This window comes from Tardiphaga sp. P4_G1 (assembly GCF_056401215.1).
This window is the reverse complement of record NZ_JBFUJU010000012.1, coordinates 1-57,256: the sequence shown is the minus strand read 5'-3', so window position 1 is coordinate 57,256 and position 57,256 is coordinate 1. Positions and strand designations below refer to the sequence as shown.

The following is a 57,256-nucleotide window of genomic DNA, read 5'->3' as shown; positions in this document are numbered from 1 at the left end:
TCGTCGCCTATCGCAAGCTGCTGCGTGCGGAGATCGAGAAGGTTGCCGGTGGCCAGAGGCCGATGATGTCTCTCGATGCGGACACCGCACGCAGCATTCAGGGCCCGGGCACCATGGATGGCATCGGGCCGACCAAAGGCTGGGAAACCTATTGGATGGAAGTCGACGTCGCCCGTCGTCGTGGTGCGCCATGGATGGCAGCCGCTCCGGCCGATCAGACCGAGCCGGGGTCCAATGTCATCCACCTGCCGGCGGCAGAGTGAAGATCGATCAGAACAGCCGCGGGAGAGTGCGTTGAGTTTCGTTGAACGTCACGGTTTGTGGTCCGCGGAGCAGAAGGAAGCAGCCGTCCGACTGCGCAGTATGGTCGAAGAGCATAAGCTCGAAGTGATCCGGCTGTCGTTTCCGGATCAGCACGGCATCCTGCGCGGCAAGACGCTAATCGCCAGCGAGGCATTGCGCTGTCTCGAAAGCGGTTGCTCGATCACCACGACCATGTTCGCCAAGGACACGTCGCACAAGACGGTGTTTCCGGTGTTCACCGCCGGCGGCGGCTTCGGCATTCCCGAAATGCAGGGCGCGGCCGACGTGTTGATGATCCCGGATCCGACCACGTTCCGGATCCTGCCATGGGCGCCGGAAACCGGCTGGGTGCTGTGCGACGTGCATTTCGCCGATGGCCGCCCGGTGCCGTTCGCGACGCGCAATCTCTACAAGAAGGTGCTCGGCGATCTCGGCAGCCGTGGTTACGATTTCGTCGCCGGTCTTGAAGTCGAATTTCATATCTTCAACGTCGAGAACAACCGCATGAAGCCGGAGGATGCCGGCCAGCCCGGCAATCCGCCGGAGGTCAGTCTGCTCTCGCACGGTTACAACTATCTCACCGAGCAGCGCTACGACCAGATGGAGCCGGTGCTCGAAATCATCCGGCGCGACGTGATCGCGCTTGGTCTCCCATTACGTTCGGTGGAGGTCGAATACGGCCCGAGCCAATGCGAATTCACTTTCGCGCCGACGGTGGGTCTGACACCGGCCGACAGCATGGTGCTGTTCCGCTCGGCCGTGAAACAGATCGCCCATCGCCACGGCTATCACGCCACCTTCATGTGCCGGCCGAAGATTCCGAATGTCGTGTCGTCTGGCTGGCATTTGCATCAGTCGATCGTGTCGCGTGCAACCGGCGCAAACGCGTTCATGCCGACCGAGGGCACGCAGCCGCTGTCATCGTTCGGGCAGGGCTATCTCGCGGGGCTTCTTACGCATGCGCGCGCGGCAACCGTATTCACGACACCGACCATCAACGGCTACAAGCGTTATCGCTCCTATTCGCTGGCGCCGGATCGGGCGATCTGGGGCCGCGACAATCGTGGCGCGATGCTGCGTGTGCTCGGCGGTGCGGGCGATTCCGCGACGCGCATCGAAAATCGCGTCGGCGAACCCGCCGCCAATCCCTATCTTTATATGTCGTCGCAGATCCTGTCGGGTCTCGACGGCGTCGATCGCAAGCTCGATCCGGGGCCGTCAGCCGACACGCCTTACGAGACCAATGCCGATCTGCTGCCGAAATCGCTCCGCGAGGCGACCTTCGCGCTCAAGGAAGATCCTTTCTTCCGCGAGAAGATGGGCGCGACGATGGTTGACTATTATACGCATATCAAGAATGCCGAGATCGATCGCTTCCAGGCGGAAGTCTCCGACTGGGAGCAGCGCGAATATTTCGAGATGTTCTGACGCGTCATTTCGGCGCGCTGATGCCGGATCAAACGAGCCATCTCGGCACGTTTATTGAATACAGGTTTGCCGAATAGCTTTCTTAACTTTCCAACGGGGACAACCGCAATGAACAGACGCAGCCAATCCATTCTTGCACTGGCCATTCTCGGCCTGATGACCGGCACGGCCTCCGCCGACACCATCAAGGTCGGCGTGATCGGCACCATGTCGGGCCCTTACGCGCTGTTTGGCAAGAACTTCAAGATGGGCATCGACGCCTGGGTCGCCGAGCATGGCACCAAAGCAGGCAAACATGATGTCGAATTCATCTATCGCGATGAAGAGAGCCCGAATCCCGCCAAGTCAAAGGCGCTGGCGCAGGAGCTGCTGGTCAAGGACAAGGTGCAATACCTCGCTGGCGTCTATTTCACGCCGAACGCGATGGCCATCGCGCCGCTGCTGGAAGAATCCAAGACGCCGCTGATTGTGATGAATGCGGCGACCTCGTCGATCGTCGAGAAGAGCCCCTATATCGTCCGTACCTCGTTCACGATGTGGCAGAACACCGTGCCTGCCGCGAAAATTGCGTTAAAGAACGGCGCCAAGAAGGTGGCCATCGCGGTCAGCGATTACGGTCCGGGTGTGGATGCTGAAGCGGCATTCAAGAAGACGTTCGAAGGTGAGGGCGGCGCGGTGGTCGAAGCAGTTCGCATTCCGCTCGCCACCACCGACTTCAGCCCGATCATGCAGCGCATCAAGGATTCCGGCGCGGACACCATCTTCACCTTCCTGCCATCCGGCCCGCCGACGCTGGGTTTCGTCAAGGCCTATATCGACAACGGGTTGAAGGCCGGCGGAGTCAAGCTGATGTCGACCGGTGACGTCGTCACCGAGCCGGATCTGCCGAACATCGGCGATGCCGGCATCGGTATCCTCTCGACCTATCACTATTCGGTGTCGCACGACTCCAAGGAAAACGCGGCCTTCCTTGCCACCATCAAGAAGGGCGGCGGCAACCTCGACGAAGTCACCATGACGTCGGTCGCGGCCTATGACGGCGCGCGCCTGATCTACAAGATGATCGAGGCCACCGATGGCAAGCGCGATGCCGCCAAGGCGGTCGATGCCGTCAAGGACATGAAGTGGGTCTCGCCGCGCGGTCCGGTGTCGATCGATCCCACCACGCGTCACATTCGTCAGAACGTCTATCTGCGCAGCGTGGAGAAGGTGGACGGCAAGCTGATCAACAAGGAGAGCCAGACCTTCGCCGATCAGCCGGACTGGGCGCTGAGCACAAAGTAGGCGATGCCGGGGATTCCGCCTCGTTGCGGAATCCCCCTCTTTCTGCGACATCGTCGCGCGAGATGAGATTTCCTTCGACATGATTAGCCGCGCGCGCTCGCTTCGATTGATCAACGCCCGCATCTATCGTTCTGCCTGGGATGAAGCCCCCGCGGACAGCATCGTCGTCAGCGATGGCAAGGTGGTCTGGATTGGTGCAGCGGATGTTGCGCCGTCCGCTGACGAGACGATCGATCTCGCGGGCGCCACCGTCATTCCCGGCCTCACCGACGCGCATATTCATCTGTTCGCCATCGCCCATGCCCGACTGCAGGTGCCGGTGACGCCGCGCGATGCGCCCACCATATCCGATGTGCTTGATTTGCTGGTTGCGCGTGCGCGCGCCATTTCCTGTGATAAGTGGGTCTACGGCGCGGGCCTCGATGAGAACGGGCTGGCGGAACATCGGCTGCCGACACGGGCGGAGATCGATGCCGTCATTTCCGATCACCCGGTGCTGATCCGCCGCTTCTGCGGTCATGTCGCCGTCGTCAACAGTGCCGCGCTGCGATTGCTGGGCATCGATGACGCCACTGCCGATCCGGAAGGTGGCACATTCGGGCGTTCCGAGGATGGTGGATTGGATGGGAGCGCCAAAGAAGGCGCAGCCGAATTGATATTCCGTGCTGCGCCGCCGATGGATCGAAATGAGCTCACCGCGGCTCTGCGCGCGACAATTGCCGATAGCGCCAGGTTAGGTCTTGTTGCTGTCGTAGAAGCCGCGGTCGGCTTCACCGTCGGCTTCGATGATGAAGTCGCGATCTGGAACGAGATCCGCGCAAATGGCGATGTGCTGCCAATGCGGCTCGGCTTCATGAACCAGCTCGACCCGGCTGAAGCGGCGGCGCGTGGGCTGGTGCCGACGCAAGACGCCGACTGGCAGTCGATGACGCTGAAATATTTCGCCGATGGCATTGTCGGCGCGCGAACTTCGGCGGTGAGCGAGGATTTCTTCGATACGCCGTCCCGCGGCATGTTCATGCGCGATACAACCGAACTGCAGCGCGTGATCGCCGAGGCACATGAGGACGGCTGGCAAGTCGCCGTTCATTGTACCGGCGATCGCGGTATCGACTGTATCATCGAAGCCTATGAGACGGCGCAGGCGGCACATCCCCGCGCCGATGTCCGGCACCGCATTGAACATTACTTCGTGCCGCCCGCCGGTGGGCTGGCGCGGATGAAGGCATTGGGCGCGCTCGTCGTCACCCAGCCAAGTTTTCTCACCCGGATGCGGCGCTCGATTGCCGGCGCCTTCGGTCCGCGTGCCGATCGTTGCTATCCGGGCCGTTCGGTGATCGACGCGGGTGTCACTTACATCGCAAGCTCAGATGCGCCGACCGGGTCGTGGTCGCCGTGGGATGGCATCGCCGATGCGGTGAGCCGCGCCTCGGACAGCGGTGCGCCGATCGGGCAGGGGGAAGCCATCAGCGTCCGCGAAGCCATTCACAGCTATACGGTCGGTGGCGCTATCGCGATGAGGCAGGAAGACTGGCGCGGCACGCTGATGCCGGGCATGGCGGCCGATCTGATCGCCCTTGATCGCGATCCCTTCGCCGCCGACTGCCTCCCTCTGAAAGAGACGAAGGTGCTGCTCACCATGATGCGCGGCGCTGTCGTCCATGACGCCATGCCGCAGTTTCCGAAATGGCGCTCGGGCGCTGCTTCGGCATAGGATCAATCATGCGTACCGTCTTCAGCATCATGACCGACGCCGTCGCCTATGGGATGGTGCTGTTCATCATTTCCATCGGCCTGTCCATCATGATGGGGCTGATGCGCGTCGTGAACCTCGCCCATGGCGCTTTCGCCATGATTGGCGGCTATCTGGCCTCTTATGCGATCCGCGACCTGCATGTGCATTACAGCGTCGCGATCCTGATGGCGGTAGTCGGCACCATCATCGTGTCGATCCCGTTCGAGATTCTGCTGTATCGCCGGATCTACCGGAAGTCCGATCCGCTGATTCAGGTGCTGATGACCATCGGCATCACGTTCTTCATCATCGGCATCGTCAATTTCATCTTCGGCCCGTCGCTGAAATCGATTCCGCTGCCACAGACCCTCAGTGGTCCGCTCGATATCGGTTTCCGCATGCTGCCGACCCATCGCATCTTTGTCATCGCCTGCGGCGCGGTTACGGCGCTGGCGCTGTGGCTGCTGATCGAGAAGACGGAGTTCGGAATCAAGCTACGCGCCTCGGTCGATCATAGTGGTATGGCGGACGCCTTGGGCATCCGCACCGAAATCATCTATGCAGTGACCTTCGCGCTGGCGATCGGGCTCGGCGCATTCGGTGGCGTGGTCGGCGCGGAGATCCTGCCGATCGAACCGTTCTATGCACTGCGCTATATGGTGACGTTCCTCGTCGTCGTCTCTGTCGGCGGCGCAGGCTCGATCCTTGGTGCTCTGTCGGCGTCGCTCCTGCTCGGCCTCGCCGACACCACCGGCAAATATCTCGCGCCGGAGTTCGGCGACTTCTTCTTCTATCTGTCGGTGATCGTCGTCGTGTTCCTGTTTCCGCATGGCCTATTTGGCAGGTCGCACGCATGAGCGAGATCGTCGCGACCCAGGTTCCGCACAAGCGCAGCATTCCCTTCGGTCAGGAGGCGGCAGGTGCGCTGAGTATCATCGTGCTCGGTGCCATCGGCTACTTTCTGTATCCGGACGATCTGGCGTTCCTGACGCGGCTGATCGGCATCGCATTCCTGGTGCTGTCGCTCGATCTGGTCACCGGTTATTGCGGCGTCGCCACCCTCGGCCATGCCGCGCAATTCGGCGTCGGCGCCTATGCCGCCGGCATTGCTTGCGTGCGTGGCATCACCGATCCCGTCGCGTTGCTGGCGATCGGTGTATTCGCGGGAACGGTCATGGGGCTGATCTCCGGCGCGCTGATCACGCGGTTTCGCGGACTGCCGCAACTGGTGCTGTCGATTGCTGTGGGGCAATTGGTCGCCGCACTTGCCAACAAGCTGTCGTGGCTGACGGGCGGCAGCGACGGCCTGTCAGGCATTACACCGGGCAAGGTGTTCGGCATCTTCAATTTCGACATGTACAGCCGCACGGCATTTTTGTTCTCGCTGGGCGTGCTGGTCATTGTGTTCGTGCTGCTGCAGCGTTTCGTGCGCTCACCGTTTGGTCTGATGTGCCGCGGCATCAAGGACGACGATCTGCGCGCCAGGATGATCGGCGTCTCGATCTATCCGCGCCTTGTCGTGATGTATGGCGTCGCTGGTGCCGTTGCCGGGATCGGTGGAGCGCTGACGGCGATCAGCACCGGCGTCGTCGGTCTCGATAGCGTCAGCTTCGAGCGCTCGGCGGAAGTACTGGTCATGCTGGTGCTTGGCGGTGCAGGGCATCTGTGGGGCGCGCTGGCGGGGACGATCATCTTCATGATCTTCGAGCATATCGTGGCCGCCGCCAATCCGTTCCACTGGATGACGCTGGTCGGCCTGCTGCTGATCCTGATTGTGGTGTTCGCGCCGCGCGGGCTTATCGAACCGGTGTTGTCGCTGGCCTCCCGCTTCAAGCGCAAGGGAGAGGCGGCATGACCAATCTCCTCGAAGCCCGTGGCGTGTCGTGCTCGTTCGGCGGTCTGCATGTGACGCGCGACGTCAATTTCAAATTGACTGCCGGCGACCGCGTCGCGCTGATCGGCCCGAACGGTGCTGGCAAGACCACGCTGGTCAATCTGATCACCGGCGACATTGCGCCGAGCGAAGGCCAGTTCTTCATGGGCGGTGACGAGATCACCGGTCTCAGCATTCCCGATCGCGTGCGTCGCGGTCTGGTGCGCACGTTCCAGACCACGCGGCTGTTTGCCAATCTCACCGTCGCCGACAATGTCGCGCTGGCGATCATGCAGCGCAAGCGAATCTCGCGCCGGTTTTTCTCGAGCTCGACGGAGCTGCCGGAAGTCCGCGCAGAATGGAGCGAGATTCTGAGCCATCTTGGCCTCGCCAAGCTCGCTTATCGCAAGGTCGTGGAGCTCGCTTACGGACAGCAGCGCCTGATCGAGCTGGCCATCGGCCTTGCGCTGCATCCGAAGGTGCTTCTGCTCGACGAGCCCGCCGCCGGCGTGCCGCATGACGAGGCGCCCAAGATCCTTGAGGCGATCAATCGGCTGCCACCTGATATCGCCGTGTTAATGATCGAGCACGACATGGATCTGGTGTTCAAGTTTGCCAGGCGCGTACTGGTGCTGGCGGCCGGGCGGTTGATCTTCGAGGGATCGCCCGATGAGGTCACCGCCGATCACGAAGTGCGCCGCGCGTATTTGGGGAGCTATGCCGATGCCCGCCGCGCCACTTGATATCCAGAACCTGAGCGCCGGCTACGGCCCGACGCGGATCATCGAGGGCATTTCGTTCTCGGTGAAAGCAGGGGATCGTCTCGCCGTGCTCGGCCGCAACGGCATGGGCAAGACCACGCTGCTGGCGACGCTGATGGGCCTGACGACTCGTCACGGCGGCGAGATCAGGATCGGCGACCAAGACGTCACGGCCAAGCGGACCTCGGCGCGCGCCGATCTCGGGATCGGCTATGTGCCGCAGACCCGCGACATTTTCGCCTCGCTGACGGTGGAGGAGAATCTGCGCACGGGGCTGAAGGGGCGGCCGGCGTCGGCGCTCGATGAAGCCTATGCGATGTTCCCGCGGCTGCGCGAACGCCGCGGCAATTACGGCAAGCAGCTGTCAGGCGGCGAGCAGCAGATGCTGTCGATGGCCCGGACACTGCTGGGCAAGCCGTCGATCCTGTTGCTGGACGAGCCGCTGGAAGGCCTCGCGCCCGTGATCTGCGACGAGCTGATGGCATTGCTGGCGAAGCTGGCCGCCACCAGTGAAGTCACCATCATTCTGGTCGAGCAGCAAATCGAGCGCGCGCTGGATTTCGCGAGCAGCGTCATGGTGATGGAGCGTGGCCGCACCAGCTGGAGCGGTACACCGGATGTGCTGACTGCCGACCGCGCGCTGGTCGATCGGCTGGTCGGCGTCGGCATTCACTAAATTTCGGATTGGCGCGCCGCCCGGCGCGTCAGGCCCGAAAGATCGTGATCCCCAATACCAGCAGCACGATGCAGATCACGAGGAAGATATAAAAAAGTACGCGTGCGACATCCGCCGTGGCGGCGGAAATGCCGGTAAAGCCGAACAGGCCGGCGGCGACGGAAATCAGAAAGAAGATCAGCGCCCATTTCAGAAGGCTCATCGGGGAACTCCGGTTGCAGCAATTCCGGAACGCCGCGCTGCGAGATTTGGTTCCGGCTCGCAACCAAAGCTGCCGCACCTACCTAGCTCGCTAATGCGGCACCGGTCCGGGGGAGGCGTAGCAGCCTACTAATTAGGCAGCGCAAAGGTATTGGTTAGCATTTTAAACCCGCCCTTAACCAAAACATCCCTAATGAATGGATAGTAGACCTGCTCCCCGCAGTGGATTTGTGGTTCGGGGGACAAAGGGTTCAGTATGCGTGTCGCGGTCGGTCATGGGTGGTTGCGCTGGGTGAGCACCGTTACGGCGCAGGGATGTGCGGTGCCAGCGCCCCGTAGTAAAGTCTGACGCGCATGTTCACCAAACGCGCCATCGTTACGAATACGGAAGCCGCCGATGGCGCGGCGGGCGAGAGCCCGCTGCTCAGGGTTTGGCGCAATCGTAGCCTGTTCGGTGCTGTGTTTCTCGGCGTGATGATCCTGACGGTCATTGCGCTGGTTGTGCTGCCGGTGCGCTATCTCGCCACAGGTTCGGTGATCGTTGCCGAGCAGGAGCCCAGCAATAGCAATGCATCCGCCGCCTGGGCGCAGAAGATCGGCGACCCCGCCGACGTCGAAAGCCAACTGCTGATTGCGCGCTCGCCGCGGGTGATGCGGCTCGCCATGCAGCAGCCGGGCGTCACGGAAGCCGCGATTGAAGAGTGTCAGAGCAGGAGCAGCAGCTCCACCTGCGAAAAGATGAAGACTGATACGGCGGCGCTGATCGACTATGTGTCGGGAAATTTCGCGATCGGTGCTGTCGGACGTTCGCGCGTCATCAATATCTCCTACACTTCGTCGATCCCCGAAGTCGCGCAGAAGATGGCGAATGCGCTGACCAATGCGTTTCTCGACGAGCAGCGGACATCGGGTGCGAGCAGCCGCGAGGTTGCCGCGTCCTATCTCTGGAAGGAAGCCAAGCAGCTGGATGCAGAGTTGCGGGATGCCGATGCCAAGATCCAGGCATTTCGCCGCAACAAGGGCTTGATGCGCGGATCGCTGGCGCCGATCAGCTCGGAGCGGCTGAGCAGCATCAGCCAGCAGCTGTCGACCGCCGAAACCGCGCGTGCCGATGCGCTCGCCCGCCTGCAGGAGATCAAGGCCAATCAGGCCCGTGCTGTGGACTCGCCTTCCGTGCTGTCGAACCGCTCCATCGCCGATCTCAAGCAGCAGCTCACGGTTGTCACTGCGCAGCTCGCCAGCCAGGCCAATGTGCTGGGGCCGCGGCATCCGTCGCTGCGTGCGCTGGAGCAGGAGCAGTCCGCGATCAAGGAGCGCATGGCCACGGAAGTGGCCAGCATTGCCGCCAGCGCGCAGAAGGCGTTCGACGCCAATGATGCCCTCGTGAACGCGCTTAAAAAGCAGATGGATGCCGTGAAGGCTGAAGTCGGTTCGGCGACATCGGACGAAGCCTCGATTGAGAGCATGGTCCGCAGCACCGAGATCAAGCGCCAGCAATATGCCGATCTCTACAAGCGCGCCAGCGAACTCGAAACCGAGCGGCGCGTGCTGATTGGCAATACACGACTGGTCAGCCTTGCCGAACTGCCGACCAAGCCGTTTTTCCCGAAGAAAATTCCGTTCCTGGCCGCTGGCGGCACGCTCGGCCTGCTGCTCGCATTCGTCGCAGCTTTCTTCGGCGATCGCGTCAATCTTGCGGGTCTGTCCCGGCTGCGGACGGCAACTATTCGCCCGGTGCGTGCAGCCGCGCCTGCCGCCGCTGCGTCTGCCGCCGTAGCTGCACCTGTCGCAGTCGCTGCACCGGTCGCTCCGGCCCCTGTTCAGGCGACTGCCCCCGTGACGCCGCGTCCCGGACCGCCACTGCCGACGTCGTCATCGGAATTGGCCGTCGTCACCGGCGCGCCCGTTCTGGCACGATTGCCGACCGTCAAGCGCGATCCATCGGAATCGCCGATCGGTGCGATCCTCACGGCGCAGTCCGGCGCCTCGCTGTCGCGTGCGCTGCCGCTCGCGCTGCAGGATCGGCACTATCAGGATGCACTCCGCGATCTGGCGACGGGCCTGCTGACGTCGAACGACACCAGGACACGCCGCAAGATTCTGGTCGCGTCGCCGACGACGGCCGAGGGCAAAACGTTTCTGACCCTGACTCTGGCGCAATATCTCGCAACGGCAGGCCGCAGCGTGCTGGTGATCGAATGCGATTTCGGCGCGCCGAAGTTCGAAACAGCCTTGGGCTTGCGCAGCAGCATGGGGCTGCAGGGAATTCTGCGCGGCGACATCACGCCGCGCGAAGCGGTGGTCCGCACCGCGACTCCCAATCTCGACGTCATTCCTGCCGGGCCGTTCTCGGCATCCGCCGAATTGCTGATGCGTAAACCGCTCGGCGATCTCCTGCTCTGGAGCCAGATCTACGACGTTGTCCTGATCGACGCGCCGTCGCCGGGCATCCAGACCGATCTGGGCGTGCTGGCCAGGCAGGTCGATGGCGTGCTGCTCTGCATGCGTTCCGGCCGCTCCTCGATCGGGCAGGCAGTGGCGACATCCAGTGCGATCCGTGTCGCGGGCGGCAGCGTCTTCGGCATTGCCGTCACGATGATGCCGGACGCCAATACGCCGAGCGGCACAGACCGGGTTTCGAATAATGCCTATGCCGGAGCGACGTGATGCCCGCTCCCAGCGTTCTGTTCGTCTGCCATACGGGCTCGATCTCCGGCGCTGAGCTCGTTCTGATCGATCTCGTTCAGCCATGGGTAGGCGAGGCGGCCTTCCTGTTCGAGGATGGCCCGCTGCATCAGGCGCTTGCAGCCAAGGGCCTGAAGGTGCGTGTGTCGCGCTGGGGCGAGGGGCTCTCGGATGTCAGGCGCGACAGCTCAATCCTGAAAGCCTTTCCGCTGATTGGTCGGCTCGGGGCCATCATTGCCGAATTGACGCGCGAGGCGCGCCGTCATGACGTTGTCTATGCGAATTCGCAGAAGGCCTTTGTGTTATCGGCCGTCGCCGCCACGCTGGCGCGGCGTCCGCTGATCTGGCACCTGCACGATATCATCAGCAGTGAGCATTTCGGCGCCACGCAGCGCCGCGTGCAGGTGGCGCTGGCGAATTATTGTACGGCAAAAGTGGTCGTTCCTTCGCAAGCTGCTGCAGATGCCTTCATTGCGCAAGGTGGCCGCAAGGAGCTGGTCGCGATCGTGCCCAACGGTCTTGATGTGCCGCCGGACGCCAGCACGCCGCTTGAGATCAGGCGCGAGTTGAAATTGCCTGAAGGACCGCTCGTCGGCGTCTTCAGCCGCCTCGCGGCCTGGAAGGGCCAGCATATCGTGTTGCAGGCTCTGGTAAAGACGCCGGGCGTCAGCTGTATTATTGCAGGGGCTGCGCTGTTTGGCGAAGAGCCTTATGCCGAGAAGCTCAACCGGATGGTGGCGGATCTCGGTCTCGGCGATCGCGTGCATTTCCTTGGCCAGCGCAACGACGTGCCGCGGCTGATGCGCGCCGTCGATGCGATGATCCATCCCTCGATCGATCCCGAACCGTTTGGCCGAACGCTGGTCGAAGCCATGCTCGCCGATGTGCCTGTGATTGCGACGGATGCCGGTGCGGCGTCTGATATTCTCGAAGCCGGCAAGGCCGGGACGCTGGTGCCGCCAGGGGACGCCGATGCGCTGGCCGCCGCTATTACCAAGGTCATGTCGCGCCCGCCTGAACTGGCGGGCCAGTTGCACTATGCCGAAGCGCGAGCGCGCTCGCATTACAGCGTCGATCAGATGCTGCAGACAGTCTCGGGCCTGATCGGGCGAGCGGCTGCCGGAGCGCCCGTGTGACCGCGTATCGCCGTTCAGTTTGCAATTTGAGTTCTCGGACGGTCCCTGATCGGACCACAGCGGCGCGCTTATGAGCGGCGCTCGGCACTCGACGCGGAAGTTTACAGCCATTCTCATCAGCGGTGCGCTGACCAGCAAGCTACTGGGCTTCGGCCGCGAGATCCTGATGGCGCAAGTGCTTGGCGCTTCGCTGGTCGCCGACGGCTTTCGTGGTGCGATCACGGCGGTAATGCTGCCGTTGGCCTTCCTGCAGAACGAGACCGTTCCCGCCGTGATGATCCCGATGCACCGGGATGCGCTGAAGGAGGGCAACGGACCTCAGCGCCTCGGCGCCATGACGGTGGCGATCACCGGCATCGCCATGATCCTGATGGTTGGGTTACAGGCGCTCGGCGAGCGGGCCGTGGACGCGCTGGTCGGTGGCTTTTCGGCGGAGGGGCGTAGCCTCACTCTCGACTTCATTCGCATCATGGCGCTGGGCATGCCGGCCTCGGCGATGATCAACGTGCTGGCTGCAGGCGAAATCGCGCTCGGTCGGACCCGCTTGACGAATATCCGCGCCAGCATCCTGAACGTCGCCGTGCTGATGGGCATTGCCCTCGTTGCTGTGTCCGGCAACTTTCATACACTGGCCTGGTCGTTCTCGGCTGCCTTCAACGCGCTCGGCGCCTGGGGGCTCTACACGATGTGGCGCGAGGGCGTGCTCAGCTTCAAGGGCCTGTCGCTGTCATCAGTGCTGGCGTCAGGCCGCGAATTCTTTCGTCGGCTGCGACCGCTGCTCGCGCTACCGGTCGCCGAACAGGCCAATGTCTGGATCGAACGCCTGCTTGCATCGCGGGTCGGGACCGGTGCAGTGGCCTCGCTGGACTATGCACGCACGCTGACCGAAAGCGCGTTGCTGCTGATCAGCCAGCCGGTCGGGCTGGCGGTGTTGTCCAGCCATCCACCAAAGGACGTCGGCGCGCAGATCGAAGGGATCGCTCGGCCTATTCTCGCACTCGCGGTGCCGGCATCGGTCTTTCTCGCCATGTTCGCGCCGGAGATCGTGCGGCTGGTTTTTCTGCGCGGCGCCTTCAACGAGCAGGCGCTGTTCCTGACCAGTCAGGCCTTGCGCGGCATCGCGCTTGGCCTATGGGCTGCGACGCTTGGCTGGATCCTGATCCGCATCCTCAATGGCGCAGGCCGGAATTTTGCGGCCGCTGCCATCATCGTCACTGCCTATCTGGTTAATATCGTAGTTAACCTTCTCACCTCATACCTGCCCACGGCGCATGAATGGGGCACCTTGTTGCTTGGACTGGGTGAAGCCGCCCGTGGTATCGTTCTTCTGGCTGGCGTCATGATCGTCCTGGGGTCCCGGCGCAAGCTGCTCTACCTGATGTTTCTCGCGTGTTTCCCGGCAGCGCTGATGGCACTCTTCAGCTGGCAAATTCATGAGGTTCTGACGGGCCCGTGGCAGCGGCTTTTCGCCGGTGGCTTTGCCTATCTGGTCTGCCTCGCGCTGTCTGTCGCGATGCTGATGCCGGGCGTCTACATTGCGGCATTTGCGCGCGTCCGGGGGCGCTTGTGATTTTGATATGCGTTTTTGTATTAGAGAGTGCCTTGATCGTCTGAGGACTTTTCGATGAAGCACCTGTTATCCAGCGCCGCCCGACGCATGGCGTCTTCCGAAGCGCTGGTTCGCCCGATCAGCATGGCTGCCGATATGTTCATGGGCACGCGTGGCTGCCTGATGACCTTTCATCGCGGCGCCTCCGCTCGGGCCTGGGAAAAGCTGCCGAACCGCGACTTCTATCTCGATACGAATTTTCTCGATCAGTTCCTGTCGCATCTGAAGCAACGCGGCTGGGATGTCGTGACGATGGAAGAAGCGATCCAGCGTTCGAAGGCCGGTAAGTCGAACGATCGCTTCGTCAACTTCTCCGTCGACGATTGCTATCGCGATACCTATGAGGAGATCGTGCCGCTGTTTCGCCGTCACAACGTGCCGGTGACGTTATTTGTCACGACGGGTATTCCTGACGGCACGCTTCCGCTGTGGGCCGCAGGTCTGGAAGATACATTGCTCAACAACGACCGGGTCATTCTCGAAGATGGTGCGATCGATGTGCCGACGTCTGACGCCAAGCGTGCGGCATTCCATCGGATTGCGGATCGTTGGGATGGTCCGCAGGCATCAGCCTCTTACAAGAAGTTTTGCGAACTCAATGGTGTCGACATCGACGCGATGCACTGGAAGCATGCGATCACCTGGGAGATGCTCGAAGAGTTGCGCGACGATCCGTTGGTGGAGATCGGCGGCCACACCGTGACGCATGCCCGTATTTCGTCGTTGTCGCCGGATGGTGCACGCTTCGAACTCAAGGGCGGTCGCGACCGGTTGATTGAGCGCCTTGGCATCCCCGCCAGGCATTTCGCATTTCCCTATGGACGTTCGGGCGATTGCGGTCCGCGCGATTTCGCGATCGCGCGCGATGCCGGTTATGCGAGTGCAGCGACGACCCGCAAGGGCCTCGTGCGCAATGGCCAGGATGCCTACAACCTGCCACGCTGCACGATCAACGGCGCGGATCGCAGTCTCGCGACCATGGAGCTCCATCTGTCTGGCCTGACGGGTGTGGCCGCGAGGATGACGGGGCGTGTCTAGCAGTCGTCGTCTCAAGGTCCTCTCGATTGCACATTCCGCCGTCAGCCGCGATGCGGGGCGTCTGCGATACTATCCACTCATCGGACGCGATGACGTCGATATGCATCTCGTCGTCCCGGCTAGGTGGTATCAGTTCGGCCGTACGATTATTGCAGATCCGTCCGACGATCCCGGCATGACCGTGCATGTGATGCCGATCCGCCTGCCGCGCGCCGGCCCGATGAGTTGGTATCTGCATTTTTATCCGGGCTTGCGGCGTCTTATCCGCGAGGTCGATCCCGATGTGATCCATCTCTGGGAAGAGCCGTGGAGCATCGTCGCGATGCAGGCACGCATCCTCAAGGGGCGCGCCGCGATGGTCCTGGAAGTCGATCAGAACATCCTGAAGCGTTTGCCGCCGCCATTCGAATTCGTCCGCAAGGACGTGTTGCGAAACACCGATCATATCCTCTCGCGCAGTCCGGAAGCGACAGCAGTCGTCCGCGCGCGCGGCTATATGGGGCCGACGTCGCCGATTGGCTATGGCGTCGATCTTGCGACCTTCAATCAGACCGGCGAGCGCCAGGCGCCGATTGCGCCCGGGCGGCGACTACGCATTGGCTATGTCGGGCGTCTTGTCGAGGAGAAGGGTCTCGACGACGCGCTCGACGCCATGAAACGCGCCACGGCAGATGTGACATTGGCGATCATGGGCGAAGGTCCGCATGAGCCTGCGTTGAAACTGCGCGTCAACGAGCTGGGACTGACCGACCGCGTCACATTCCGGGGCTGGGGCAAACCGGCCGATGTCGCGTCATTCCTGAGCGGTCTCGATGCAATGATCCTGCTGACGCGCACCACCAGCGCCGTGCGTGAGCAGTTCGGCCGGGTGATCGTCGAGGCGCAGGCTTGCGGTGTACCGGTGATCGGTTCGACGGGCGGCGCTATTCCCGATGTTGTCGGCAAGGGCGGCTGGATCATTCCCGAACGGGATCCCGATGCGCTGGCGACACTGCTGGATCGGCTTGCTGCCGACCCGCAGCAGTTGCTGGACCGCGGCGCGGCCGCGCGCGACAACGTGCTGACGCGTTTTACTTACGAGGTGGTGGCAAATGCGCTGGTGTCGGCCTGCCAGCAGGCCGCCGATGCAAAGCGGGGGGGCTGATCGGCCGCGCCCTTGAAGCGGGCGCTTGCGATCAGGCGCCGACCGCCATGGCCCCCGGTGCAAATTCGTTCTTCGACGCCTGCACCTGCTCCAGCAGTTCGATATAGCGCGAACCGACATAATCCCAGCCGTAATTCAGCGCCGTGGCATGCGCGCCTTCGCACAGCCGGGCCAGCGCTGCCGGATCGGAGAAGGCCATCGCGATCCTCTCGGCGATATCTGCGCCGTCCATCTTGATCTGATAGCCGTTTACGCCATCGACGAGATAATCTTCGATGCCGCCAACCGGCGTTGCAAAAACCGGCGTCGAGCAGGCCATGGCTTCCATGCAGACCAGCGAGAAAGTTTCATAGGCAGTCGGCAGTACAAAGGCGTCGGCCGCAGCGTAGAGGGCCGGCATATCGGTACGCGATCCCGTAAAGACCAGCCGATCGGCGGAGGTCGTCGCCAGTTTGCGATAGGGCGCGGGATTATCCGAGCCCACCACAAGCATCCAGACATCGGGGCCGAGGCGTTCGAGCGCGCCGATGGCATGTGCCAGACCCTTGCGGCGGAATTCATGGCCGGCGAACAGAAGCAGCTTTGCGTCCACCGGGATGCCGAATTCCTGACGGATCCTGAGACCGGCCGCGGTGTCGCGGGCGAAGCGATTGAGGTCGATGCCGTTGGGGATCACGCGGATGCGCGACGCTGGCACCTTGTAGATCTGTTGCAGTTCAGTTGCGACGCGCGGCGAGACCGCGACATACATGCGATAGCGCAGGCCGCCGATCATCCAGCGATCACGCAGGGCCACCCACAGATGCATGGGATTCAGCATCCATGACCAGGAGCCGGCGTTGCGCTTTTCGGCGAGGCTCTGCGCGTTGACCGCGTGCACGACCAACACGTCGCCCGTCAGGCTGTCGCCGTGGCTGATGATGACGGCCTTGGGATGATGATAGGCGGCGCGCGTCGCCAGTAATGTGAAGGTGGGAACGACAAAAGCGCGACCAAGATAGCGCAGGATGCCGCGCGTCTTGATGTGCGAAAGCCAGGCGCCGACGCGCTCGATGCGCGTACCTGGCGTTGCCTTGTCGCCGACGGCGCTGGCGAGAACTGTGTTGGCGATTTTGGCGCGGCTGAAGGCGCATGCGAGTTCGCTGGCCACGCTTTCAACGCCGCCGACCGAACTCAACTCCTGGACGATCTGGACGATCTCGATGGTCATGGGCCGACACTATGAAAACGGGTGAACGCCAATACCGTAGGTGCGCTGATAAGTCGCAATTTCATCAATATCCTGCTTTCGCAGGCTTTTGTCACCAGCACAACGTCTAAGATTTTGCCTTCGCGATAAGGCATATCAGCGGAAACACTCGGACACAGTCGAGCAAATGCAGCCCTGCCGCGCCAAGTAGTATTCCGCTCCACCTGGAGTCGGTAATTGGCGCCGTCGCATGCGTCTTATGGGTGCAATCCTACGTCGACGACGATCTCGTAGGCACTTTTCACCAGCGCTTCGGGCCTAATGGTGAACGGCGTCTTGAAGTGACATCTGAAACAGAGCGCGGAAATGGATATTGTGACCCCGATTCAATATCGAGTCATGCTTAACGCGCGCTGTTTCAAATTGATCACGCAGGTTTCAAAGAGATACAGCACTGATCGAGCGTGGGACAGTTACGGCCAGGCCGCATAGGACGGGCCGTGCTGACTTGGATCAAGCCGCGCGCGACGCCGATAGGCGCCTGGCGACGCATTCTGATACTTGCGGAAGAAGCGATTGAAATAGCCGGGATCGCGGAAGCCGAGGCCATAGCCGATCTGCTCGACCGGCAGATCGAGCTGCCGCAACCGCATGCAGGCTTCGTGAATCAGGCGCTGATGCACGATGGCGCGCGGGCTATAGCCCTTCTCGCGCTTGCAATGTGCGTGCAGCTTGTCGTCAGTGACGCCAAGTGCAGCCGCATAGCGTGCGATGGGCCAGCCGTCGCGATAATGCAGTTCGACCATCTGCAGGAAATTGCCGACGAGGCGCGGGCCGTCGCCGCGCTGTGCAGCATCGTCGGGGGCTTCCTCCGAAATCACCGAGCGCCAGATGTGGAGGCACAGCAACAACACATGCGTCGATGTCATCGTCGCGCTGCCGCGGCCTGGCGTATTCAATTCACGCACCAGTGTGCTGCAGGATTCCGTGATGGCCGCAAAAGTCGTCGTGAGTTGCGCGCCTTCGCGCAGCACCAGCCGGTCGATGGTTCGCCGCAGATGCAGCGCCTCGGCACTGCCGGCGACGGTGCGGGTGAGGACATCGTCCGACACTGAAATCAGGTAGCCTTGCGCGCCGGCTTCGACCTCCAACGTGCCTTCGTGATCGCCGGGTAGCCACAACAGGCCGGGGGACTGAATGGCAACCGTGGCGCCGCGCATCGTGGCGGTGCCGCGTCGGGTTTCGATCACCAGCAGATGCGAGCGCCTAGCAACCGACTGCCGGATGATCCAGCTGCGCGGCGCCAGTCCGGGTGCGAATCTTTCGGCATGCAGCGCCCGAAGCGGCTTCTCCGCGAAGCCGGTGGGACCCGAAACGATGTGCGCGGTCTCAAGCACTGGGACAATCCGTCGCGTGAAATAGCTCGCCTACACGGATCAATACAATCTTTCCCCGGATGCGTCCAATTCCCAGCCCTAAACGCTGGACTAGTCTCCGGCCATCGAACGCCACAAGGCATCGGTGAAAAGAATTCGGGAAGGATATCATGGTGTCAGCAGTCAAGCGCCTTGCGGCGGGACTACTCGCAGTTACCGGTGCGGCGGCCGTCGGATGGGGCGGCGGAGCCGAGGCCCAGACGTCGGTCAAGATCGGTTATGCCATCTCGCGCACCGGCCCCGCCGCCGGCGGCGCCGCGGTAACGACGATTCCCAACTACGAGCTGTGGGTGAAGGAAGTGAACGCCGCCGGCGGGCTCAAGCTCGGCGACAAGCGCGTCCCAATTGAGGTCGTCCAGTATGACGACCGGTCGAGCGCCGAGGAAGCCGCCAAGGCGCTGGAGCGCCTGATCACACAGGACAAGGTCGATTTTATCCTGCCGCCCTGGGGCACCGGTCTGAATCTCGCGGTCGGACCGATCCTGAACAAGGCCGGCTATCCGCACATCGCCTCGACGGCGGTCACCGACCGCGCGCCTGAACTGGCGAAGCGCTGGCCCAACAGTTTCTGGCTGCTCGGCACCAGCGCCGATGCCGCCAAGACGCTGGTTGAGCTGCTGACGAAACTGCGCACCGAAGGCAAGATCGGCGACACCGTGGCGATGGCCAGCATCGCCGACGGCTTCGGCATCGATCTCTCGGGTGCAGCCAGGCCCGCACTCACGGCCGCCAAGTTCAAGCTCGCCTATGACAAGACCTATCCGGTCGGCACGCAGGATCTCAGCCCGATCATCAACGAGGTGAAGGCGCTGAATCCCGACGTGTTCATCGCCTTCAGCTATCCGCCGGACACGATCGCGATCACTGAACAGTCGCGCATCTCCGGTTTCAATCCGAAGATCTTCTACACCGGTGTCGGCACTGCATTCCCGCTGTTCAAGCAGAAATTCGGCGCCAACGCGGAAGGTGTGATGGGCATCGGCGGCTGGAGCGGCGACAGCCCGGCCATCAAGGACTATCTGGCGCGGCACAAGGCGTCGGCGGCGAATGGCGCGGAGCCGGATCGCTGGGCCAGTGCGGTCACCTATGCCGGCCTGCAGATGCTGCAGCAGGCGATCGAACGGGTTGGCAAGGTCGATCGCGCTGCGGTCATCAAGGACCTGCAGAGCGGCACCTTCGACACCGTGATCGGCAAGGTGAAGCTCGAGAACAACATGCCGACCAAATACTGGTGGGTCGGGCAGTGGCAGGACGGCGAGTTCTACGGCGTCGGCCCGTCGGGTAACGAGGGCGCGCGTGCGCCGGTCGTGCCGAAGCCGGCATGGAAGGCGCAGTGATCGCGTCCCTGCTGTATCTGGTCTGACAGAATGACAAACGCGGTTCTCACCGGCCTCGTGCTGGGTGGCATGTACGCGCTGATCGCCATGGGGCTCACCCTGCAATATGGCGTGGCGCGGATCATGAACCTGTCCTATGGCGAGTTCCTGATCGGCGCGGCCTTTGCGTCCTACTGGCTGTTCACCGGCTGGGCGCTCAATCCGCTCGCAGGACTGGCGTTTGTCATTCCGATCAGTTTCGGCATCAGCTATCTCTTGTACCGGGTGTTGCTCACGCCGCTGGTGCGCCGCGCGCGCACCCGCGATGCGCTCGAAGTCGACAGCATTCTCGCCACCTTCGGCATGATGTTCATCGTGCAAGGCATCATGCTGACCATGTTTGGCGGCGCCTATTTCAGCTACTCGTTCCTCGCTGTGCCGGTGACGATCGTCGGCGAGGTGCTGGCACTCAATCGCCTGATTGCCTTCAGCCTTGCGGTCGTGGTCGGCCTTGCGCTCTATCTGACGCTGACCCGCACACGGATCGGGACGTCGATCCGCGCCGTGGCTGTCGATCCCATCGCGGCGCAGCTTGTTGCCATCGATGTCACCAGGACATCAGCGCTGGCCTTTGCGCTCGGCGGCGCGCTGGTGGCGTCTGCCGGCGTGCTGATCAGCATGTTTCTGACCTTCAGCGCCACCTCCGGCGTGGTGTTCACCATGAAGGCGCTGATCGTGGTCGTGATGGGCGGCGTCGGAAATTTGCTGGGCTGTCTCGTCGCTGGGCTGGCGCTGGGATTGAGCGAAGCGCTGGTGGCGACCTTCATCGATCCCGGCCTGACGCTTGCGGTGAATTTCGCGCTGTTCCTCGCTGTGCTGCTGGTGAAGCCGGCCGGCATTTTCGGGAGGGCGCAGCGATGAGCCGTACCCAAATGACGACTGGCGCGATCTGCCTCGCAGCCGTGGTTGCGCTCGCATTCGTCCCGATGATTGTCGATGCCTATCACCTCGCGCTCGCGATCAGTCTCCTGCAATTCACGGTGCTGGCGACGGCATGGGGCATGTTTTCAGGCCCGACGCGCTATGTGTCGCTGGCGACCACAGCCTTCTTCGGTGTCGGCGCATACACCGTCGCCGTTCTGGGCGAGCAATTGCCGTGGTCGCTGGTGCTGCTGATCGCGGCTGTGATCGGCGCGGTCATGGCCGTCATCGTCGGCCTGTCGACGCTGCGGCTGAGCGGCGTGCATTTCGTCATCTTCACCTTCGGCCTCGCCGAGCTCGTGCGCCAGATCGTGGTCTGGTACGAGGTCAACAAGACCCGCGTGCTCGGCCGTTACGTCTTTGTCGATATCACCCAGAACGACATTTACTGGCAGCTGCTGGCGCTTGCCGTCATCGTGTTCGGTACCGGCTGGCTGATTGCCCGCTCGCGCTTCGGCTTCGCACTGCGCATCATCGGCGAAGACGAGACTGTGGCGCGGCATTGCGGCATCAACGTCACCATCGCCAAGGTGGCGCTGTTCACCATCACGGCCACCTTCATGACGCTGGTCGGTGCGATCATGGCGCCGCGCTTCACCTATATCGAGCCATCGATCGCCTTCAATGCGACCATTTCCTTCGAAGTGGTGATCATGGCACTGCTTGGCGGCGCCCACCGCCTGTGGGGGCCGGCGCTCGGCGCCATTCCGCTGACGTTGCTGTTCGACTTTCTGTCGGCGCGCTTCCCCAGCACATCGACCCTGATCATGGGCGTGGTCTTCCTCCTCATCGTCTATGCGCTGCCATCGGGTGTGGTTGGCCTCTGGGAGAAGTTGAAAGCCTGGCGACCCACGGCCTCGAAGATGCGGGGAGCGCAGGCATGATCCCCAGCACAACGCCGGTCCTGCGCATCGAAGGCCTGACCCGCGCGTTCGGCGGTCTCATCGCTGTCAACGGCATCGACCTGACGGTGCATGCCGGCGAGATCGTCGGGCTGCTCGGTCCCAACGGGTCTGGCAAAACGACGGCGCTCAACCTGATCTCCGGCGTGCTGTCGCCGAATGCGGGCGTGATTGCCTTCGCCGGCCACGACATCGCGGGCTGGCCGACCCATCGCATCGCGCGTCTCGGTCTGGCACGCACCTTTCAATTGGTCCGCGTGCTCGACGGCATGACCTGCGGGGAGAATGTGGAGGCCGGGCTGGCCTTTCATCATGCGCCGCTTGCACGCGACGCGATGGCGGCGGCTGCGGCCGGCCTGCTCGCGCGGGTCGGTCTCGCCGGATTTGGTGGACGGCCCGCATCGGAGCTCACTTATATCGACCGCAAGCGGCTCGAACTGGCACGCGCGCTGGCGCTGCAGCCGCGCCTGCTGCTGCTCGACGAATGGCTCGCCGGTCTGAATCCGTCCGAATTGCTGATCGGGATCGAGCTGATCCGATCGCTCAAGGAGGAGGGGCTGTCGATCCTACTGGTCGAGCATGTGATGGATGCGATCCGTTCGCTATGCGATCGCTGCGTGGTCATGAGCAGTGGCCGCAAGATTGCAGAAGGGCCTGTAGCCGCCGTGCTGAGCGACCCCGCGGTGATCGAAGCCTATCTGGGAGCGCCGTTGGATGCTTGAGGTTTCGAATATCAGCGTCACCTATGGCCAGCATCATGCGCTCAGCGACGCCGCTTTGCATGTCGAGCGCGGCGAGATCATCGTCATTCTCGGTGCCAATGGCGCCGGCAAGTCATCGTTGCTCAAGGCCATTGCCGGTTTGCTGCCGTCACCAGCCAAGATCGTCAAACTTGCTGGTCGTGATCTGTCCCGTCTACCGCCTCATGAGATCGTGGAAGCCGGGCTCGCGCTGGTACCGGAAGGGCGCGGTGTATTCGGCGAGTTGACCGTGGCCGAAAACCTGTTGCTCGGCGCCAATCCGAAGCGTGCGCGGGCGGTCGAGGCAGCGCAGCGTGCCAAGGTGATGATGCTGTTTCCGCGGCTCGGCGAACGCCTGGCGCAGACCGTGCGCACCATGAGCGGCGGCGAGCAGCAGATGGTGGCTATTGGTCGTGCGCTGATGTCGAATCCTGACATCCTTCTGCTCGACGAACCGTCGCTCGGCCTGTCGCCACTGCTAGTCCGCGAATTGTTCGCCGCCTTGCGCAAGGTGCGTGAGACCGGCGTCGGTCTGCTGCTGGTCGAACAGAATGCACGCGAGAGTCTGGCTATCGCCGATCGCGGTTATCTGATCGAGAACGGCAAGATCATCGGCAGCGGCACCGCTGCAGCCCTTCAATCCGACGACACCGTGCGCCGCGCTTATCTCGGCGGTCTCGCCAGCGGCGCGGCTTGAAATTCAAAGAAACATCCAACGGAGGACATCGTCATGAACCAGATCAATCTGCTGCTCGAGAACCAGGATGTGCAGGCCATCGACGGCGCGACATTCGATCGCCTCAATCCGATGACCGGCGATATCGCCTCGCGCGCCGCGGCAGCCCAAATCGCGGATGCCAAGCGCGCAGCCGATGCCGCCGCCGCCGCCTTTCCGGCGTGGTCGGCGACCGGCCCGGGTGCGCGCCGCGCCGTCCTGCTGAAGGCGGCCGATATCCTTGCCAGCAAGGCGCCTGATTTCATTGCCTTGATGGCGTCGGAAACCGGCGCGACTGCCGGCTGGGCCGGCTTCAATGTTCATCTCGCCTCCAACATGCTGCGCGAAGCGGCATCGATGACGACGCAGATTTCCGGCGAGGTCATTCCATCGGACAAGCCCGGCTGCATCTCGATGGCGATCCGCCAGCCCGCGGGCGTCGTGCTCAGCATCGCGCCGTGGAATGCGCCGGTCATCCTCGGCGTACGTGCGGTCGCGCTGCCGCTGGCCTGCGGCAATACTGTCATTCTCAAGGCATCGGAAATCTGCCCGGGCACACATCGGTTGATCGGCGAGTGCCTGCGCGAGGCCGGTCTGCCGCCGGGCGTACTTAATGTGATCACCAACGCGCCGGAAGATGCGCCCGCGCTGATCGATGCGCTGATCTCGCATCCCGCCGTGCGCCGGATCAACTTTACCGGTTCGACCCGCGTGGGCCGCATCATCGCAGAGACCGCGGCCAAATATCTCAAGCCGGTGCTGCTCGAACTTGGCGGCAAGGCGCCGCTGGTGGCGCTCGACGATGCTGATCTCGATGCAGCAGTGGCGGCCGCGGCCTTTGGAGCATTCATGAACCAGGGGCAGATCTGCATGTCCACCGAGCGGCTTGTTGTCGATCAGAAGATCGCCGACACCTTCGTGGCTAAGCTCGCGGCCAAGGCGGGTAGCCTAGTCGCCGGCGATCCGCGCAAGGGCGATACACCGCTCGGTTCACTGATCGGCAAGGATGCTGCGGATCGCATGCAGGCGCTGATCAAGGACGCCGTGGGCAAGGGCGCGCGCGTCGTGGCCGGCGGCAGCGTTGAGGGCACGCTAATGTCTGCGACTGTCCTCGATCACGTTACCTCGACGATGCGAATCTACAATGAGGAGTCATTCGGGCCGATCGTGAGTGTCGTGCGCGTCGATGGCGTGGACGAAGCTGTGCGCGTTGCCAACGATACCGAATACGGACTATCGGCCGCTGTGTTCGGCCGCGATATCGCCCGCGCACTGGAAGTCGCCAAGCGGATCGAGTCCGGCATTTGCCACATTAACGGCGCGACCGTGCATGACGAGGCGCAGATGCCGTTCGGCGGGGTGAAGGCGTCGGGCTACGGTCGGTTCGGCGGCAAGGCCGGCATTGCCGAATTCACCGAACTGCGCTGGATCACCATCGAGACCGGCCCGCAGCACTATCCGATCTGATCGTGTCCGTTACACGCTGCCGTCAGAAGCTGACGGCTGCGTAGGCCTTGCTGATATCTGCAGCTGCGTGCTGCAGATGCTCGCGCAACCTGATCTGGCTGGCTTTCGGCGTGCGGAATGCCGGCGTCACGAAAGAGATTGCGGCGATCACGCCACCGGAATCGCGGACGGGAACGGAGACGGCATAAACATGCGGTGTGATTTCCGCGCGCGACTCCGACCATCCCTGCTCGCGGATCACGGCGAGTTCGCGTACCAGTAGCCTGCGATGTGGTGCGAAGCCGGGATCGCGCCGAACGGCGTCGTCGAGGATTGTCTCGCATTCAGCTTCGGGCATGTGCGCGAGCAGCATTTTCGGTCCGGCGCCACGGTGCAGCGGCAAGGCCGTTCCGACCTCGAAGGTCAGGCGAATGCGTGACGACGATTCGGCGCGCTCGATACATACGGCGCGATCGGCGGATCGGCGCAGCAGGATGATGGTTTCTCCGACCTCCTGAGAGACGCGCTTCATGAAGGGGCGCGCAATGGAGGCGAGATCGGTACCGGCTCGGGCCGCCTGAGCCAGGCCGATCACGCGCGGCGCGAGCACGAACGAGCCGCGGCCGTCTTCGTCGATGAGGTCGGCTTCGCGCAAGATGCCAATGTACCGATAGGTCGACGACAGTGGCACCCCGATCTGCTCGGACAGGCTTTCCGCGGAATGCCGCGGACGATCGGTGGAGAAGGCCAGCAAGGCGCGAAGTATCTTTCGCGAACTGCCATCCGTAGCAGCTGGACGGTCCGTCTGGTCGACGCGTTTCGACGCAGTTGCGGCTCTCTTGATGGCCAACGGAACCTCCATTCGGTAATGCTTGCCAATGGAAACGGCAGCATGTGGATATCATTTGCGCACCAACAAACATTGCCGTGCGCGTACCTTCTTATAAGATAAGATAGTGTTCTCAGCAATTGAGAAGTAGCAAATCAGCCCATGAAGCTTCCGCCGCTGGACTATATTTGCCCTGCTACGCTGACCGAGGCGATTGCCGCGCTCGCGGTTCATGGCGGCAATGCCAAGGTGATCGCGGGTGGGCAGAGCCTGATGCCGATGCTTGCTTTCCGGCTGGCGGCACCAAGTGTGCTGGTCGATATCGGTCGGCTGCCAGATCTCAAAAGTATCAGTATTTCCGCTGAGGGCATCGACATTGGCGCCCTCGTGACCTGGCGGGATATCGAGCGTGACGCGCGGCTCGCACAGGCGCATCCGCTACTGGCGGCTGCCATCGCCCATGTCGCGCATTACCAGGTCCGTAACCGCGGCACCGTCGGTGGCAGCATGGCCCATGCCGATCCGGCCGCCGAAATGCCGGGTATTGCGATGACCTGCGACGCGATGCTGACGATCGTCGGGCCGACCGGGACCCGCATCGTGAGCGCAGACGAGTTCATCACCGGCGGTCTCAGCACGGTTCTGGAGGCCGACGAAATCTTGACCAGTATACGTCTCCCGATCTGGAAAAAGGCGCGGCGTTGGGCCTTCGAGGAATTCGCACGCCGCCGCGGAGATTTTGCGCTGGCGGGTGTTGCCGCATTCTACGACATCGACGCGCAGGGCCTGGCGTATAATGCGCATATCGGGGTGATCGGCGTTGCCGATCGTCCGATGCGGCTGCCCGGTGTCGAGGCCATCCTCAATGGCCGTCGGATCAATGCCGACGTGATTTTACGGGCCGCAGCTGCTGCGCGGGACGCGGTCGATCCCGCCGATGATATCCACGCGGAAGCCGCTTATCGGCGTGATCTTCTCGGCGTGTTGCTGGAGCGGGCGCTGGCGCGTGCGGCCGATATTGTCTTGCCGGAGGCTGCATGACGTCGGCCCGTCCCGTCCATTTCACCGTCAACGGTGCCGCGGCGACCGTCACGGTCGAACCTCGCACCATGCTGGCGGATGCACTGCGCGACGAGCTGCGCCTGACCGGCACGCATCTGGGCTGCGAGCACGGGGTCTGCGGTGCCTGCACGGTCATCGTCGATGGTGCCGCCGTCCGCGGCTGCCTGATGCTGGCGGCGCAGGCAGAAGGACGCGAGATAACCACCGTCGAGGGTCTTGGCAGCGCCGCGCATCTCAGTGCGTTGCAGCTTGCGTTCCGCAAGCATCACGCTTTGCAATGCGGCTTCTGCACCGCCGGCATCCTCACGACTGCCCATGCATTGCTAACCGATGAGCCGCATGCGGACGAGGACCGCATCCGCGAGGTGATTTCCGGAAACCTATGTCGCTGCACCGGTTATCTGCCGATCATCGCGGCGATCATGGAAGCCCGTATTGCCTATCGCGACGTGCAATGCGAGGCGGCGCAATGAGCGATGTCGCCAAGCTCCTGGTCGGCAGCGCAGTCGAGCGCATGGAGGATGCGCGCTTCCTGTCGGGATCCGGCCATTTCGCTGATGATCTTGCCGTCGAAGGCATGCTGCATGCCGCGATCCTGCGCAGCCCGATCGCGCATGCGCGGATCGCGTCCGTCGACGCATCGGCTGCGCTGGCCATGCCGGGCATTCACGCCGTGCTTACGGCGCAGGATATCGGCGACAACATCCCCATCATCCCGCTGCGCCTGGCGCCGCTGCCCGAATTCGAGCCATTCCGCCAGCCTGTCATCGCAAGCGACAAGGTGCGGTATGTCGGCGAGCCCGTCGCTGTCGTTGTCGCCGACAGCCGCGCACTGGCCGAGGATGCGCTGGAGACGATCAGCATCGAGTTTGAAGCGCTGTCCGCAGTCACCGAGCGCGGCACAAGTGCAGCTCCGCTGTTCGACTTCGCCGACGATAACGTTGCGCTGCGCTACGATGCCGGGTTTGGCGATACCGATGCGGCCTTCGCGTCGGCGGACTATGTGCGCACGGAGCGCTTCAGCGTGCAGCGCCATACGGCGCTGCCCATGGAGACGCGGGGCCTCCTCGCAGAATGGAATTCATCGGCCGGTCGGCTCCTGGTCACAGGCGCGACAAAGGTCACGTTCTATAACCGCCGCGCGCTGGCGCAGATGCTGGGCCTTCGCGAGGATGACATCGATCTGATCGAGATCGATGTCGGCGGCGGGTTCGGTGTACGCGGCGAATTCTATCCCGAGGATTTCCTGATCCCCTTCGTTGCCCGCAAACTGGCACGCCCGGTCAAATGGATCGAGGATCGCCGCGAGCATCTGATGGCGATCAATCACTCACGCGATATCGCATGCGAATTGTCGCTCGCCTGCCGCAGTGACGGATTGATGCTGGGTCTGCGCGGCCGGGTGTTCGCTGATATGGGGGCCTATATCCGCACCAATGGCGGCGTGGTGCCGGCCAAGGCGGCGCAGTTTCTGCCTGGTCCTTATCGCATCCCCCATGTCAGCGTGTCGGTCGAAGCCTTCATGACCAGCAAAACGCCGGTCGGCACCTATCGCGGGCCGGGCCGCTTCGAGGCGAATTTCTTTCGCGAGCGGCTGATCGACATGGCCGCGATCGATCTCGGCATCGACATCGCCGAATTCCGGCGCAAGAACCTGATCACCGAACAGGAATTGCCTTATCCGATCGATGGGCTCGTGCCCTATGAAGGGCCGACATCCTACGACACCGGCGACTATGTCGAGGTGTTCGAGCGCGCCTTGAAGGAGATCGGCTGGGCCGAGAAACGTCATTTGCAAGGTAAACTGGTCGATGGCGTACGTCATGGCATCGGGCTCGGCTGTTTCGTCGAAAGCGGCGGTGCCGGCCCGAAGGAAAACGCAGCGCTCACCCTTGAGAAGGACGGCTCGCTGACGGTGGCCGTTGGCTCATCGGTGCTGGGGCAGGGATTGGAGACGGTGCTCGGCCAGATCGCGTCGGATACGCTGTCGATCCCGTTCGATCGCATCCGTGTGCTGCACGGCTCGACCACGCTGCTGGATGAGGGCTTTGGCACCTATCATTCGCGTGCGGTGGTGATGGGCGGTTCGGCCGTGCTCGACGCCGCCACCCGGCTCCGCGAGAAGATCCTGCAGCAGGCGTCCAATCACCTGGGCAGGCCGAACAGCGAGTTGAAGATCATTAGTGCGAACGTCATCGCCGATAACGGCGCGTCGGTGTCGTTTGCGGCGCTCGCAGCCGGGCGCCAATTGCGGGCAGACGGCACATTCGCCAACGATGTGCGCACCTATAGCTACGGCACCCACGCGGCGCATGTCACCGTCGATCCACGCACGGGCGCGGTGAAAGTTCTCGATTACATCGCGGTCGAAGATGTCGGTCGCGCCATCAATCCGGCCATTGTGCATGGACAGGCGATTGGCGCCATCGTGCAGGGACTGGGTGGCGTTTTCCTCGATCATCTGATCTATGACGATCAGGGGCAGCTCTTGAACGCCTCTCTGGCCGATTATCTGGTGCCGACCGCGAGCGACTTTCCAGTCCTGCGCGCGGTGACGCTGGAGCTGCGGCCGTCGCCGAGCAATCCGCTGGGTGCCAAGGGCGCGGGCGAGGGCGGTATCGTTGCTGTGGCCGCAGCGACGGCCAATGCGGTGGCGGCAGCGCTGGCGCCGCTCAATGTCGAGATTCATCACTTGCCGCTGACGCCGCCGCGTCTGTGGCGCCTCATCAAGAATGCGCATGCGCGCGCAATCACCGCTGCATAGGGACTGATCGTGCCGATCGATATCCATGCCCATTACGTGCCGCCGCAGCTGCTGTCCGCCATCGATGGCCGCGGCGCCTATTGCGGCGTGAGGCTGCTGCCAGCCGGGAATGGCAAGCCGCCAGCCCTCGGCTTTGATTATGGTTTCAGGGTTCGGCCGTTCTTCCCGCAACTGGTCGAGCCGGTTGAACAACGCCGTGCCAGCCTCGACCGCCAGGGTCTCGACCGGCAACTGGTCGCCACATGGCCGGATATTTACGGCTACGGCCTTCAAAAGGATGCCTGCGCGCATTGGCACCGGATGCTCAACGATACGCTCGGCGAGTGGTGCCATACGAACAGCGACCGCTTTTCCTTTGTCGCATCGGTGCCGCTGGTCGATGCGGCCGATGCCGCGGCTGAGCTCGATCGCGCCGTTGGCCTTGGCGCTGTTGCGGTCATGGTCCCGGCCAATGTTGAAGGCGTCAATATCGGCGAGAAGCCGCTCGATCCGTTCTGGGCCAAGGCGGAAGCATTAGGACTGCCGGTCATCCTTCATCCCGTGCTGGTGGATGCTGCGCCGCGTGCCGCGAAATTCGCGCTGACGCAGATTGCGCAATATACGTTCGATACCACGCTCGGCATCGGCTCGATCATCTTCTCAGGTGTGCTCGATCGCTTCCCGGCGCTCTCGATCGTCCTCAGCCATGGCGGCGGCACATTTCCTTATCTGCTGGGTCGCTTCGATGTGATGCATGCGCGGATGGACCGCGCGGGACAGGGCGATTTCGCGCAATGCGACCCGTCAGTCTACGCCTCGCGCATCGGCTATGACAGCATCGTTCATGCGCCGAAAGCGTTGCGTTTCCTCGCCGATACCGTGGGTATCGAACGTGTAGCGCTCGGTACTGACGAGTCCTTCCCGCCGGCGGATCGCGATCCTCTCGCCAGCGTCAAGGCTGCGGGCTTTTCCGCTACCGATATCGAACTGATTACTGAAACCAATCCGAGGCGTCTGTTTCCACGTTTGCCCTGAGCTGCGGTGCGTTCTGCCGTATCATCTTCATGCGAGATAAAGAGGACCGATCATGCTGAAACGTCTGCTTGTTGCCGCCGGTGTTGCGATGTCGATGCTGGGTCTTGCACACGCGCAGGAGATGAAGACGGTCAAGGTCGGGACGACCAATCTGTCATCGGATATCGGTCTGTTCCTCGCCGAGAAGCGCGGCTACTTCAAGGAAGAGGGGGTCAAGGTTGAACTGATCCCGTTCGATTCCGGCGCCAAGATGGTGGCGCCGCTCGGCGCTGGCGATCTCGACGCATCGGCAGGCGCGGCCTCCGCCGGACTCTATAACGCCGTCAATCGCGGTCTCAAGCTGAAGATGGTGGCGGACAAGGGCACCAATATCGCGGGCTATAGCTACAAGGCGCTGATGGTGCGCAAGGATCTGATCGAGTCTGGCGCCTTCAAGTCGCTTGCGGATCTCAAGGGCAAGAAGGTCGCGATCATCGCCAATGGTGCGGCGGACGAGTCCGTTATCAACCAGGCGCTGAAGAAGGCCGGGCTAAAGGACGAGGACATCGAAAAGGTCTTCCTGCCATTCCCGCAGCATCTCACCGCCTTCGCCAACAAGGCGATCGACGCGGCGATTTCAGCGGAGCCGGGCGTGACGGCGATGGTGCGCAACAATGCCGCCGTGCGCTTCGTCGGCCTCGACGATTTCTATCCGGTGCAGCAGACAGCCATGCTGCTGATCAATGGCAAGTTTGCCGAGGACCGCAAAACAGTGACGGCGTTTCTCAAGGCCTATCTGCGCGGGGTGCGCGCTTATGCTGCGACGCTGAAGGACGGCAAGATCGCGGGGCCCGGCGCCGAGGACATGATCAAGGACATTGCCGAGATGACGGGCATCAAGGACACGGCGCTGCTGCATCAGATCGTGCCGGTGTTCATCGATCCCGACGGCCAGATCAATCTGCCCAGTGTCGAGACCGATCTCGCTTACTTCAAGTCGCGCGGGCTGGTCACCAGCGACATCGAGGCAGCCAAGGTCGTCGACATGTCCTATGTCGATGCACTGAAGCCAGTCCTGGGGCCGTTCGCACGGCCCAAGTGAAACGGTGAAGAGAAGTGTGGCGATGACGGTGCCGACGACAGCAGCAGAAATCCCGGATGGCGGTTCAGCAGCCGCGCCGAAGATCAGCCTGCGCGACGTCACCAAGCGGCACGATACGCAACTGGCGCTGGACCGGATCACGCTCGATATCCCGGCCAGCACCTTCTTCGTGGTGGTTGGCCCGAGCGGCTGCGGCAAGACCACGTTGTTGCGCATGCTTGCCGGGCTGGATGCGCCGTCGGAGGGCCGGATCGACATCGCCAATCCGCAGCCCGGTCATCCGCAGAACGCCATGGTGTTCCAGGGGGACTCGTTGTTTCCCTGGATGACCGTATGGGACAACGCCGCCTATGGCCTGACGATGCGCAATGTCCCGAAGGCGCGCATCGACGACGTGGTCGGGCACTACCTGAACAAGACCGGCATGTATGGCGCGCGAACGCTCTATCCGCATCAGCTCTCCGGCGGCATGCGCCAGCGCGTCTCCATCGCGCGCGCCTTTGCCAACGATCCCGATATCCTGCTGATGGACGAGCCGTTTTCGGCGCTCGACGAGCAGAACAAGACGCTGCTGCATGAAGAGCTGCTGCGGATCTGGGAAGAGAGCCGCAAGACCGTGGTCTTCATCACTCACAGTGTCGATGAAGCCGTGACGCTGGGCGACCGCATCATGGTGATGACGGCTGGCCCCGGCCGCATCAAGACCATCGTGCCGGTCGATCTGCCGCGGCCGCGCAATGTCGTCGAACTCCGGCACACGCCGGCTTACGGCGAACTGGTCTATGACATCTGGGCGCAACTCCGCGAAGAGGTCGATCGCGCGCGCAGCCGCGAGCCGGGGAGCAAGGCATGAGCGCGGGCCAGACTCGCTCACTGTGGAGCGACCGCACCATCAGCATCCTGTCGCCGCTGGTGCTGTTGGGCCTGTGGGAAATCTGCGCGCGCACCGGCATCATGGATGTCAGGTTCTTTCCGGCGCCTTCTGACATCATTGGGCATCTGTTCGAACTCGCTTCCTCCGGCGCGCTGTGGCGTCATGTGGGAGCCAGCCTGTATCGTCTCGCAGCAGGTTTTATCGTCGGCTGCGTGCCGGCCATCGTGATCGGGCTTGCCATCGGGCTCTATCGCCCCGTGCGGGCCGCTTTCGATCCCTTGATCTCGGCGACCTATCCAATTCCGAAAAGTTCGCTGCTGCCGCTGATCCTGCTGATCTTCGGCCTCGGTGAAAGCTCGAAGATCGCCATGGTCGCGATCGGCGTGTTCTATCCGGTGGTCATCAACACCGCGGCTGGCGTGCGCCAGATCGCACCGATATTCCTCGATGTTGGTCGGAACTTCGGCGCCAGCCGCTTCAACATGTTTCGCACCGTGGCGCTGCCGGGCGCATTGCCGCTGATCATGACCGGCATCAAGCTCGGCGCCGGCATGGGGCTGGTGCTGATCGCCATCGCCGAGATGGTCGGCGCCAAGCAGGGCCTCGGTTACATGATCTGGAATGCGTGGGAGCTGTTCGACGTCCAGACCATGTATGTCGGCCTGTTTGTCATTGCGATTATCGGCTTCGTGATGAATGCCGGCTTCGACGCGCTGGAGCGCGCCATCGTGCCGTGGCGGAAGGGCTAGAGCGTCTTCAATTGCTCGCTCACGGCCAGCAACTGCCGCCGAATATTGGACGCCGCAGTCACTTCCCAGAACGCGCCGCGCGTCGCCGGGCCGATGGCATAGAAGCCGGGCTGAACACGACCGGCGCTGTCACGCAGTTCGCAGGTTGGGGCGACATCGAGGCCCAGGCCGTTGAAGCCGGTCCGCGCTTGCCCGGTTGCGAGCAGCGACTTGATGAGCGGATCGCCCAGGCGATCATAACGCTCTTCCGGGCCGGTACAGTTCAGAATCCAGTTGGTGGCGAGGTTGATCGTCTCGCCGTGTCCGCGCTTGCGGATGGTCACGTCATGTCCCGACGGTGTCGCAACTGCACTGGTGATGCGACCCGCGATCACATCGAGCTGCTTGTCTCGCTGCAACTGTTCCAGCAGTTCGGCGACGTCGGGCGCCAGCCGATGCCGATGCACCATCCAGATCGCGCGCAGATGCCGCGCGAAGCGGGCACGTTCGGTTTCGGAGGCGTTCCTGTAGAGTTCACCGATGGACAATCGAAACGTATCGACCATCGTCTGCCATGGAATGCCCGCGGCAACCTTGCGGCGGGTGTCCCTGAGCAATGCCGCCAGAAGGCCGCGCGCGGTGGGCACCGGGAATGAGTTCATCGGATCGGGATCGGTCTGTGCCGGCACGTCGATCAGCGGCAGCAACCCGCGCCGCGACACCATCGTGATGGGCGCGCGCATGCCGCGATGGACGAGATCGATCACCATATCGACGGCGGTGGCGCCAGTGCCGATGACCAGCACGCGATCGTCATTGCCGATCGGATCGAGCGCGCCCGGCGCCCAGACATTAGTGATCGAGCGCGGCGATGCCTCGATGCCGGGAAATGGCGACGGCGGCTGGTTGCCAAGACAGAGGAACACCAGATCGGCGTCGATGGTCGCACCCGATGCTGTCGCAACGCGATAACCATCGCCCTGCCGCGTCACACTCAGAGCCACATCCTGCCGCGGTGTTACGCGTCCGCTGCCCGTCAATTCGTTGAACTTCGTCGAGATGTAGTCGCCATAGACCCGGCGGGGCACGAAAGAGGTTGAATAGTCCGGCCAGTCCGCCTGGCCGGTCTCCGTTAGCCATTCGACGAAGCCGTTATCTTCGGCGCCGAGTCCGCCCATCTTTGAGGCTGGGACGTTGATACGGTGCCACTCGGCTTTCGCGGAATAGGCGAGCCCGCGCCCGAACGCGCCGTCGCGATCCAGCACGGTGATCGGCCCGATCTGCGGCAGCCTGGCCAGAATGATGCCGGCGAATGCGCCGGCCACGCCGCCGCCGATAACGGCAATGCGCAGAGAATGGGGAGAGGCTGATGTCATGCTGCCAAACGATGCGAGGGAGAGGGTCGAGAGATCAGGTCGGCGGCGCGTAGGCGGCCGGATCGACCGATGTTGGGCGGCCATCGAGCACGAGCCGGCCGATCCGCGCGGGCGTCTCGGCGATCACCTTGCCACGGCGCACGACCGCAAGCCGCGTCGCCTTCAGCCGGATTGCCTCGATAGGGTCGCGGGCCTGCAGCAGCACGAGGTCGCCGTTGCAGCCGACATCGAGGCCGTAGCCGTCGAGGCCCATGATCTTGGCCGGATTGGTAGTGACGGTGTCGAAACAGAATCGCATTGCATCGCGGCTGGTCATCTGTCCGACATGCAGGCCCATATGTGCGACTTCCAGCATGTCCGCCGAGCCCAGCGAGTACCACGGGTCCATGCAGCAGTCCTGGCCGAAGGCCACGTTAATGCCGTAGGGCCGCATCTCCGGCACGCGGGTCTGGCCGCGGCGCTTGGGGTAGCTGTCGTGGCGGCCCTGCAGCACGATGTTGATCAGCGGGTTCGCGATCGCAGCGACGCCGGCCTCCGCGATCAGCGGCAGCAGCTTCGAGACATAGTAGTTGTCCATCGAATGCATCGAGGTCAGATGCGAGCCGGCGACGCGGTCCTGCAATCCCAGCCGCTGGGTCTCATAGGCCAGCGTTTCGATGTGGCGTGACAGCGGATCGTCGCTTTCGTCGCAATGCATGTCGACGCGCAGTCCGCGCGCAGCGGCGATCTCGCAGAGTGCCTTCACCGATGCGGCGCCATCGGCCATGGTGCGCTCGAAATGTGGAATACCGCCGACGATGCTGACCCCCTTGTCGAGCGCGCGCTTGAGATTCTCCGCAGCCGTGGGCGAGCGGAAATAGCCGTCCTGCGGGAACGCCACCAGTTCGAGATCGAGATAGGGCGCGACCTGCTTCTTGACGTCGAGCAGCGCATCGACAGCCAGCAGCCGGTCGTCGCAGATATCCACGTGGGTACGTACCGCGAGCAGGCCCTGTGCCACCGCGAGATCGCAATAGCGCAGCGCGCGTTCGACCAGTGCCTCATAGGTGAGGTGTGGCTTCAATTCGCCCCACAGCGCGATGCCCTCGAGCAGGGTACCCGACACATTCAGCCGCGGCAGGCCGAGCGATAGCGTCGCATCCATGTGAAAGTGGATGTCGACGAATGGCGGCGAGACCAGGTGCCCGGCGGCATCGATCACACGTCCGGCCTCTTCCGCCAGATTGGGCTGCACCGCGACGATACGGCCCGATTCAATGGCGATATCCTGGCCCGTGCGGCCGTCGGGAAGCGTGGCGTTGCGAATGAGGAGGTCGAACGGCATGAAACCCTTGCTGCTGCAGGTGTGGTCGCCGAATTATCGGCGTTGCGCTGCAGCAATGCAAGACGGTCCACGCGGGCGGCATCCGCCGGTCCGCGCGGACCGATTTGACCTGTATCAGTGAAACGATTGTTGTGCGGCGCGGAGCAGATCGATCGGGCTCCATGGCTTGGCCATGAACAGTGTGCCGTCGGGCAGCCGACGCACGCGAGGCGCACCCGACGTCACAATCACATGCATATCGGGGAATCGTTGCTTGGCGAGATAAGCGAGCTCGATGCCGTCCATCATGCCTGCGAGTTCCACGTCCGTGAAGACCATCGCAACATTGTCGCCGGATTCCTCCAGCACCAGTACGGCCGCCTCCGCGCTTTCGCATTCGATGACGTTCATCTCGCTCTCTTCGAGCAGCAGGCTGACCAGTGTGCGTTGTGCTTCGTCGTTCTCGACCACCAGCGCTGTCGACCTGTGTGCATAACCCATGGGGGAGCCTCCGTGGTTTGGTTGCGACAGGAGGGCAATGCGTGAGTTCATCAGGGGTTCAGATAAAAGTGAGTTCCCGTGAGCAACAATGTTGCTTGTGCACATGCATGCTTGAACATGATGATGCGCTCTGGAGAGCTGCAGTCAAGCCGTTACGGATGTTGAGTTTGTAATCTGTTGCATCATCTGCGGCAGCAGATAGGGCGCGCCATCGTCGGTACGTGCAACGACGACGTCGATATCGAACACGCGGCGGATCACATCGCTGGTGATCGTTTCCGCAGGCGTTCCTTCGGCTGCAACGGCGCCGTTCCGCATCACGATGATGCGGTCAGCAAACCGAACGGCGAGATTGAGATCGTGCAGCACTGCGATCACGGCCGTGCCGTTGCGTGCACGCTCCCGCGAAATTTCGACAAGTTCGATCTGGTGACGCAGATCGAGTGATGAGGTCGGCTCGTCGAGCAACAGGATGCCAGGACCATGCACAGCTTCACCGCAGGCGAGCTGTACGAGGATGCGCGCGAAATGCGCGCGCTGTTGCTCGCCGCCGGAGAGCGTCGGCAATTCGCGATGACGGAAGTCACCAAGGCCCACTTCATCGATGGCGGCATTGACGAGCGCTTGCGCAGAAGCCAGCGGCAGGTTGCCCCGACCCATCTGCACGACTTCCTCGACCGTGAATGGAAAGCTCACACTGACATGTTGCGACAGCATCGCGCGCCGCATCGCCAGTTCGGCGGGCGACCAGGCGTGGAGGTCGCGGCCTTTCAGCGTGATGGCGCCGCGCGACGCACGCAGATCGGCCGACAGCAAGCGTAGCAGTGTCGACTTGCCGGCGCCGTTGGGGCCGACGATGGCGACCATCTCGCCGCTGGTGATGGCGAGATCGACATGATTGAGCAGCGTGGCCTGGCCGATGGTCAGCGAGATGCCGGATGCTGTGAGGACGGGAGCGTCGGCCATCGGTGTCACAGCCCCACCAGCCCGCGCTGACGCAGCAGAATCAGCAGGAATATCGGCGCGCCCACGGCGGCAGTCAGGATACCGATGGGCATCTCGGCCGGAGCGACGATGGTGCGGGCCAGCGTATCGGCGCCGACCAGCAGGCTGGCGCCGAGGCCGACGGATGCCGGCAGCAACAGCCGATGACCCGGTCCGATCATCAGCCTAAGCAGATGCGGGACCACAATGCCGACAAAACCGATCACGCCACAAACGGAAACCGCAGCGCCCGTCATGACGGAGACCAGCACGATGCAGATGCGCTTGAGGCGCTCGACATCGACGCCGGAATGAAACGCTTCGGATTCGCCGAGGATCAGCACATCGAGGCCGCGGCTGGTGAACAGCATGCCGATCAGGCCCAGCGCCAGCATAGGCGCAATCGTTGCCGCCTTGCTCCAGGTGGCGCCGCTGAGCGAGCCGAGCAGCCAGAATGTGATGTCGCGGAGCTGACGGTCGTCGGCGATGAACACCAGAAGCCCGATACCCGCATTGGCGATGGCTGCGATGGCGATGCCGGCGAGAAGAAACAGCGCAATCGACGTGCGCCCGCTGCGGCTGGAAATCCGGTACAGAATGATCGTTGTCAGCAGCGAGCCGATGAAAGCCGCCAGCGGCAACAGAAACGGCTGCAGAAAAGCAACGTAATGCGCAAAGCGGCTGTCGCTGATGACGATGGCGCCCGCTGCAGCAAATGCCCCGCCGCTGGAGACGCCGACCAGCGCCGGATCGGCGAGCGGATTGCGAAACAGGCCCTGCATGATCGCGCCGGCGGCACCCAGCATGCCGCCGATCATGGCGGCGATGGCAATGCGCGGAATCCGGATCGACCACAGGATCAGTTGATCGCGGGCGGCAAATGGATTGGCGGGATCGGCGGCCGTCAGGCCAAGCGCAGCGGGCAGGCGGGTAAGGGGAATGCCGGCGGCACCCACGGTGGCGGCAAGCAGCACCGTCAGCAGCAGTGCCGCGAGCAGGCCGCACAACACGATAACGGTGGCAGGGCGACGCACCCGACCGGTCGTTCTGACAAACGCAGTCAGCTTGGCGTCGGCAGCGCTCATCTTATTGGCGGCAGTTGACGGCGAGCGAGACGGGCTTGAACGTTGCAGCCTCGGACGACAGCGCCGGGTCGAGCTTGACGGCGAGGTCGCGTGCGGCGGCGGCCGTGCGCGGACCGAAGCCGAGCAGATAGAGGCCATCCATGGCGACCAGGCTCCTGGTCTTCGCAGCCGGCGTCAGTGCGAATGCCGGGCTGGCAAACACGGTGTCGGCCTGCAGCGTATCCTTGCCGCGCTCCATCGAGAGCACGGTATCCGGCTTGGCTGCGGCGATGGCTTCATCGCTCATGATCTTGTAGCCGTCGAAACTGTCCGCGACATTCACACCGCCGGCCAGCTTGATGATTTCGTTGGCTGCCGTCTTCTGGCCTGCGACCATGGCGCGGCCATCGAGGAAGGACATCACGAACATCACCCTTGGCGGGGTCTTCACCTTGGCGCGCAATTCACGCAGCGCGGCAAGATCGCCGGCCACGGCGTTGGCGAGACATTCGCCGCGTGCCTCGACGCCCGCGACCTTGGCGATCAGCCGGATCTTCTCCACCATGCCGGCTTCGGTGAACGTATCCGGCACCATGATGAGCGGAATCTTGGCGGCGTCGATGACGTCGATGGTTTCCTTTGGGCCGGAGCCCGCAATCGCCAGTACCAGTTGCGGATTCAGCCCCAGTACGCCTTCCGCAGAGAGTTGCCGCATGTAACCGACATTGGGTTTGTCGGCCATGGCCTTCGGTGGATACAGGCTGGTCGTGTCGACGGCGACGATACGGTCGTCAGCGCCGAGGGCATAAAGGATTTCGGTCACCGCGCCGCCGATCGAGACGATGCGGGTCGGATGGCCGATTGTGACGTCGCGTCCGCGTGCGTCGCGCACAACGGCGTTTTCGGCTGAGGCCGCGGCGGAGAATACCAGCGTGCCGGCAAGCGCTACACATTGCAGTGCATGCGCGATGCGATGACGTCGAACGGGGAGACCGGCGGTCATTTGGTGAGGATCAGCTTGTTCTGGAACGTCAGGCGCAGGCGATAAGTCTCGTCGCCATGCGTAATCAGCAACTCACGCTGATCCGCGAACAGCTCCTTGCTGTCCATCCGGTCGCCATTTATGACCACATTGCGTCCGGCTGAGGATTTGGCGTGAGCGGCAGCGCTGCCGTCGTGAGAACCCGTATCCATAGCGCCGATCTATCCCATCCGTAAAAGTCTCTGTCATCGTTATAGGTTTTGTCGCACCTCATCGCCAAGCACTGCAGTCTATAATCAGTATAAACAGGGCGGGGATTGCTTGACCCCCCCGTTAATGAACCGTAATCGAAAATGGCAACTTGGTGGCAGGGGTCCCCGAGTCGCATTCGAGAGCCAGCAAGCTCACTGCCTCGTGCAGCGCCAGCCAGCCACGATCCGTTGAAATTTGTGTTTGGGGATTAGGCTATGGCTCTTGGGGGCATGACTACGCGCGCCTTGTTGTTGGGTGTGTCGATCGTATCAATGGGGGCGTTGGTCTCCGAGACCGCCTTGGCACAGGCCGCCGCGCAGGCAGGCGACGTGCAGCCGCAAAAGCCGAAACCCGCCAAGAAGAAGCGTGCAGCCGCCAAGCCGGCGGCCGTGCCGGCGCAGGTTGCCAGCGCACGCGCGCAGATTGGTCGCCCCGGTCAGTCGCTCGACGAGATTACAGTGACCGCATCGAAAACAGAAGAGCGTGCGATCGATGCGCTCGCTCCGGTCAGTGTCGTCACGCTGGAGCAAATTCAGGGCCGCCAGGCCAGCACGGTCGGAGATCTGCTGTATAACGTCCCGGGCGTCTGGCTGCAGAACCGCGGCGACGAGCCGTCAACCTCTATCAACATCCGCGGTCTGCAAGACTTCGGCCGTGTCGCCGTGGTTGTCGACGGTGCCCGTCAGAACTATCAGCGCACCGGTCACTTCGCCAACGGCTCGTTCTTCCTCAACCCCGAGCTGATCGGCGGCATCGATATCGTGCGCGGCCCCACCGCAAATATCTACGGCTCGGGTGCCATCGGCGGCGTCGCTTCGTTCCGCACCAAGGACATACAGGACGTTCTGCGTCCGGGCGAAACCTGGGGCGTGGACGTCAACAGCGTGATCGGCAGCAACTATGGCCGTGCGCTCGGTTCGGCCTTCGGCGGCGTACGTATCAATCCCAATGTCGATTTCTTTGCGGGTGGTACCTACAGCACACAGGAAAGCTACCGGGACGGTACGGGCTTCGAGGTCGCCAATACGGGTAACCGTCTGTCCAGCGGCATTGCCAAGCTGACCGTTCGTCCGGCCGACGGGCACGAAGTTAAGCTCGGCACAATCTTTCAGGAAGACCTTTACAACGTGGGCCAGCCGGCGCGTCGCGCAGGCGATCCGAATTCCACCAATGCGAACGGCACGAACAATCTTAACGGTACGTCGATCTATCGTACGGACGTGAAGAACTACACGACGACGCTCGGATGGAAATATTCGCAGCCCGACGACAAACTGTTCGATTGGGACGCAAAGATCTATTGGAATCGTACGGAAAACGACCAGATCAAGACCTTCAATACCACGACCACACCCAGTGCGTTTTGCGGCGGAGTGCCCGGCAACGCAGTGACCGGTTGTATCGGCAGCAATCGCGGCTATCTGCTGGATACTTTCGGTATCGACGTTCACAATACGTCGCGCTTCGAAACCGGTGACTGGCGTCATGCCGTGACCTATGGTTTCGACGCATTCCAGGACAAGGTGACAACCAACGACTTGCGGGGCACGTCCGACGTGACGACGCCGTCTGGAAAGCGCACCGTGTCCGGTGGTTTCGCGCAGTGGAAGGCCAACTACACCTCGCTGCTCGAGGTGATCGGCGGCGTGCGTTACGATAACTATCAGCTAGACTCAGCTACCACCTCGTCGAGCGGTGATCGCCTGTCTCCGAAGATCACGCTCGGTCTGTTGCCGACGGCGGTCGTCACGCCTTATGTGAGCTATGCCGAGGGTTACCGCGCGCCATCCATCACCGAGACGCTCGTCAGCGGTCCTCACGCGGGCGCCACGATCAACGACTCGTTCTTCCGCTGCCCGTCGGGAACGCCGGGGGCAGGTGCAGATTCGACATTCTGCTTCGTTCCTAACCCGAACCTGCGGCCCGAAGTCGGCAAGAACAAGGAAATCGGCTTCAATGTGAAGAAGAACGATCTCTTCGTTGCTGGCGATAGCTTCCGTGGCAAGTTCAACTTCTTCCGCAACGATGTCGAAGACTATATCGATCAGGTCGCGTTCGGAACGCCGCTTTCCGTGCCGACCGGTCCGCCCCCGGCGCCGAGCATCACGGTTCTTCCGTTCCTGCAGTATCAGAACATCGCCAATGCCCGCATCCAGGGCTTCGAAGCGGAGACGATGTATGATGCCAATACCTGGTTCGTCGGCGTCGCTGCCACGGTGCAGGATGGCAAGAACACGCAGACCAATATCGGCCTCTACAGCATTCCGCCGCAGAAGGTCACCACGACCGCAGGTCTGCGTCTGTTCGAGAACCGCCTGATCCTGTCCGCCATGTGGACCGCGGCCAAGGCAAATACCGATATTCCTGCCACCTATTTGGCGGGGACCTCCTATGACCTCGTGAACCTCTATCTCGCCTTCAGGCCGACGCAGGATCTGACGTTGAACCTCTCGGTCGAGAATGTTCTGAACCAGTACTATCGGCCATATGCACTGCCGCTGGGTTCAAGCGGGGATACTCAGAACGACGTGAAGTGGGCCAGCGCCGGCGCTGGTATCGTCTTCAAGGGCGGTCTGCGGTATCACTTCGGTGGATAATCAACGGGAAGATCGGCAACTGTAGCCGCCTGATCTCAATCCCCGGAGCCGCGTCGATGTCCCGACGCGGCTCCTTGCATGCTTGATGATCTTGCCAAAAAGACTACTAGTTTCGCCTCAGACGGCGTCAAAAACAGGAGACTACCCATGTTCATCGCCATGAACCGCTTTCAGGTCAAAACCGGATCCGAAGCCGCTTTCGAAAACATCTGGGCGACCCGCGAATCCTATCTCTCGGAATTGCCGGGCTTCATCGAGTTCAGCCTGCTGAAGGGGCCGGTGGCCGAGGATCACACGCTGTATTCGTCGCATACGGTCTGGGCGAGCAAGTCGGACTTCGAGGGCTGGACCAAGTCCGAGCAGTTCCGCAAGGCGCATGCCCGCGCCGACAATAAGTCGGAAGGCGCCAGTCTTTATCTCGGTCACCCCAAGTTTGAGGGTTTCGAGGTGATCCAGTCTGAGCGCCGCAAGAGCGCTGCGGCCTGATCGCAGGCACTGCATCTCACATCAATGATCGATCACGGAGCCATCTCATGCTGAATACGGATCTCGCCGCGCTGAAGACCTATATGGCGGAGAATCCCGGCGCCGCGATCGAGACCGTTGCGCGTGAGCGGGGCGTCACGGCGCGTGCGGTGCTTGAAGCGCTGCCCGAGGGGATGGTGACCATCGGCGGCGGTGCCGATGCGTTCGTCACGGCGATGACGGATATCGCCGAATGGGGCGAGGTGACGCTGATCGTGCATACCGAGGACGGCATCTTCGAGACCACGGCGCCGCTGTCGCCGGGGGCCATCGGTCATGGCTACTATAATCTGACGCAGCCCAAGGGCTTGCACGGCCATCTGCGTCACGAGCGCTGCGGTGGCGTGGCGTTTGTCGAGCGGCCCTTCATGGGCAAGTCGTCGGCTTTCGTCGCATTCCTCAATGTCGATGGCGGCGTGATGTTCAAGGTCTTCGTGGGCCGCGATGAGACCCGTGCGCTGAAGCAGGATCAGCTTGAGCGTTTCCGCGCGCTGGCTGGAAAGCTCGCTGCTTAAGGCGTCTACCCTTCTTCACTGTCCTTCATCTGCGCCACCAGCATCTCGGCGACCAGTCGCGTCGAAGGCGATGCCATGCGCGCGGCCGACTGCACCAGCGTCACCTGTGTTGACTCAAGCCTGCGGTCGCGCGGCGGGATCGCGACCAGTGTGCCGGCATTGATGGCCGCCGTCGCCGAGACCATCGGCAGGAACGTCGCAAGATCGGTGCGGGCAGCGACGGTCTGGGTGAAGGCCAGCGAGTTGGTCTCGCTGCACATTTCCAGCCGCACACTGGCCTGTGCGCAGGATTTGTCGAGTTCCTGACGAATGCCGAAGGATGGGTCCGGAAGGATCACGCGCAATCCCGCGAGATCCTTCATCGCGTATGAGTTCTGGCCGGCCAGCGGGTGCGTGGGCGCGACGATCAGGCAGACCGGTTGCCGCATGCGTCCGAGTTCGATCAGATCGCGTCGCGGCGCGCGGCCGAAGATCAGGCCGAGATCGACCTCGTTCTGGCTGACCATCTCGACCACATCGCGAGCGCCCACGGCAGTTACAGATAGTGTGATCCCCGGATATTGCTGCGACAGGTCGACGAAAGAGTTGGGCAGGAAGCTCGACAGCATGCCTTCGACGGTGGCGATCTTCACCTGGCCGCGGCGCAGCGATGCGAATTCCTCGACCTGGCTGCGCAGCCCGTCGAGCTGGCTGCGGTTTTCGACTGCATAGCGATAGAGCACGTGGCCGGCATCGGTCAGGTTCATGCCGCGCGCGCCGCGCTCGAACAGCTTGACCGCAAGCTCCTCCTCCAGCCCCTGCACCTGCCGGCTGATGGCGGAGGGGGCGATGCGGAGCGCTGCGGCGGCCTGTTTGATCGAGCCGGACTCGGTAACCACGCGAAAATAGCGAATGGCGGTGGATTCGATCATGCTCAGTCCCTCGCGGCTGGCTGCCCAGCGCGATGGCAGGACCTGACTAGCGTTCTGATTTTCAGACCTCTCACATCGAAATTCAATGCTTTTATTCGAAATCTAAATTTGACAGAGTTTTGATCAGGTCACGGTCCCGTCATCGATGGAGAATTTGGATGTTTCATCCCCGGCTTGCTGTCTCGGCTTTTTCCGCATCCCTCCTGCTGGTTGCGACTGGCCTGGGAGCGACATCCTCGGTGGCCTCGGCCCAGGATGTGATCCGCTTCGGCGCGCCGCTGCCGATTACCGGGCCGCTGGCGCCGGAAGCCGTGAAGCAGCAGCAGGGCTATGACCTCTGGGCCGAGCAGGCCAACAAGGCCGGCGGCATCGATGTCGGCGGCAAGAAGTACAAGGTCGAGATCGTCTATTCGGACTACCAGTCCAACACGCCGCGCTCGGTGCAGACCACCGAACAGATGATCACCCAGGACAAGGTGAACTTCATGTTCGGCCCGTTCGGTTCGGGCGCCGCCAAGGCCGCCAGCACGATCGCCGAGAAGTACAAGGTGCCGATGCTGGCCGCGACGGCATCGTCATCCCAGGTCTACGACCAGAACTACAAATATCTGTTCGGCACCTTCACGCCGAACGACACGCTGACCACGCCCTTGACGCAGCTCGTCAAGGCCAAGGCGGCGGACGTCAAGAAGGTTGCGATCCTCGCGCGCAACGATCTGTTCCCGCTGGCCATCGCGCAGGAAATGGAAAAGTCCGCCAAGGCCAACGGTCTTGAGGTCGTGTACTTCGAAAAATACGCCATCAACACGCTCGACCACTCCGCAACCCTGTCGCAGATCAAGTCGTTGAATCCGCAATGGGTGTTTGTCACCGGTTACACCAACGATCTCCTGCTGATCCGCAAGCAGATGGTCGATCAGCAGATGAAGGCCAATGTCGTGACCATGATCGCCGGTCCGGCCTATCAGGAATTCATCGAATCCGCCGGGCAGAGCGCCGAGAATATCTCCAGCGCCTCGTGGTGGCATCCGGCCGAACAGTACAACGGCAAGGACATTTTCGGCACCACGGCCAACTTCGTGAAGCTGTTCAAGGACAAATACAAGCTTGAGCCCGACTACGCCCATGCGTCGGCTGCGGTCTGCGGTGCGCTGTTCCAGATGGCCATCGAAAAGGCCGGTTCGCTGGATCGCGACAAGGTGCGTGACGAACTCGCCAAGATGGACGTCGTGACCTTCTGGGGGCCGGTGAAGTTCGGCGCCAATGGCCAGATCAACTCACTCGAACCTCCGGTCTTCCAGATCCAGGCCGGCAAGCCCGTGGTGCTGTTCCCCGACGCCATCAAGCAGGGCGACTTCAAGCTCGGCGTGAACTGAGCACGGCTGGGATCGGCGGGGGATCGATATGCTGGCCATTCAGGTCCTGATCAATGCACTCGTGCTTGGGTGTCTCTATGCCTGTATCGCGATCGGTTTCTCGCTGGTCTGGGGCGTGCTCAACGTCATCAACCTGATCCACGGCTCGTTCATCGTGCTTGGCGCCTATCTGGCCTGGGGCGCGTATAATTCGCTCGGGCTGTCGCCGTGGTATGCGCTGCTGATCGCCGCGCCGGCGTTCTTCGTGTTCGGCTATCTGTTGCAACGGCTGCTGCTCAACCGCGTCATCACCGCGCCGGTGCTGGTGACGCTGACGCTGACCTTCGGGCTCGATCTGATCCTGAACAATGCGATGATCTATTACTTCAAGGCCGATTATCGGAAGCTGATCCTCAATCCGCCAACGGGCTCGGTCTCGATCTTCGATGTGGTCGTCCCCGTCGATCGCCTGATTGCGACGGCTTCCGCATTGGCGCTGACCTTCCTGCTTTACCTGCTGTTGCGCCGCTCCAAGGTCGGGCGGGCCATCGTGGCGGTCCGGCTCGACCGCGATGCCGCCGTGCTGATGGGCGTCGATGTCAAATCGATCTACGCCATCGCCTTCGGTCTCGGTGCGGCGCTCGCCGGCTGCGCCGGTGTGCTGATGGCGCTGATCTTCCCGATCTCGCCGCTGACCTCGTCAGCCTATCTCGGCAAGGCCTTCGTGGTCTGCGTGCTCGGCGGACTCGGCAGCGTGTCCGGCGCATTGGCGGGCGGCATCTTGCTGGCTTTGGTCGAAGGCGTGGGCTCGGTCTATCTCGGCCCGGCCCATGCGGTGACGCTGTCCTTCGTCCTGCTCATCATCTTCCTTGTGGTCAGGCCGCAGGGCCTGCTCGGCCGAAAGGGTTTTGAATGACCCGGACCAATATCGCGCTTCTCGTCCTCATTGCCTGCGTAGCATCGCTGCCGCTGTTCGGCGACGCCTATGCGCTGCGTCTCGGCACCATGGCCTGCATGTATGCGATCTTCGCGCTGTCATGGAACATCGTCGGTGGCTTTGCCGGTTACCCGTCTTTCGCGACGGCCGCCTTCTTCGGGCTCGGCGCCTACACCACCGGCATTCTCATGAACAAGGGCGTGCCGCTGCCCCTGTCGCTGCTGGGGTCGCTGGTATTGTGCCTGTTGCTTGCTGCAGCGCTCGGTGCGGTGCTGCTTCGCCTCCGCGGCCATTACTTCGCCATCGCCAGCCTCTCGCTGGTCGAAGTGTTCCGCGAACTCGTCAACAACGCCACCGACCTCACCGGCGGCGGCATGGGCCTGAATATCCCGCTGGTGTCCGGCTCCAGTGTCCTTTCCGACGCGACGTTCTTCTTTTACGCGATGTGGGGATTGCTGCTGATCACCGCGCTCGTCGTCATCGCAGTCTCGATGTCGAAGCTCGGCTTCGGTCTGAATTGCATCCGGCAGAACGAGACGGCCTCGAACATGGTCGGTCTCAATTCGACGCTCTACAAGGCCGTGGCTTTCGGCCTGTCCGCCTGTTTCGTGGGCGCCGCCGGCGGGCTCTATGCGGCCTGGGTTCACTACATCGATCCGTCCGATGTATTCGACATCCTCTATTCGGTGAAGCCGATCGTGATGGCGCTGATGGGCGGGCTCGGTTCGCCGCTCGGCGTGGTCTGTGGCGCCTTCGTCTATCTCGGCCTCGAGGAAGTGGTCTGGCGCAATTACATCCAGATCCATTCGGGCGTGCTGGGCGTCCTCATCATCCTGCTGCTGCTGTTCCTGCCGCATGGGTTGGTCTCGCTACATGCCGGCAAGATCTGGCGCAGGCTGTTCGGACGAAAGGCAAAGCATGTCTAAGCCCGGTCACGAAATCCTGCATCTCAGCAACGTCTCGCGAAACTTCAGTGGGCTGAAGGCGCTGAGCGATGTTTCGCTGTCGGTCAACAAGGGCGAGGTGGTCGGCCTGATCGGCCCGAACGGCGCCGGCAAGACCACGCTGGTCAACACCATCTGCGGCGTGACACCGGCCTCGTCTGGCGTCGTCACCTTCGACGGCAAGGACATCACGCGCATCAAGACCTATCAGTCGGCGCGGCTCGGCCTGTCGCGCACCTTCCAGATCGTGCAGCCCTTCGCGGAATTTTCGGCGCTCGACAATGTCGCTGCCGCCGCTCTGTTCTCGCAGCCGGGCGAGAGCTTGAAGTCGGCCCGCGAGGCAGCGCTCGCGCATCTCGCATTCGTTGGTCTGGATGCCCAAGCCGATCAATCCGCAGCGACGTTGACGCTGGCGATGCGCAAGCGGTTGGAGCTGGCCAAGGCGCTGGCGATGAAGCCGAAGCTGCTGTTCCTCGACGAGGTCAATGCCGGCCTCAACAGCGCCGAGGTCGAGCGTGCGACAAAACTGATCCATCAGCTCGCCGCCGATGGCATCACCATCGTCATGATCGAACATCTGATGAAGGTCGTCCTCAATGTCTGCACCCGCATCGCGGTGCTGCATAATGGCAGGCTGATTGCCGACGGTGCGCCGCGCGACATCATCAAGGATCCCGCTGTCGTCGATGCCTATCTCGGCCAACAATATGCACAACGGAACGCTGCCCGTGGCTGATCATCCGATGCTCGAACTCAATCAGGTCTGCGCCGGTTACGGCGAAATCCAGGTGCTGTGGGGCATCGACATGGTGGTGCGCTCCGGCGAGATCACTGCACTGATCGGCTCCAACGGCGCCGGCAAGACTACGCTGATGCGTGCGCTGTCCGGGCTGATCCCGCTGACATCAGGCAAATATTTCTCCGAAGGCGTCGATCTGTCGAAGGCGACGGCGGCGCAGATGCTGGCCCATGGCATCGTCCATGTGCCGGAAGGGCGCCGTCTGTTCGGCGCCATGAGCATTGAGGACAATCTGCTGATGGGCGCCTATTCGCGCAGCGTCAGCCGTACCGAGCTCAATCGCGATCTCGATCGGGTTTACACGACCTTTCCGAAGCTCCGCGAGCGCCGCAATCAGGCCGCGGCTACGCTCTCCGGCGGCGAACAACAGATGTGCGCCATCGGCCGCGGGCTGATGAGCGCGCCACGCCTCCTGATGATCGACGAATTGTCGCTCGGTCTCTCGCCGCTGCTGGTGGAGCAACTGGTTGCAGCGCTGCGTCAGTTGAATGCCGAAGGCATGTCGATCCTGCTGGTGGAGCAGGACGTCACCACGGCGCTCGATCTCTGCCATCACGCCTACATCATGGATATGGGCCGCCTCGTGCGCACCGGGCAGGGCGCCGAATTGCTGGCCGATCCCATCATTCGCGACGCCTATCTCGGCGTCCTCGAAGACTGACTTTGATTTCACCTGAAGAGGCCAACCATGATCGAGACCGTCGAAGCCCCCAATAGCGGCTACCGTTACATGCCGGGCGTGTTCCAGTATTCCTGCGGCGTCGGTGCGCTGCCCGGCTTTGCGCTGGAGCGCGTGCGCTTCTCCAAAGTCGTTCCGCTGAAGGAAGGCTTCGCCAGGGTTGCCGAGATCATCAAGGCCGCCGGCCGGCCGCTGACCGCCTTTGCGGCCTGCGAATTGCGCTCGCCGGCGCCGTTCACGGAGCAGGGGTTCATCGACTTCAACGAGATCTACATCAAGAGCCTCGAAGACTGGGGCATCATGAAGGATCGCGTGAATCCCATCGCGCGCAGCAATGTGTGTCCGAAGATCGATCCGCCGTCGGAGCCCGGCTTCCACGCTTTCTCGTTCACGACCGTCGCGCCGAATGCGCCGGCATCCTTCGTCATCGCCGGCAGCGGCGAGGCCGCGGAAGGCAAGGGCGACTATCGCGACAACACCGTGCGTCTCGGCGACATCAGCCCGTCGGGCATGCTGGAAAAAGCCAAGTTCGTGCTCGACGAGATGGAGCGCCGCATGAGCGCATTCTCCGGCACCTGGGACCAGACCACCGGCGCGCAGCTCTACACCGTGCGCGACGTCTATGCGCTCTTGGAAAGCGAACTCGGTCGTCGTGGCGTGTTCCGCAACGGCCTGACCTGGCACTTCAACCGTCCGCCGGTCGTCGATCTCGAATACGAGATGGATTGCCGCCGCGTGCATGTGGAGCGCGTGGTCGAGGTTTAACCGCCTCAATGATGACTGATGCGCAGATCTTGCGAGGTCTGCCGTAGTCGCCGGGTGAGTTCGCGCGCCAGGTTGCCCAGCAGCCTGGTGGCGAGCACCGGATTTTTCTTCAGGATCAGGTCGAAGCCGTCGCGCGGGAATTCGTAGCAGACCACCGCGTCGTCGGCGACGATGGTCGCCGAGCGTGGCACCGATTCCACCAGCGCCATTTCTCCGACCGTCGTGCCGCGGCCAAGTCCGGCGATGCGGCGTCGCTCGTGATGTCCGTCGGTGCGCAGCAACACGCTGACGCTCCCTTTCAGGATCAGCCACATCCGGTCGCCGGCGTCGCCTTCGCGGCAGATCGTATCGCCACATGCGAATTCGCGTCTGGTCATTACTGCAGTCAGTTCGGCCATCTCGTTGGTGGAAACGCCATCGAGAAAGTCGATCTGCTCGAGCGTGAGTTCATCCGCTTGCCCCTGCCTCGCAGCGGAGCGGTCGAGCACGGTCTGCTCCATCCACTCCAGTGCGGAGTCGAGATCTTGTGTCATTGGCGGCGATGCCGCGTCGTGCTCGATCCCGTTGCCGATGATGGCGGCATGGACGGGCCGGACATTGCAGTAGATCAGTCGCCGTTTCTTTTCAGTCGCCTTCTGGCGCAGGGTTCGCAATGCGTTGATGCCGGACACGTCGAGGTCGGAGATGGCACCCATGTCGAGCAGGATCATATCCGTGCTGTTGAACAAGTCCTTGACGCGGAGCGAGAGGTCGTCGGCATTGCCGAAGAACAGCGCGCCTTCGAGCTGCAGGATGGCGCGCTGCTGTCCGGTCTGCTGCAGGATCGCGAGATCGTGGGCCGAGCGAATGCGCTTGGAGAACAGTGTGTCGCCGAGATGGGCGCGGCGCACCAGCGGCCGGCTCATATTGATGACGAAGATGATGCAGGACAGGATGATCCCGACAATGACTCCGGAAACCACCGAGCTGAACACGGTCACGGTCATCACCGCGAGTACAACGATCAGATTATAAACGGCGTGGCGGCGAACCTGCGGCTCGCTTTTGTGTCTGACATCGGCCAGCAGTTGCAGATTCCAGCGATCGAACAGCACGATGCCGATCACCAGAAGCAGGCCGGCGAACACCGCACGCGGCACCTGTGCGAGCACCGACGACAGCGCGAATGTGATGGCCAACAGGCTGAGAGCCACGAAAATGCTGGTCCAGCGCGTGCGGCCGCCCATGCGATAGCCAAGCAGGATGACGGAAGGGATCGCCGATCCGCCGATGCCGCCGCCCAGCGCTGCTGCCGCATTGGCGATGCCCTGCGCGGCGAGGTCGCGCACCGGATGGATATGCGTATCGTCGAGCTGCTGTGCCACGCGAAACGCCAGCATGGTCTCCACCGTGCCGATGATCGCCAGCACCAGCGATACCAGCACGACATGCGGAAGCACGGCGGTCAGTTCCGGCGTGATCGAGCCGTTGAACACTGCGCCGAGCGGCATGGCCGGCGGGAAGCTGACATGGATCTCACCGATGGTCGGCCCGAGATCGAGACCGGTCGGGACGCTGATCAGATAGTAGAGCGCGGTGCCGGCGATGAAGCCTGCAAGCGATCCCGGTATCTTCCGCAGCCAGTCCGGCAGCCGCAACCAGCCTGCTATTGCCGGATAGTTCAGAACAAAGAGCGCCAAGGCTACGACGTAAACCAGCATGGCGGGTTTGTTCGGCCACAGCGTATGCGCGGCAAAGAACGGCTTGAACTGGGAAATCACGATCAGCATCCCGACGCCATTGAGCAGGCCGGTGAGTACCGGGTGCGGCGCGAATTTGATGGCGCGTGTCAGGCCGAGCAGTCCGAACAGGACCTGCCACAGCCCGGCCAGAAACAAGCACAGCATGATCGCGGTCACGATCATCGCGGGCTGGCTCGTAAGCGTGGCATCATTGACCAGCGTCGTGGTCAGGCCGGCCTGCACCAGGGCCATGCTGACACGGCTCGTCGTCACGATATAGGAGGAGGTGGCGACCACGGCCGCGACAAGTCCGACAATGGCGCCGCCATACAGGCCGGCTGCAGCGCCGGCCGCGACATAGTTGGGGCCGAGCGGCGCAAACACCAGCAGTCCGCAAGCAAGGCAGAGTGGCAGACAGACGAGGCTGGAGATCAGACCGGCGCTGATTTCCGATCGCCAGTCGACGAGCGGCTCGGCGGGAGGCGAAGCTTTGAGCACGGGCTGGCCTTCATCACGGAGGGACCGGCCACGTCTTCATGGATGATGGTTGTTGCCAGCTTTCGCCATTATTGTGAAACGGAACTGATCCGCAAGCCAAGATCGGGGTTCGCCTGCCGATTTCCCGCGCTAAACCCCGGCGACGATCGTCTTGCGATACAGCGCGCTGTAGCTGGCGGCAGAAATATTCCAGCTGAAGGATTTCGACATGGCGCTGCGGCGCATCGAGTTCAGGCGATCCTTGGAGCCATAGGTCGCGAAAGCCCGCAGGATGCCGCCCAGAAATGACTCGGTGGAGGGCTGCGTGAATAGGAAGCCGGTCTCGCCATCGACGATGGTTTCGGCGAGGCCGCCGGTCTGGTGGCCGATCGGCAGCGAGCCGAAGCGCTGCGCATACATCTGGCTCAGGCCGCACGGTTCGAAGCGCGACGGCATCAGCGTGAAGTCGCTACCGGCGAAAATCCGACGCGCCTCGCGGTCGTTGAAGCCGATGGCGACGCCGATCGCATCCGGACGGCGGCGATGCGCGTCCATCAGCGCATTCTCCAGTTCGGTCTCGCCGCGGCCGGTCACGACGATCTGTCCGCCGGCGGACACGATGGCGTCGGCCGCCGACAATACGAGGTCGACGCCCTTCTGATGCACGAGGCGGGCGACCAAACCAAAAATGGGCCCGCGGGAGAGTGCGAGCCCAAATTGTTGACGTACCCCGTCGGCATTGGCGCGTTTGGCTTCCCAGTCGCCCGCGCCGAACGGTCTCATGAGCTCCGCGCAGACGCGCGGATCCCAGCTTTCGTCGATGCCGTTGAGAATACCGGTGAGCCGCGACTCGTTGGAGCGCTTGGTCAGCAGGCCTTCCAGCCCGCAGCCGAGTTCCGGCGTGGTGATCTCGCGCGCGTAAGTCTCGCTCACCGTGGTGAGGTGCGACGAGTAGATCAGCCCGCCCTTGAGGAAGGAAAGTTTGTCATAGAATTCCAGCCCGTCGATATGGAACGACTCCGCCGGTGCACCGATCCGGCGCAGCGAAGACTTCGGAAACAGGCCCTGATAAGCGAGATTGTGGATCGTCAGGATGGTCGGGATCTTCACCCCGCTCCAGGCGAGATAGGCCGGCACCAAGGCCGCCTGCCAGTCATTGGCGTGGACCAGATCGGCCGACCAGTTCTTGTCGAGCTTGCCGGAGGCGAGCAGTGCCGCTGCGGAGGCGAAGCGTGCGAAGCGGATGTCGTTGTCCGGCCAGTCGCGGCCGCAGGCATCGCCGTAAGGGTTGCCTGGACGATCGTAGAGCTGCGGGCATAGCAGGATATAGATCGGCAGCCCATCCTTGGTCGCGGCGAGGCCAACCGAGCAGGCGGGCATTTCCGCCAGTGCCGGGCATTCGCCGACGATCTCGATGTCAGGAAACTGCGTGACGACGTCGCGGTAGCCGGGAAGGATGATGCGAACGTCGGTCCAGATGCGCAAGGCTCTAGGGAGGGCGGCGGACACGGCTGCAAGGCCGCCCACCCGGATGAAGTCGTCAATCTCTGGAGTGACGAACAGTACCCTCAAGAAATGCCCTCGTGCCCGCCGCGGCTACAAGGATACGAAACTGGTCCAGCGTCTTTGGGTACTTATGGAACCGAAGGGCAATGGAACTCAGTTTTGTTACTTGCGCTGCAAAATATCTGTCTCTGCACTGCAGTATATCACATCACTTAATACGGCATTGCAAAAGAGAAATGTGAGTTCGCTAAATTATCTCTGAAATCAGTGACTGGGTGACGACGGGACGATCAGCCGCAGGAAGCTCATGACGCAGCCGAGCGCGGCAAAGCCGGCGCCGAGCGCCAGCGCCCAGGTCGCGCCGCCATGGCCGAACAGGCCGAAGCAGAAGGCGGCGAGTGCCGCGCCCATGCTCTGCCCGGTGAGCCGGGCGGTGGCCACGATACCGCTGGCGCCGCCGCTGCGGCCGGCCGGCGCGCTCGACATGATCGCCTTCATGTTCGGGGCCTGAAAGAAGCCGAAGCCGGCGCCGCAGATCACCATCCGCCAAACGATATTGGCGACGCTCGGATCGGGCGGCAGGGTGGCCAGCAGCACCATGCCGATGCCGAGCAGGGCCATGCCGATACCGCCAAGAAGCCCGGCGGGATAGTGGTCCGACAACCGGCCGGCGATCGGCGCCATGATGCCGACGACCAGCGGCCAGGGCGTCAGGAAGAAGCCGGTCTCGACTGCCGAACGATGCAGAACTTCTTCGAAATAGAACGGCAGCGACACAAAGGCGAGGCCCTGGACGGAGAAGGAGCAAACCGCCGTGGCCGCCGATAGCGCGAACAATGGGCGGCGAAACAGGTCGATCGGCAGCATCGGTGCTGGGTGATCGGCCTGCCGGCGGAGCAGCAGCCAGCCGAACAACAGGCCGGCAACCAGTTCTGCGACGACGATGGATGGCGCCGTGTGATGGGCGGCGCTGTCGATGCCGAGGATCAGCAGGCCAAGGCAGAGCGAGGTCAGCAGGGCACCGAGAAAATCGAAACGATGGGTGGCGCGCGTGGTCTTTGGCAGTGTCTTGAGGCTGATGACAATGGCGGCGAGGCCGAAGGGCAGGTTGATCGCGAACAGCCAGGGCCAGGTTGCAACCGACAGGATGCCCGAGGCGATGGTGGGGCCGAGGGTGAAGGCCGTCGCGACGACGAGGGCGTTATGACCGAGCCCGCGGCCGAAATGGCTTGGGGGATAAACCACACGGACCAGCGCGGCATTGACGCTCATGGCGCCGGCGGCGCCGAGGCCCTGCAGCACCCGCGCGAACAGTAAAGTGTCCAGCGACCACGCGAATGCGCAGGCGACCGACGCGATCGTGAACAGGATCAGTCCGCCGAGATAGATGCGCTGATGGCCGACGATCTCGCCCAGCGCGCCGAACGGCAGCAGCGTGGCGACCATGGCGATCTGGTAGACATTGACGACCCAGATCACGTCCGCTGGCGTGGCATGCAGGTCGCTGGCGATGGAGGGCAACGCGATATTGGCAATGGCGGTATCGAGCGAGGCCATGGCAAGGGCGGTAAAGATGGCAAGCCGCGCCCAACGCTGTTGGCTCGGCGTCAGCCCTTCCGTCGGCTGGGGAGCCTGTGCCACGATACCGTCTGTCATAGCTGGGGATTCCTGGGTGCGGCCGAACTGGCTGCCGATCCGCGCTATCTAGGATAGTTCGCTTTGCCCCTACAGGCGTGCAACTGCATGAGGCATATGCACATCTTTATTCCCAGCGGAAAATCCGCTTTCGGCTGATCACATCGCTGTCAGGCGATTACATCGCCGTCAGACCGGCTTGGTCTTGAACCAGGTGCCGGACGCCACCGCCGTGACGATGATGGTGCCGTAGACCACCAAGGCGAATGTCAGGCAGGCAAACAGCCAGGTCAGCGATCCCGTCAGCCGCAGCGCCAGCCAGCCGCCGCCGATCGAGATCAGGAGGCGCAGCACGCCGGCCAGCAGCGGATAGAGCATCTTGCCGGCGCCCTGCGAGGCAAAATACAGCGACAGGCCGAGGCCAAAGAAGCCATAGGCCGGGCCGACAATGCGCAGATAGGCGCTGCCGGTCTCGATCATCTGCGGATCCGACCCGAACAGGCCGAGCCACGCGGCCGGCCAGATCGCGGCCGCCAGGCCGACGGTTTCGGTGATCACGAACACCATGCCGCCGCCGATCAGCGCCGCCCGCAGCGCGCGCTGCTCCTGTCCCGCACCGATATTGGTGCCCACCAGCGCCACCAGCGGTCCGCCAAACCCAAACGCCAATGGCACCATCAGATATTCCAGCCGGACGCCGGTGCCGAAGCCCGCCACGGCGTCGCCGCCGGCGAAGCCGCCGACCAGCGCGGTGGTCAGCAGCACCGTGAAACTCGTCTGCAGCGAAATCACCGCAGCGATGGCGCCGACGCGCAAGATGTCGGCTGAGAGATCCCAGCGCAGCCGCGCCAGTTTGAAATGGACGATGCAGCGGCCGGAGAGAATGTAGCCGGCGAGTACCGCGCCGACGGTGAAGGTGGACAGCACCACAGCCCAGCCGCCGCCGGCAATGCCGAGCGCCGGAATCGGTCCCCAGCCGAAGATCAGCAGCGGCGACAGCGGGATCAGCAGCACCACGCCGATACAGATCGACAGCGACGGCACCAGCATGTTGCCGGTGCCGCGGATGATGCTGGCAAAGCCGTTCATCAGCCAAACTAAAACGCTGCCGCCGAACACCACGTTGGAATACTGCATGGCCGCGTCCAGCGCGCCGCCGCTGACACCCATCGCGGTGTAAATCGCACGGCCCCAGATCAGGAAGATCGCCGAGCCGATGAGGCCGAGCAGGATATTGATAAGGGTCGCGTGCATTACCAGCGCCTCGGCATCGTCGGTGCGCCTTGCGCCGAGCGCACGCGCAATCGCCGAGGAAATGCCGCCGCCCATGGCGCCAGCCGACAGCATCTGCATCATCATGAAGCCGGGAAACACCACGGCCATGCCGGTCAGCGCGTCGCTGCCGAGATGCGACACCCACCAGGTCTCGATCAGGCCGGTGGAGGCCTGCGCCAGCATCACCAGCAGATTGGGCCAGGCGAGCTTGACCAGCGTGGAGGCGATTGGCGCCTGCAGCAGCATCCGCGTCCGCGGGTTCATCTCGTGGACGGGCGCAGCCGTGGCGGCGACGATGGCCTGCGGCGTTTCCAGTTTCATGGTGATCCGTCCTTCTGCGGGCGCGGTTTGCTGAGCCGCCGTTGCACGCGTGCGCTGGCGGCAGGGCCGGGCGCATTGGCGTGGGTGGCTTCGGTGATTGGTTTGCCGGTACGGCGGTCGACCAGGATGGGATCGGCGGTCTCGCCGGTCTCCTTGTCGATCAGAACAACGCTTTCACCCTCAGGCGCGAAGTGCCGGTTGCCCCAGCTTTGCAGCGACCACAGCACGGAGCGGAAATCCCGGCCGCGCGGGGTCACGATATATTCGTAGCGCGGTGGCTTTTCGCAATATAGCCGCTTCTCCAGCAGCCCGGCCTCGACCAGGACTGCCAGCCGACGGGTCAGCATGTTCGGCGCGATGTTGAGGTTCTTCTGGAACTGGTCGAACCGCGTCATGCCGTAAATGGCGTCGCGCATGATCAGAATGCTCCACCACTCGCCGACGCGCTCAAGGCTGCGGGCAACCGGGCATTCCAGTTTTTCGAAACTCTTGCGCTCCATGGTGGGAAGATAGGGGAGTAACTATCATCATGCAAGTCACTTGGTGGTGACCCTCCACTGTCATTCCGGGGCGCAGGTCAGCGGCGAAGCCGCTGGCAGGCGAACCCGGAATCCCGAAGTGTTCAGCCATGTCGAGATTCCTGTATCTGGCGATCTGTCACGCGCATAGTGACGGCAGGCGGAGATAGCCCGTTAGATTCCAGGCCCAATCGGCCGTAACCCGGCATGGGCATCTCGCCTGTTTTGTCTGATCGAACAGTCGCAAGGGCACTCCGGTTGCCCGCATACAGGTCTGATCCCATGACAGCTCAAGCGCTTGCAGTCGCAGCCGGCATCGATGTCGGCCAGCGTTTTCTCGATATCGGCCTTGCCCCCTCGGGCA

At 62.8% G+C, this 57,256-nt stretch carries 52 protein-coding genes (1 of these 52 cut by a window edge); 35 read left to right on the top strand and 17 right to left on the bottom strand.

The genetic code is table 11. From position 1 onward, the window contains the following. From AC1DUY_RS25745 to AC1DUY_RS25710, 8 genes are all read left to right on the top strand, one after another. Positions 1-263 carry the 3' portion of an aromatic ring-hydroxylating dioxygenase subunit alpha gene (locus AC1DUY_RS25745; protein ID WP_478118044.1) on the top strand. The gene continues 1,105 nt to the left of window position 1, outside the view, so the window shows 263 of its 1,368 coding nt (coding positions 1,106-1,368); its start codon lies beyond the left edge, outside the window; the stop codon is at positions 261-263. A gap of 31 nt (positions 264-294) precedes the next feature. Further along, positions 295-1,731 carry a glutamine synthetase family protein gene (locus AC1DUY_RS25740; RefSeq protein WP_120291652.1) on the top strand — a complete coding sequence of 479 codons (1,437 nt, stop codon included), beginning with the start codon at positions 295-297 and terminating at the stop codon, positions 1,729-1,731. 108 nt (positions 1,732-1,839) lie between these two features. Further along, positions 1,840-3,015, top strand: coding sequence for an ABC transporter substrate-binding protein (locus tag AC1DUY_RS25735; protein ID WP_089265356.1), 1,176 nt, complete (start codon positions 1,840-1,842; stop codon positions 3,013-3,015). Between the two features lie 79 nt (positions 3,016-3,094). Then, complete coding sequence (locus AC1DUY_RS25730) at positions 3,095-4,729, top strand: amidohydrolase (RefSeq protein WP_478118041.1); 1,635 nt, start codon at positions 3,095-3,097, stop codon at positions 4,727-4,729. An 8-nt stretch (positions 4,730-4,737) separates the two neighbouring features. After that, positions 4,738-5,607, top strand: coding sequence for a branched-chain amino acid ABC transporter permease (locus tag AC1DUY_RS25725; RefSeq protein ID WP_093757322.1), 870 nt, complete (start codon positions 4,738-4,740; stop codon positions 5,605-5,607). Further along, positions 5,604-6,605 (top strand): branched-chain amino acid ABC transporter permease, encoded by a 1,002-nt coding sequence (locus AC1DUY_RS25720; RefSeq protein WP_478118039.1) that lies wholly within the window; start codon positions 5,604-5,606, stop codon positions 6,603-6,605. Before AC1DUY_RS25725 ends, AC1DUY_RS25720 begins: the two co-directional genes overlap by 4 nt. Continuing rightward, complete coding sequence (locus tag AC1DUY_RS25715; RefSeq protein ID WP_478118037.1) at positions 6,602-7,366, top strand: ABC transporter ATP-binding protein; 765 nt, start codon at positions 6,602-6,604, stop codon at positions 7,364-7,366. Before AC1DUY_RS25720 ends, AC1DUY_RS25715 begins: the two co-directional genes overlap by 4 nt. Then, positions 7,347-8,060: an ABC transporter ATP-binding protein gene (locus AC1DUY_RS25710; protein ID WP_116662762.1), complete on the top strand. Its 714-nt coding sequence runs from the start codon at positions 7,347-7,349 to the stop codon at positions 8,058-8,060. Before AC1DUY_RS25715 ends, AC1DUY_RS25710 begins: the two co-directional genes overlap by 20 nt. Before the next feature lie 28 nt (positions 8,061-8,088). On the opposite strand, the gene AC1DUY_RS25705 is transcribed toward AC1DUY_RS25710, so the two are convergent. Next, positions 8,089-8,262 (bottom strand): DUF1328 domain-containing protein, encoded by a 174-nt coding sequence (locus AC1DUY_RS25705; RefSeq protein ID WP_089265352.1) that lies wholly within the window; start codon positions 8,260-8,262, stop codon positions 8,089-8,091. Between the two features lie 353 nt (positions 8,263-8,615). Here AC1DUY_RS25705 and AC1DUY_RS25700 point away from each other — a divergent pair, with 353 nt between their 5' ends. From AC1DUY_RS25700 to AC1DUY_RS25680, 5 genes are all read left to right on the top strand, one after another. After that, a complete protein-coding gene (locus AC1DUY_RS25700) occupies positions 8,616-10,928 on the top strand; it encodes a GumC family protein (RefSeq protein WP_478118035.1) in 2,313 nt (770 codons plus the stop codon). Further along, entirely contained in the window at positions 10,928-12,082 is a 1,155-nt protein-coding gene (locus AC1DUY_RS25695; RefSeq protein WP_478118033.1) for a glycosyltransferase family 4 protein, read from the top strand. The genes AC1DUY_RS25700 and AC1DUY_RS25695 overlap by 1 nt, the downstream gene beginning before the upstream one ends. A 70-nt stretch (positions 12,083-12,152) precedes the next feature. After that, positions 12,153-13,652, top strand: coding sequence for a lipid II flippase MurJ (locus AC1DUY_RS25690; protein WP_478118031.1), 1,500 nt, complete (start codon positions 12,153-12,155; stop codon positions 13,650-13,652). Between the two features lie 54 nt (positions 13,653-13,706). Further along, positions 13,707-14,729 carry a polysaccharide deacetylase family protein gene (locus AC1DUY_RS25685; RefSeq protein ID WP_478118029.1) on the top strand — a complete coding sequence of 341 codons (1,023 nt, stop codon included), beginning with the start codon at positions 13,707-13,709 and terminating at the stop codon, positions 14,727-14,729. Then, the gene (locus AC1DUY_RS25680) at positions 14,722-15,873 is read left to right on the top strand and encodes a glycosyltransferase family 4 protein (RefSeq protein ID WP_478118027.1); all 1,152 of its coding nucleotides are present in this window, start codon (positions 14,722-14,724) and stop codon (positions 15,871-15,873) included. Before AC1DUY_RS25685 ends, AC1DUY_RS25680 begins: the two co-directional genes overlap by 8 nt. A 31-nt stretch (positions 15,874-15,904) precedes the next feature. Here the strand turns inward: AC1DUY_RS25680 and AC1DUY_RS25675 are convergent, their stop codons facing one another. Continuing rightward, entirely contained in the window at positions 15,905-17,083 is a 1,179-nt protein-coding gene (locus AC1DUY_RS25675; protein ID WP_478118025.1) for a glycosyltransferase family 4 protein, read from the bottom strand. Positions 17,084-17,535: 452 nt separating this feature from the next. Beyond that, entirely contained in the window at positions 17,536-18,459 is a 924-nt protein-coding gene (locus AC1DUY_RS25670; RefSeq protein WP_478118023.1) for a helix-turn-helix transcriptional regulator, read from the bottom strand. 149 nt (positions 18,460-18,608) lie between these two features. On the opposite strand from AC1DUY_RS25670, the gene AC1DUY_RS25665 reads away from it, so the two are divergent. Genes AC1DUY_RS25665 through AC1DUY_RS25640 form a run of 6 tightly spaced genes read left to right on the top strand, consistent with a single transcriptional unit; the run spans position 18,609 to position 24,619 of the window. Further along, positions 18,609-19,835, top strand: a complete 1,227-nt coding sequence (locus AC1DUY_RS25665; protein ID WP_478118021.1) for an amino acid ABC transporter substrate-binding protein — start codon at positions 18,609-18,611, stop codon at positions 19,833-19,835. A 30-nt stretch (positions 19,836-19,865) separates the two neighbouring features. Further along, entirely contained in the window at positions 19,866-20,735 is an 870-nt protein-coding gene (locus AC1DUY_RS25660; RefSeq protein ID WP_478118019.1) for a branched-chain amino acid ABC transporter permease, read from the top strand. Further along, the gene (locus AC1DUY_RS25655) at positions 20,732-21,679 is read left to right on the top strand and encodes a branched-chain amino acid ABC transporter permease (RefSeq protein ID WP_478118017.1); all 948 of its coding nucleotides are present in this window, start codon (positions 20,732-20,734) and stop codon (positions 21,677-21,679) included. Before AC1DUY_RS25660 ends, AC1DUY_RS25655 begins: the two co-directional genes overlap by 4 nt. Next, positions 21,676-22,419, top strand: coding sequence for an ABC transporter ATP-binding protein (locus tag AC1DUY_RS25650; protein WP_478118015.1), 744 nt, complete (start codon positions 21,676-21,678; stop codon positions 22,417-22,419). Before AC1DUY_RS25655 ends, AC1DUY_RS25650 begins: the two co-directional genes overlap by 4 nt. After that, positions 22,412-23,134, top strand: a complete 723-nt coding sequence (locus tag AC1DUY_RS25645; protein ID WP_478118013.1) for an ABC transporter ATP-binding protein — start codon at positions 22,412-22,414, stop codon at positions 23,132-23,134. Before AC1DUY_RS25650 ends, AC1DUY_RS25645 begins: the two co-directional genes overlap by 8 nt. A 33-nt stretch (positions 23,135-23,167) precedes the next feature. Continuing rightward, a complete protein-coding gene (locus AC1DUY_RS25640; RefSeq protein WP_478118011.1) occupies positions 23,168-24,619 on the top strand; it encodes an aldehyde dehydrogenase in 1,452 nt (483 codons plus the stop codon). A 22-nt stretch (positions 24,620-24,641) separates the two neighbouring features. Here AC1DUY_RS25640 and AC1DUY_RS25635 read toward each other — a convergent pair whose 3' ends face one another. Beyond that, positions 24,642-25,448 (bottom strand): IclR family transcriptional regulator, encoded by an 807-nt coding sequence (locus AC1DUY_RS25635; RefSeq protein ID WP_478118009.1) that lies wholly within the window; start codon positions 25,446-25,448, stop codon positions 24,642-24,644. Positions 25,449-25,589: 141 nt separating this feature from the next. On the opposite strand from AC1DUY_RS25635, the gene AC1DUY_RS25630 reads away from it, so the two are divergent. Genes AC1DUY_RS25630 through AC1DUY_RS25600 form a run of 7 tightly spaced genes read left to right on the top strand, consistent with a single transcriptional unit; the run spans position 25,590 to position 32,971 of the window. After that, complete coding sequence (locus tag AC1DUY_RS25630) at positions 25,590-26,468, top strand: FAD binding domain-containing protein (protein ID WP_478118007.1); 879 nt, start codon at positions 25,590-25,592, stop codon at positions 26,466-26,468. After that, a complete protein-coding gene (locus AC1DUY_RS25625; RefSeq protein ID WP_478118005.1) occupies positions 26,465-26,962 on the top strand; it encodes a (2Fe-2S)-binding protein in 498 nt (165 codons plus the stop codon). The genes AC1DUY_RS25630 and AC1DUY_RS25625 overlap by 4 nt, the downstream gene beginning before the upstream one ends. Further along, positions 26,959-29,253: a xanthine dehydrogenase family protein molybdopterin-binding subunit gene (locus tag AC1DUY_RS25620; protein ID WP_478118003.1), complete on the top strand. Its 2,295-nt coding sequence runs from the start codon at positions 26,959-26,961 to the stop codon at positions 29,251-29,253. Before AC1DUY_RS25625 ends, AC1DUY_RS25620 begins: the two co-directional genes overlap by 4 nt. Before the next feature lie 9 nt (positions 29,254-29,262). Next, on the top strand, positions 29,263-30,267 hold the full coding sequence (locus tag AC1DUY_RS25615; RefSeq protein WP_478118001.1) for an amidohydrolase family protein: 1,005 nt from the start codon (positions 29,263-29,265) through the stop codon (positions 30,265-30,267). A 52-nt stretch (positions 30,268-30,319) separates the two neighbouring features. Further along, positions 30,320-31,348: an ABC transporter substrate-binding protein gene (locus tag AC1DUY_RS25610; RefSeq protein WP_478117999.1), complete on the top strand. Its 1,029-nt coding sequence runs from the start codon at positions 30,320-30,322 to the stop codon at positions 31,346-31,348. Between the two features lie 22 nt (positions 31,349-31,370). Further along, the gene (locus AC1DUY_RS25605) at positions 31,371-32,201 is read left to right on the top strand and encodes an ABC transporter ATP-binding protein (protein ID WP_478117997.1); all 831 of its coding nucleotides are present in this window, start codon (positions 31,371-31,373) and stop codon (positions 32,199-32,201) included. Further along, a complete protein-coding gene (locus AC1DUY_RS25600) occupies positions 32,198-32,971 on the top strand; it encodes an ABC transporter permease (protein ID WP_478117995.1) in 774 nt (257 codons plus the stop codon). The genes AC1DUY_RS25605 and AC1DUY_RS25600 overlap by 4 nt, the downstream gene beginning before the upstream one ends. Here the strand turns inward: AC1DUY_RS25600 and AC1DUY_RS25595 are convergent. From AC1DUY_RS25595 to hemP, 7 genes are all read right to left on the bottom strand, one after another. Next, positions 32,968-34,326 (bottom strand): FAD/NAD(P)-binding protein, encoded by a 1,359-nt coding sequence (locus tag AC1DUY_RS25595; RefSeq protein ID WP_478117993.1) that lies wholly within the window; start codon positions 34,324-34,326, stop codon positions 32,968-32,970. The genes AC1DUY_RS25600 and AC1DUY_RS25595 overlap by 4 nt on opposite strands. 34 nt (positions 34,327-34,360) lie before the next feature. Then, entirely contained in the window at positions 34,361-35,650 is a 1,290-nt protein-coding gene (locus AC1DUY_RS25590) for an amidohydrolase family protein (RefSeq protein ID WP_478117991.1), read from the bottom strand. A 114-nt stretch (positions 35,651-35,764) separates the two neighbouring features. After that, positions 35,765-36,130, bottom strand: coding sequence for a response regulator (locus AC1DUY_RS25585; RefSeq protein WP_068735283.1), 366 nt, complete (start codon positions 36,128-36,130; stop codon positions 35,765-35,767). Positions 36,131-36,274: 144 nt separating this feature from the next. Beyond that, entirely contained in the window at positions 36,275-37,096 is an 822-nt protein-coding gene (locus tag AC1DUY_RS25580) for a heme ABC transporter ATP-binding protein (RefSeq protein WP_478117989.1), read from the bottom strand. A gap of 5 nt (positions 37,097-37,101) precedes the next feature. Continuing rightward, positions 37,102-38,199, bottom strand: coding sequence for a FecCD family ABC transporter permease (locus AC1DUY_RS25575; protein ID WP_478117987.1), 1,098 nt, complete (start codon positions 38,197-38,199; stop codon positions 37,102-37,104). A gap of 1 nt (position 38,200) precedes the next feature. Next, entirely contained in the window at positions 38,201-39,181 is a 981-nt protein-coding gene (locus AC1DUY_RS25570; protein WP_478117985.1) for a heme/hemin ABC transporter substrate-binding protein, read from the bottom strand. Next, positions 39,178-39,372, bottom strand: coding sequence for a hemin uptake protein HemP (gene hemP / locus AC1DUY_RS25565; protein ID WP_068735289.1), 195 nt, complete (start codon positions 39,370-39,372; stop codon positions 39,178-39,180). Before hemP ends, AC1DUY_RS25570 begins: the two co-directional genes overlap by 4 nt. Positions 39,373-39,627: 255 nt before the next feature. Here hemP and AC1DUY_RS25560 point away from each other — a divergent pair, with 255 nt between their 5' ends. The 3 genes from AC1DUY_RS25560 (at position 39,628) to hutX (ending at position 43,049) form a co-directional block, all read left to right on the top strand. Next, on the top strand, positions 39,628-42,009 hold the full coding sequence (locus AC1DUY_RS25560; RefSeq protein WP_478117982.1) for a TonB-dependent hemoglobin/transferrin/lactoferrin family receptor: 2,382 nt from the start codon (positions 39,628-39,630) through the stop codon (positions 42,007-42,009). A gap of 147 nt (positions 42,010-42,156) precedes the next feature. Beyond that, positions 42,157-42,495, top strand: a complete 339-nt coding sequence (hmuQ, locus tag AC1DUY_RS25555) for a heme-degrading protein HmuQ (protein ID WP_320445130.1) — start codon at positions 42,157-42,159, stop codon at positions 42,493-42,495. Positions 42,496-42,542: 47 nt separating this feature from the next. Then, on the top strand, positions 42,543-43,049 hold the full coding sequence (hutX, locus tag AC1DUY_RS25550; RefSeq protein ID WP_478117980.1) for a heme utilization cystosolic carrier protein HutX: 507 nt from the start codon (positions 42,543-42,545) through the stop codon (positions 43,047-43,049). 5 nt (positions 43,050-43,054) lie between these two features. Here the strand turns inward: hutX and AC1DUY_RS25545 are convergent, their stop codons facing one another. Then, complete coding sequence (locus AC1DUY_RS25545; protein ID WP_478117978.1) at positions 43,055-43,960, bottom strand: LysR family transcriptional regulator; 906 nt, start codon at positions 43,958-43,960, stop codon at positions 43,055-43,057. Positions 43,961-44,118: 158 nt separating this feature from the next. Here AC1DUY_RS25545 and AC1DUY_RS25540 point away from each other — a divergent pair, with 158 nt between their 5' ends. From AC1DUY_RS25540 to cnbZ, 6 genes are read left to right on the top strand one after another with little or no spacing between them, the layout of a single operon-like run. Continuing rightward, complete coding sequence (locus AC1DUY_RS25540; protein ID WP_478117976.1) at positions 44,119-45,336, top strand: amino acid ABC transporter substrate-binding protein; 1,218 nt, start codon at positions 44,119-44,121, stop codon at positions 45,334-45,336. A 28-nt stretch (positions 45,337-45,364) separates the two neighbouring features. Next, positions 45,365-46,231, top strand: coding sequence for a branched-chain amino acid ABC transporter permease (locus AC1DUY_RS25535; RefSeq protein WP_478117974.1), 867 nt, complete (start codon positions 45,365-45,367; stop codon positions 46,229-46,231). Then, the gene (locus AC1DUY_RS25530; protein ID WP_478117972.1) at positions 46,228-47,178 is read left to right on the top strand and encodes a branched-chain amino acid ABC transporter permease; all 951 of its coding nucleotides are present in this window, start codon (positions 46,228-46,230) and stop codon (positions 47,176-47,178) included. The genes AC1DUY_RS25535 and AC1DUY_RS25530 overlap by 4 nt, the downstream gene beginning before the upstream one ends. Continuing rightward, a complete protein-coding gene (locus AC1DUY_RS25525; RefSeq protein ID WP_478117969.1) occupies positions 47,171-47,932 on the top strand; it encodes an ABC transporter ATP-binding protein in 762 nt (253 codons plus the stop codon). Before AC1DUY_RS25530 ends, AC1DUY_RS25525 begins: the two co-directional genes overlap by 8 nt. Before the next feature lie 7 nt (positions 47,933-47,939). After that, positions 47,940-48,656, top strand: coding sequence for an ABC transporter ATP-binding protein (locus AC1DUY_RS25520; RefSeq protein ID WP_478118210.1), 717 nt, complete (start codon positions 47,940-47,942; stop codon positions 48,654-48,656). Between the two features lie 27 nt (positions 48,657-48,683). Then, positions 48,684-49,439 carry a 2-amino-5-chloromuconate deaminase CnbZ gene (gene cnbZ / locus AC1DUY_RS25515; protein WP_478117967.1) on the top strand — a complete coding sequence of 252 codons (756 nt, stop codon included), beginning with the start codon at positions 48,684-48,686 and terminating at the stop codon, positions 49,437-49,439. 5 nt (positions 49,440-49,444) lie between these two features. On the opposite strand, the gene AC1DUY_RS25510 is transcribed toward cnbZ, so the two are convergent. From AC1DUY_RS25510 to AC1DUY_RS25490, 5 genes are all read right to left on the bottom strand, one after another. Beyond that, on the bottom strand, positions 49,445-51,658 hold the full coding sequence (locus tag AC1DUY_RS25510; RefSeq protein ID WP_478117965.1) for an SLC26A/SulP transporter family protein: 2,214 nt from the start codon (positions 51,656-51,658) through the stop codon (positions 49,445-49,447). Positions 51,659-51,787: 129 nt separating this feature from the next. Continuing rightward, positions 51,788-53,209, bottom strand: a complete 1,422-nt coding sequence (gene glgA / locus AC1DUY_RS25505; RefSeq protein WP_089265318.1) for a glycogen synthase GlgA — start codon at positions 53,207-53,209, stop codon at positions 51,788-51,790. Positions 53,210-53,407: 198 nt separating this feature from the next. Continuing rightward, entirely contained in the window at positions 53,408-54,799 is a 1,392-nt protein-coding gene (locus tag AC1DUY_RS25500; RefSeq protein ID WP_478117963.1) for an MFS transporter, read from the bottom strand. 168 nt (positions 54,800-54,967) lie between these two features. Next, positions 54,968-56,374, bottom strand: coding sequence for an MATE family efflux transporter (locus tag AC1DUY_RS25495; protein ID WP_231079783.1), 1,407 nt, complete (start codon positions 56,372-56,374; stop codon positions 54,968-54,970). Continuing rightward, entirely contained in the window at positions 56,371-56,874 is a 504-nt protein-coding gene (locus AC1DUY_RS25490) for a helix-turn-helix transcriptional regulator (RefSeq protein WP_175368385.1), read from the bottom strand. The genes AC1DUY_RS25495 and AC1DUY_RS25490 overlap by 4 nt, the downstream gene beginning before the upstream one ends. Positions 56,875-57,256: the final 382 nt, after the last annotated feature.

Excerpts from the sequence above, each read along its gene's own strand:
- AC1DUY_RS25735 (WP_089265356.1), top strand. The coding sequence starts at position 1,840 with ATGAACAGACGCAGCCAATCCATTCTTGCACTGGCCATTCTCGGCCTG.
- AC1DUY_RS25730 (WP_478118041.1), top strand. The coding sequence starts at position 3,095 with ATGATTAGCCGCGCGCGCTCGCTTCGATTGATCAACGCCCGCATCTAT.
- AC1DUY_RS25725 (WP_093757322.1), top strand. The coding sequence starts at position 4,738 with ATGCGTACCGTCTTCAGCATCATGACCGACGCCGTCGCCTATGGGATG.
- AC1DUY_RS25720 (WP_478118039.1), top strand. The coding sequence starts at position 5,604 with ATGAGCGAGATCGTCGCGACCCAGGTTCCGCACAAGCGCAGCATTCCC.
- AC1DUY_RS25715 (WP_478118037.1), top strand. The coding sequence starts at position 6,602 with ATGACCAATCTCCTCGAAGCCCGTGGCGTGTCGTGCTCGTTCGGCGGT.
- AC1DUY_RS25710 (WP_116662762.1), top strand. The coding sequence starts at position 7,347 with ATGCCCGCCGCGCCACTTGATATCCAGAACCTGAGCGCCGGCTACGGC.
- AC1DUY_RS25705 (WP_089265352.1), bottom strand. The coding sequence starts at position 8,262 with ATGAGCCTTCTGAAATGGGCGCTGATCTTCTTTCTGATTTCCGTCGCC.
- AC1DUY_RS25700 (WP_478118035.1), top strand. The coding sequence starts at position 8,616 with ATGTTCACCAAACGCGCCATCGTTACGAATACGGAAGCCGCCGATGGC.
- AC1DUY_RS25695 (WP_478118033.1), top strand. The coding sequence starts at position 10,928 with ATGCCCGCTCCCAGCGTTCTGTTCGTCTGCCATACGGGCTCGATCTCC.
- AC1DUY_RS25690 (WP_478118031.1), top strand. The coding sequence starts at position 12,153 with ATGAGCGGCGCTCGGCACTCGACGCGGAAGTTTACAGCCATTCTCATC.
- AC1DUY_RS25685 (WP_478118029.1), top strand. The coding sequence starts at position 13,707 with ATGAAGCACCTGTTATCCAGCGCCGCCCGACGCATGGCGTCTTCCGAA.
- AC1DUY_RS25675 (WP_478118025.1), bottom strand. The coding sequence starts at position 17,083 with ATGACCATCGAGATCGTCCAGATCGTCCAGGAGTTGAGTTCGGTCGGC.
- AC1DUY_RS25665 (WP_478118021.1), top strand. The coding sequence starts at position 18,609 with ATGGTGTCAGCAGTCAAGCGCCTTGCGGCGGGACTACTCGCAGTTACC.
- AC1DUY_RS25660 (WP_478118019.1), top strand. The coding sequence starts at position 19,866 with ATGACAAACGCGGTTCTCACCGGCCTCGTGCTGGGTGGCATGTACGCG.
- AC1DUY_RS25655 (WP_478118017.1), top strand. The coding sequence starts at position 20,732 with ATGAGCCGTACCCAAATGACGACTGGCGCGATCTGCCTCGCAGCCGTG.
- AC1DUY_RS25650 (WP_478118015.1), top strand. The coding sequence starts at position 21,676 with ATGATCCCCAGCACAACGCCGGTCCTGCGCATCGAAGGCCTGACCCGC.
- AC1DUY_RS25645 (WP_478118013.1), top strand. The coding sequence starts at position 22,412 with ATGCTTGAGGTTTCGAATATCAGCGTCACCTATGGCCAGCATCATGCG.
- AC1DUY_RS25640 (WP_478118011.1), top strand. The coding sequence starts at position 23,168 with ATGAACCAGATCAATCTGCTGCTCGAGAACCAGGATGTGCAGGCCATC.
- AC1DUY_RS25630 (WP_478118007.1), top strand. The coding sequence starts at position 25,590 with ATGAAGCTTCCGCCGCTGGACTATATTTGCCCTGCTACGCTGACCGAG.
- AC1DUY_RS25625 (WP_478118005.1), top strand. The coding sequence starts at position 26,465 with ATGACGTCGGCCCGTCCCGTCCATTTCACCGTCAACGGTGCCGCGGCG.
- AC1DUY_RS25620 (WP_478118003.1), top strand. The coding sequence starts at position 26,959 with ATGAGCGATGTCGCCAAGCTCCTGGTCGGCAGCGCAGTCGAGCGCATG.
- AC1DUY_RS25610 (WP_478117999.1), top strand. The coding sequence starts at position 30,320 with ATGCTGAAACGTCTGCTTGTTGCCGCCGGTGTTGCGATGTCGATGCTG.
- AC1DUY_RS25605 (WP_478117997.1), top strand. The coding sequence starts at position 31,371 with ATGACGGTGCCGACGACAGCAGCAGAAATCCCGGATGGCGGTTCAGCA.
- AC1DUY_RS25600 (WP_478117995.1), top strand. The coding sequence starts at position 32,198 with ATGAGCGCGGGCCAGACTCGCTCACTGTGGAGCGACCGCACCATCAGC.
- AC1DUY_RS25595 (WP_478117993.1), bottom strand. The coding sequence starts at position 34,326 with ATGACATCAGCCTCTCCCCATTCTCTGCGCATTGCCGTTATCGGCGGC.
- AC1DUY_RS25590 (WP_478117991.1), bottom strand. The coding sequence starts at position 35,650 with ATGCCGTTCGACCTCCTCATTCGCAACGCCACGCTTCCCGACGGCCGC.
- AC1DUY_RS25585 (WP_068735283.1), bottom strand. The coding sequence starts at position 36,130 with ATGGGTTATGCACACAGGTCGACAGCGCTGGTGGTCGAGAACGACGAA.
- AC1DUY_RS25580 (WP_478117989.1), bottom strand. The coding sequence starts at position 37,096 with ATGGCCGACGCTCCCGTCCTCACAGCATCCGGCATCTCGCTGACCATC.
- AC1DUY_RS25575 (WP_478117987.1), bottom strand. The coding sequence starts at position 38,199 with ATGAGCGCTGCCGACGCCAAGCTGACTGCGTTTGTCAGAACGACCGGT.
- AC1DUY_RS25570 (WP_478117985.1), bottom strand. The coding sequence starts at position 39,181 with ATGACCGCCGGTCTCCCCGTTCGACGTCATCGCATCGCGCATGCACTG.
- hemP (WP_068735289.1), bottom strand. The coding sequence starts at position 39,372 with ATGGATACGGGTTCTCACGACGGCAGCGCTGCCGCTCACGCCAAATCC.
- AC1DUY_RS25560 (WP_478117982.1), top strand. The coding sequence starts at position 39,628 with ATGGCTCTTGGGGGCATGACTACGCGCGCCTTGTTGTTGGGTGTGTCG.
- hmuQ (WP_320445130.1), top strand. The coding sequence starts at position 42,157 with ATGTTCATCGCCATGAACCGCTTTCAGGTCAAAACCGGATCCGAAGCC.
- hutX (WP_478117980.1), top strand. The coding sequence starts at position 42,543 with ATGCTGAATACGGATCTCGCCGCGCTGAAGACCTATATGGCGGAGAAT.
- AC1DUY_RS25545 (WP_478117978.1), bottom strand. The coding sequence starts at position 43,960 with ATGATCGAATCCACCGCCATTCGCTATTTTCGCGTGGTTACCGAGTCC.
- AC1DUY_RS25540 (WP_478117976.1), top strand. The coding sequence starts at position 44,119 with ATGTTTCATCCCCGGCTTGCTGTCTCGGCTTTTTCCGCATCCCTCCTG.
- AC1DUY_RS25535 (WP_478117974.1), top strand. The coding sequence starts at position 45,365 with ATGCTGGCCATTCAGGTCCTGATCAATGCACTCGTGCTTGGGTGTCTC.
- AC1DUY_RS25530 (WP_478117972.1), top strand. The coding sequence starts at position 46,228 with ATGACCCGGACCAATATCGCGCTTCTCGTCCTCATTGCCTGCGTAGCA.
- AC1DUY_RS25525 (WP_478117969.1), top strand. The coding sequence starts at position 47,171 with ATGTCTAAGCCCGGTCACGAAATCCTGCATCTCAGCAACGTCTCGCGA.
- AC1DUY_RS25520 (WP_478118210.1), top strand. The coding sequence starts at position 47,940 with ATGCTCGAACTCAATCAGGTCTGCGCCGGTTACGGCGAAATCCAGGTG.
- cnbZ (WP_478117967.1), top strand. The coding sequence starts at position 48,684 with ATGATCGAGACCGTCGAAGCCCCCAATAGCGGCTACCGTTACATGCCG.
- AC1DUY_RS25500 (WP_478117963.1), bottom strand. The coding sequence starts at position 54,799 with ATGACAGACGGTATCGTGGCACAGGCTCCCCAGCCGACGGAAGGGCTG.
- AC1DUY_RS25495 (WP_231079783.1), bottom strand. The coding sequence starts at position 56,374 with ATGAAACTGGAAACGCCGCAGGCCATCGTCGCCGCCACGGCTGCGCCC.
- AC1DUY_RS25490 (WP_175368385.1), bottom strand. The coding sequence starts at position 56,874 with ATGGAGCGCAAGAGTTTCGAAAAACTGGAATGCCCGGTTGCCCGCAGC.